The following is a 56,434-nucleotide window of genomic DNA, read 5'->3' on the forward strand; positions in this document are numbered from 1 at the left end:
CTGATGGGCCGGAATGTTCTCCATCGCGGGGAGGCGACGCGTGTAGCGCGTTCGCGTGCTGTGAGCAGAGGCATCTCGATTGGTGCATGGTGAAGGTGCGGGGCGATCTCTTCGAGTGTCGTCAGGAGCAACGCATGGGTGCGGAAGTAGACCGCCGCATCTTGGTTGGTTTCCGTCAGCGTGCCGAGTTCATCGAGGGTCGGCGCGAGTCGTACGGCGCTCTGTTCTCCGAGACGGAGAAGCTGTATGGGGTCGGGGTAGAGCTTGGCGGCGAGTTCTCGGGCGGCGTCACGGTCTGGGATTAGATCGAGATACTGCCAGAACAAGTGCTCGATGAGGTAGTCCGTGTCGATCAGGAGCGTGGTGGTAGTGACCGCACCCTCTGCGCGGTATCCGAATGGCGCACCGGCCGCGACCAGCACCGTGTCGCCGAGGGTAGCGAACGCGGGTCTGGTGCGGCCGGTGTCAAGGATCAGCGTGCCGTCGCGGACGAACACGAGTCTCACGCAGTCAAAAGGAACCCGCGGTTCACTTTGACCGCCTGTGAACGCCCGAACGGTGGTGGATGCCATTGTTCTCTCGCACGTTCAGCATCAGAGAATCGCGGAGCCGGATGCCGCTACTTGTCGGCAGAGAACTGCTGGCAAATAGAGCGGCATCATCTTGGGGTTGGCTCGGCGTCGTAGGTCACCCAGGTCGTTCGTGTGGCGAGGGTGTTGTAGAGCGCCTGTGCTTGGTGGTTGTCCTCGGCGGTCATCCACTGCACTCCGGCTCGGCCCTCGGCGGCGGCCATGTCGGTCAAGCGTCCGATGAGTGCTCGTCCGACGCCGCGCCCGCGAGCTGCGGGGACGGTGAACAGGTCGTCGAGGAAGATGTGAGAGGTGCCGGTGTAGGGCGAGGAGAACCTGCGGTGGTGGGCGAAGCCCAAGATTTCGCCGTCTGCCTCGGCAACGAGTGCTTTGCACTCGTGGGTGGGATCCATGAACCAGCCCCAGGCGCGCGAGACGACTTCCTCGGATTCTTCGAGCTTGTAGAACTCTCGGTAGGCGCGGAAGAGGGTGCGCCACTCGTTCTCGTCGGTAGGGGCCAGGAAGCGGACGGTCGGGGCGATCTTGGTAGTCATTGATGTGTCCTTGCGTCTTGAAATGAAAGCAACGCGCTGGTGCGCTGCGGGGCGAACTTGCGGGTTACGCCGCCCCTCAGTGGGAGCGGCAGGAGCGGTGTCACGCGGTCACGTCGGCCTCCTTTCTCGTCTTGGCGCGGCCAGACGCTTCCCGTGCCGGGGTGAGCATGAGGTAGACCGCGGCTCCTGCGAGCAGTCCCCAGAACGCGGAGCCGACGCTGAGGATGACGACGCCGGACATGGTGACGGCGAGGGTGGTGATCGCGGCGAGGCCGGTGCGGGTGTTGCCGCTCATCGCGCCGGTGAGTGCCGTGAGCGCCGCGCCCAGCAGCGCGACGGCAGCGACGACGGACACGGTCTCTGTGGGGATCGCTTGGAACCCGGCAACGAGCACGCCGCCGAAGGAGCCAACCAGCAGATAGGTCAGGCCACCCGAGAGACCAGCGATATAGCGTTTGGTGCGGTCGGGATGGCACTCCGGGCCGATGGCGACGGCGGCGGTGATCGCACCGAGATTGATGCCGTGCGCACCGAACGGAGCCAGCACCGCCGAGACGGTCGAGATGGTGCCGACCAGGAGCCGGTCATTGGGCTGGTAGCCCTGTGAGTGCAGCAGTGCCAGGCCGGGCGCGTTCTGCGACGCCATCGTGACCATGAACAAGGGCAGGGCGATGCTGATGAGCGCGGCGGGCGTGAACACAGGCATCGTGAACACCGGGCCTCCCAGCGTGAGCGAGGGCGCGACCTCCTGGAACGACCCCGTAGCCCAAGTCGCGACAAGGCCCGCCGCGAGTGCGGCGAGAACCGCGAAGCGGTCGAAGAAACGTTTGCCGAGGAAGAAGGTGACCACGATGCACCCGGCGATCAGCGGGGCACTGGCGAACGCTCCCGCTGCGGTGACGACGAAGGGCAGCAGGATGCCCGCGAGCAGAGCCTGGAGCACGGGGCCGGGAACTTTGGAGAGCAGCCACCCGAACCAGCCGGTGTAGCCGACAACGGCTGCGGCGACCGATGCGACAAGGAACGCCCCGACCGCCTCCGCGAAGGAGAACCCGCCCAGGGAGGCGATCAGCAGCGCGGCTCCCGGCGTCGACCAGGCCACGATGACCGGGATGCGGGTGAACAGGCTCAGCACGATGCTGCACACGCCGTTGCCGATGGACAGCGCCCACACCCAGGAAGCGGTCTGCGCTTCATTGAGGCCAGCAGCTCGGGTCGCTTCGAGGACGATCAGGAACGGTCCCGCGAAGTTGATCAGCGCCGAGAGGAACCCCGCGATGATCGCGGTGACCGACACATCCCGCAGCACGGCCATCACCCGACTCATGCCCGCACCGACCCGCCGACGAGACCCAGTGAACCCGGGGGTAACGGACTTGCAAAATACCGAGTAACGTTATCTACTAGCCTCATGTCCAATGATAACAGAGCGTCTGAGATTGCGGCACGCCTGCGCGAGCGGGTGACGGTCGCACCCGCTGGGGAGAAGCTGCCGGGGGTGCGGGAGCTGTCCAAGGAGTTCCAGGCGAGCGCCGCCACCGTCTCTGCCGCACTGTCGGAACTCAGCGCTCTGGGCCTAGTGCGGGCCGAACCCGGCCGTGGCACGTTCGTCGCCGAGCGGGAACAACTCCCGGAACCGGATTTCGCATGGCAGTCGCAGGCGCTCGGCCCCGCCCGCGTCGACACGGAGCGGGCGTCGCGCCTGGGCGGGTACGGCACCCCCGAGCACATTCCGCTGTCCTGGGGATACCTCGCCCCCGAACTGCTGCCCCACGACGAGCTGCATCGCATCGGTTCCCGAGCCGCGAAGAACAACCGGGCGTGGATGATGACCCCACCGGCAGGTTCCCCCGAGCTTCGCCGAGTGTTCGCGGCTGAGTACCGGACCGATCCCGGTGACGTGCTCGTGGTCTCCGGCGGGCAGCAGGGCCTGGTCTTCACCATGCGCACCCTCGCCGAACCGGGTTCCACCGTGATCACCGAGAGCCCCAGCTACCCCGGCGCGATCCTCGCCGCCCAAAGCGCAGGCCTGACCATCGCGTCCGTTCCCGCCGACAAAGACGGGATCATTGTCGAACGGCTGGCCGATGAGCTGGAACGCACCCGCGCGCGGGTGATCTACCTCCAACCCAGCTACGCGAACCCGACCGGCACCGTGCTCAGTCGTGAACGGCGCGCACAAGTGCTCGACCTCGCCGCCCAGCACGGAGCGTTCATCATCGAAGACGACTGGGCCAGACACCTCGGTATCGACGGGCACACCCCGCCACCGCTGATCACCGAAGACCCGAACGGGCACGTCGTCACCGTCACCACGCTCTCCAAACCCGCCTCGCCTGGACTGCGGATCGGGGCCGTGATCGCGCGCGGCCCCGCCGGTGACCGGCTGCGCGCCTCCCGCACTGGTGACGACCTCTGCGTCGCCCCTATGGTGCAGGAAATCGCGCTGACTCTGCTCACCTCGAACGTGTGGGGGCGACACCTCAAACGCCTGCGCACCGAACTCGCCGAACGTCGCGACGCCCTCACCGCAGCCATCAGGCAGACCCTGCCCGACGTCCGCATCCAGAGCACCCCTGGTGGGGGCATCCACCTCTGGGCGAAACTGCCCCACGGGGCAGACACCCGCCAGATCAGCAGCGACGCCTATGCTGCCGGGGTGCTCGTCGGAGACGGGCGACACTTCTTCGTCAACGAACCCCCGGCCCCCTTCCTGCGTTTCTCCTACGGCGCAGCTACCCCCGCACAAATCACCCAAGGCGTCCGAAAACTCGCCCCCATCATCAGCTAACGCCTGACTCAACGGCCGCTCCCATCGCCTGAGCGCATCCTGAGTCTTCCCGTCGTTCTCTTGACCCCATCTCAGAGAATGCACGCATTCGACTGACGCATTCGACCGCTACATTCGACCGAGGAGCAGCCGATGACACTCCCCACCCGCATCGCTCGCCCGGCGCGTTCGGGCATCGTATTGGCCCGCACCGCGACGGCCCTGGCGTGCTTGTTCCTTGCCGGCTGCGCGGCGGCGGAGCCAGCGCCGACAGTACCAGTGCAGATCGCTGAGCCAGTCGATGAAGAGACCCCGGTCTCAGTGCTCGAAGACTTCGATTTTGGGAACACCGACTGGATATTCGTTCCCCACACGGAGACCTACCCGCCCGTGGTCGTATCGCTGGTCGATGGAACCGCCAACGTCGAGGGAATGCAGTACACCGTCGTTACCGACGAGATTCTCTTCAGTGACGCCGACGGAGACGGCGACCAGGATGCAATCGTTCCGGTTGAAGCATATGCGGGAGGCAACTCGGTCGACCGGCAATGGTACATCTGGGCCGAGCACGACGGTGAGGCTGTACAGGTTGAGATGCCCGTTGCGCGGACGATCCACTGCGGCACGGTCACTGCGAATGTCACCGCAGTCGATGGCGGCTTCGAGATTCACGAGTTCCGCCACGCCACCGGAGAGAATAACCTCGCCTGTACCGATCGCGGCTCCGACGAGCGCGTGCGCACCGTCGGCATTACCGATCTGGGCCCGAACGGAGCGCTCTGGCCCGTGCAGATCGCGCCGTTCTCAGCCTTCGGCGGAATCTGTCCGGCATCGGCCGAGTATGACGCTTACCCACTTGATAGAGACGTGTACGCGGTGCCGAATGGCGACGCACAACCGGTCATGGCCGACGGGCTGCACGAATGGCAGCTCGAGTCATGGTCGATCTATTCCATGACCGTACCCGACTGGCGACTCATCGGAGTCCGTACGGGCTCTGGCCTCGGGTGCGCCTGGGCGAATAGGTAGGCATGAAGGCGCATTCGCCAGCATTCGCGCCGACCTCGTCGCCCGCCGCAAGTGAGGCCGAAAAGCCGCACTCACCCGGAAGCCTGGCTACTGGAAGTCGAGATACGCCGACCAGCGTTCGGCCTGATGCTCCAGCATCCACGCCAGCCGCGTCTGCCGTTGGCTGCGACGGGTCAGGCCAGTGAAGCTCCATCACGGTCTCGCAGGCATCCTTGAGGATCCGGCTCGGTGCGCCTGCAGCCCTGCTCTGCGCCTGCAGCTCTGCTCTGCGCCGGCAGCCCCGCTCTACGCGCGCAGAAGCGCCTGAACGCGCTGCACGCCCTCGAGCAGTGCCGTGTCGGCGAGCGCGTAGCTGAAGCGGAGATAGCCCGACTGTCCGAAGGCCTCTCCGGGGACCGCCGCCACCTCGGCCTCGGAGAGTATGAGATCGGCCAGTTCGAGCGAGGTGGCCGGAGTGATGCCGCGAATCTCGCGCCCGAGGGCCGCTGAGACGTCGACGTACGCGTAGAACGCTCCCTCGGGAGTGGGGCAGTGGAAACCGTCGATCTTGTTGAGCTCCTCGACGATCACGCGACGGCGACGATCGAACGCCCTGCGCATCTCCTCGACGGGCTCCTGGGTGCCGTTCAGCGCCTCGATGACGGCCCGCTGCGCGATATTGTTCACGTTCGAGGTGAGGTGCGACTGCAGGTTGGCCGCGAGCTTGATGGCTGCGGGCGGGCCGACCATCCAGCCGAGACGCCAGCCGGTCATGGCGTAGCTCTTCGCAACGCCGTTGACGAGGATCGTACGATCCCTCAGCGCCGGGACGGCCTCGGCGATCGACACGGCGCGTACGCCGTCGTAGACGAGGTTCTGATAGATCTCGTCCGAGACCACCCAGAGGCCGTTTCGTTCGGCCCACTCGCCGATCGCCCGCGTCTCCTCAGGCGAGTACACGGCACCGGTGGGATTGGACGGGGAGACGAAGAGCAGCACTCTGGTGCGCTCGGTGCGGGCAGCCTCGAGCTGCTCCACGGTGACCTTGTACCCCTGGTCGGCGCCCGCGAAGACATCGACGGGAACCCCGTCTGCGAGTTGGATCGCCTCGGGGTAGGTGGTCCAGTAGGGGGAGGGAACGATGACCTCGTCCCCCGGGTTGAGCAGCACCTGAAACGCCTGGTAGACCGCCTGCTTGCCGCCGTTCGTGACGATAATCTGCGAGGGCGCCGCGTCCCAGCCCGAATCCCGCGCGGTCTTGGCCGCGATCGCTTCGCGGAGCTCCGGAAGCCCGGTCGCGGGGGTGTAGCGGAAGTTCCCCGGGTCGTCGAGCGCGGTGCGCGCGGCTTCCACGATGTGGGGAGGGGTCGCGAAGTTCGGCTCGCCTGCGGCGTAGCTGATGACGGGACGCCCTGCGGCTTGAAGCTGTTTGGCCTTCGCGTCGACCTTGAGGGTGGCCGATTCGGCGATTCGACTGATCTTCCGGGACAGAGGGAAATTGCTGCTCACACCTCGATCCTAGGCGACTCCGGGCGCCGAGGATCGGGTTCAGCGCTCCGAAAACACGAAAATGAACCGTTGGATCACTAATTCACAGGAGAGTCTCAGAAACCGATGCCGATGCTGCTCGCCGAGATGGGATCGTTGAGTCCCTGCACCTCGCGCAATGCTGTGAGCAGACGTGCCACCTTCGTGGCCGCGTCTATCGCGAGCTGGCCGAGCTGCCGCGCGTTCTCGGGAGTGATGCGGTAGGTCGGCCCGCCGATCCACAGCGCGTACTTCGGCACTTCGTCGATGAGTACCGGCGCCGCTACGGATGCGGCGTCTCGCTCGAGAGCGCCGTAGAGCCAGGCGTAACCGTGCACGCGAGCGGGTTCGAGCGATTCGATGAACAGGTCGAGCTGATTCAGGTTGTCCTGCGGGTAATGCGGAAGCAGGAGTGCCCGCACCTCATCGGGATCCCGGTAGGAGAGCAGCGACTTGCCCGTCGAGGTGAGCCAGGGCGGTTGTATCCGCGGCGTCTGCTTGAGCGTCTGCCCGATGATCGACGGCCCCGCGTTCTGCATGAGCACGACGACGTCGCTGCCCTGGAGCATGTCGAAGCCGGTGGTCTCGCCAGAGGCCTCGGAGAGATCGGAGAGAATGTCCCGGATGGCGCGAAGCGTGCCCCCCTCGGTGAGCAGGCCGCCCACGATCGAGAGCGCTCCGATCGAAATGCGCGTGCGCTTGGTGTCCTCGTCGGTGAAGAGGATCCCCTCGTCTTCGAGCGTGCTGATGATGCGGAAGCATGAGGCCTTGGGCACCTCGGCCAAGCGCGCGAGTTCGCTGAGTCCGATGCCGTTGGGGTAGGTCGAGACGACGCGGAGCACTTTCACGGCGCGGTTGAGCAGACCGTCGCCCTTCTTCTGGTCTCGATCGCTTGCACGGGGGCTTGAAGTGGCCATTTTTGAACTATATCCCAAAATGCGGTAAATCAAGACGTCGGTTCACTTTCGCATCGTCGTGTGGCTCCGTGTTACGCACCGAGCTGCTCGCGAGAGCGAGCAGGGCCTCTACGATCCGGGCATCCTCTCGACCGCCGGTGAACCTCAGCGGCACGGATCGAGTCACGATCGTCCTCTCCGATCCGGGCTCGCCGGAACCGCCGGGCTCGCTGTGCTCGCCGGAACCGCCACGCCCGCCGCGCCCGTCCGCTTCACGTCCGAGGTCGTCGACGGGATCGACGAGCCACCCGTCGAGCAGGCCGCCCGCGCCCCTGGATCCGTAGAAATCGCGCACCCCGAGCGCTGAGCACTCGACTCCCGCTGCGGCGAGACAGCGATCTGCCCAGCCGCGCACCGGCCTGCCCCCGATGATGGGGGAGACGCCGACGACGGGCGCCCGTGCCCCGGCCACCGCCTCGCGCACTCCGGGAACCTCGAATATCGGCGTGATCGACACGATGGGGTTGGACGGCGCGACGACGACGAGGTCGGCCTCCTCGATCGCCGCGATCACGCCCGGTGCCGGTTGCGCGGCGGCGGCTCGCGGATACTCGAAGCGCTCCGGAACGGGCTCCGCCCGGAGGCGTACCCACCACTCCTGAAACGAGAGCGGCCCGTTCGGAACCCGCACGATGGTGGGTGAGTCGTCGTCGGTGACCGGAAGCACCCGGGCCGAGATGCCGAAGTCGTCGAGGAAGCGCTGGGTCACCCGGCTGAGAGGCATGCCAGAGGCGAGCAGCTCGGTGCGGATGAGACTGTGGCCGAGATCGAGGTCGCCGAGGTGGAACCACGCCGTATCGGGGAGATGGTGCTCGATCTGCTTCGCGATCCGCGCGGAATCCCCAGCCCTGCCCCACCCTCGCTCGGTGTCGCCGAGGTCGCCGAGGTGATAGGTCACCGAATCGATATCGGGTGAGATGCGAACCCCGAGATGGGTGAAGTCGTCTCCCACGTTCACGATCGCGGTGAGCCGGAGAGAAGGATCAGCGGTGCGGCGCCAGGCGTCTAGTGCGCGAGCGCATCGGGCCCCGCCGACCCCGCCTGAGAGCAGCACGATTCTCATCGGCCCGCCTCCAGGCGAGACGCGGCGCCACCGGCGCCGCGGTACTCGAGCACCCACGAGGCGGGGGCGTCGCCGAAAGGAGCGAAGGGCACGCCCTCCCCGTGCCCGCCCGCCCAGGCGAGGGCATCGGCAGAGGGGGCCGCGTCGGGGTAGCGGAGCGAGAATGAGAGCCCTCCGTCGGATCGCTCCGTCGCGTCGACGGCCACATCGAGGTGCCGCATGATCGATTCCCTGGTCAGGGTCTCCCCGGTGGTTCCGACTTCGCGCACCGTCCCGTTCTCGAGAAACGCGATATGGGTGGCGACGTAGCTCGCGATATCGAGGTTGTGCAGGCTCGCGACGAATGCGGTGCCGTCTGATGCCAGCTCCTTGATCAGCAGCGCGATGTCGCGGATCGCCGAGAGGTCGAGGTGATTCGTCGGCTCGTCGAGAATGAGCAGGCGGGAGCCCTGTGCGAGTGCGCGAGCGATCCGCGCCCGCTGGCGCTGCCCTCCGGAGAGCTGGGGGAGCGGAACGGCGATGAGCTGCTCGAGACCGCAGCGCTCGATGGCGGATCTCACCGAGTCGATGTCGCTGCGGGTGAACGACTGCAGCAGACCGCGGAAGGGTACCCGGCCGAGCCGCACGTACTCGAAGACGGTGAGCGGAGGCGTCGTGCCCGCCTCCTGGGGCACGATGGCGACGAGCTTCGCCCACTCGGCGCGGGAATGCGCGGCGAGCGGCCTGCCGTTCCAGCTCACTCGCCCGCTGTCAGGGGCGAGATATCCGGAGAGCACGCGCAGCAGCGTGCTCTTCCCGGAGCCGTTGCGCCCGAGCAGGCCGAGTACTTCACCGGGTTGCACCTCGAGCGCCGGAGCATCGAGCGCGAATCCGCGATCGCGAGCAAGACGCAGGCGTGTGGTGGTGAGTGTCATGCGCCGACCTCCCGTTTCCGAAGCATGATCACGGCAAAGACTACGGCACCGAGGATGGAGGTGGTGATGCCGACCGGCAGCTCCTGGGGCGCGACCACGGTGCGGGAGAAGGTGTCGGCGAGTACGAGCAGGAGCGCGCCGGCGATCGCCGAGAGCACGAGCAGACTGCGCTGCGAGAGGCGCAGGATGCTGCGCACGATGTGCGGGACGATGAGACCGACGAACCCGATGGCTCCCGAGACCGAGACCATGCCGGCCGCGAGCAGCGAGGCGGCGATAAGCACGCCGGCTCGCACGCGCCGAACGTCGAGACCGAGAGAGTGGATCTCCTCATCGCCGAGGAGCAGTATGTCGAGCAGCCGGGCGACGATCACGAGCGCGCCGCCGAAGATCAGGAGGGATCCCGATGCGACTCCGGCGCTCTCCCAGGTGACGCTGCTCAGCGATCCGAGCAGCCAGTGCAGTACCTGGCGGTAGCTGTCGCTATCGCGGGACTGGAAGATGGTGAGCGACGTGAAGGCGCTGAAGAGGGCCGTCACGGCCACTCCGGCGAGAATCACGCGGGTGGCTTGCGCGTCGCCCCGCATCCTCCCGAGCACGAGCGTCGCGGTGAGCGCGAGCAGGCCGCCCGCGAAGGCTGCGAAGGGGAGCGCCACTGCGAGCCCGCTGAGGATCACGCAGACCGCGCCGAAGGATGCTCCCGAGGAGATGCCGAGCAGATACGGTTCGGCGAGCGGGTTGCGCAGCGCAGTCTGCATCGCGACGCCCGCCATGGCGAGCCCGGCTCCGACGAGTGCTGCGGTGAGCACTCGCGGAATGCGCACCTGGAGCAGAATCGTCTCCTCCGGCCCCCAGTCGGCGATCGGCGTCGACATCGCCGAGGGGAGTGCGCTCATCGGGATCCGCACGGCCCCGAGGAGCGTGCCCAGTGCGAGTGCGCCGAGCAGGAGGATGACGAGGATCGCGCCGAGCAGGAGCGCACTGCGGGTCGAGGCGGCTGCGGAAGCTGCGGAGCCCGCTCGTTCGCCCGTCATCGCGCCGGGTGCGCGCGCTGCTCGGTGGATCGTCATCCGCGTCGCGCGATCTCGATTGCGCCCGAGGCGATCGTCTCCACGGCGTCGACGTTGCGCACGCCGGCCTCCGTCGTCGCGAAGTCGACCGAGATGTAGTTTCCCGCTCGCACCGCCCGCATGCTCTGCGCAGCCGGATGCGCTTCGATGCGCTGGCGCTTCGCGTCGGCGCTGTTCCAGGGGCTGTTGACGAGAACGATGACATCGGGATCGCTCGAGACGAAGGCCTCCCACGACATGCTCAGCCAGCTCTCCGCCTGATCGCCTGCTGCGTTGTCGAGGCCCGCTGCCTCCATGATCATGTTGGGTGCTCCCGTGCCCCCGCCCACGAAGGGGGTGTCCTCACCAGAGCTGTACCAGAGGGCGGTGATCGGCTCGGCGACGCGCTCGAGCCCCTTCAGCTGCTCGCGCTGCTCGGCGATGAGCGATTCCGCGCGCTCGGGAACCTCGAAGATGTCGCCGATCTCGGCGTACATCTCGAAGACATCGTCGAAGGTCATCGCCGCCTGCGTCTCCTCTCCGAAATCGCAGGCAGCGGGTGAGATGTAGCTGCGAATGCCCAGTTGCTCGAGCTGGTCGCGGGTTCCCGGGCCCTCGGCCGAGAGGTTGGACGCCCAGCCTGCGAAGACGAAGTCGGGCTGGACGCTGAGCAGCAGCTCGCGACCGGGAACCTGCTCGGAGAGCTCGGTGACGGACCACCCTGCGGGAGCGAGCGATTCGGGCACCGTTCCGTCGAGGAACGCCGAGCCGACGATGCGATCCTCGAGGCCGAGTGCGAGAAGCAGCTCGAGCGGAGTCGACTTGATCGTCACGACTCGCTCGGGCGTCGGATCGGTCTCGAGGGTCGTGCCGCAGTTCTCCAGCGAACTCGCGGCCTCGGAATCGCTCTGCCCTGCGGGCTCGCCGGGCGCCGCTGCCCCGGAGCAGCCGCCGAGGGCGGCGGCGGAGACCAGCGCGAAGAACAATCCAAAACCGAACCGATGGTTTACTTTTTTCAAACCGTGCCGCCAATCACCAACTAAAACGATTATTCATTGATTATTCAGCAGTGTAGCGAGGCAGTCAACCCCCTGATGCTCGGCGAAATATGCCCGCAAGACGGATGCAGTCAGGAGCTGCCTCGAAAATGGCCCTTCGGTTTATTTTCAAATTGGACTTGATTTTTTTCCGAACCACGGGTTCACTTATGCGTATACCCACTCGCATCGAGAGCAATAGGAGTAGTACATGGAGCTGCAGGTTCGCAAAATCGTTCGCCACGTCGAGGAGCTTCGCGAGGAGAACGGGATCGCGCTCGAGCGGCCTCATCGCGTTGCGTACGTGGCTGCCATCATCAAGAATCCGTTCGGCACGAACGGCTACGTCGAAGACCTGGTCTCGATCGCCGACGAACTCGGAGAGAAGATCGGCGAACTCGTCGGCCCGGCGTGCGTCGAGCTGCTCGACGATGAGGTGGAGGTGTTCGGCAAGGCCGCGCTCGTCGGCATCGCGGGCGAGACCGAGCACGGCTCGGCGCTGATCCACAATCTGCGCTTCGGCAATGTCTTCAGGCAGGCGGCCCAGGGCACCGAGCTGCTGCCCGCAGCCGAGAAGACCGGGCTCATCGCGACCCCCATCGACGTGCCGCTCAAGCACAAGACCGACGCGAAGACCCGATCGCATCATCAGAGCTTCACCCTGAGGATCGAGGACGCGCCGAGGCCCGACGAGATCGTGATCGCGTGCGTCGCCGGAAACCAGGGCCGCCCGCTCCAGCGTCTGGCGACCTTCGGCGCCGAGGCGCCGGTGGAGATCGGACAGCAGTGATGCCCGCGAAGCAGCGGCGACAGAACGAGAGGACAGAGGCGTGAACGCAGCAGCGTGGAGCAAGGACGAGGTCGTCGAGGCGGATCGCGAGTACGTGATCCACTCCTGGTCGAAGCAGGGCGGGCTGAACCCCCGGGCGATCGCCGGTGCTCAGGGATCGTGGTTCTGGGACTACGACGGCAACAGGTTCCTCGACTTCCAATCGCAGTTGGTGAACAGCAATCTCGGTCATCAGCACCCGAAACTCGTCGCGGCGATCCAGGAGCAGGCGGGAAAGCTCTGCTACATCGGCCCGAACTTCGCGGAGGAGTCGCGTGCGCGCCTCGCCCAGAAGCTCGCCGAGATCACCCCGGGCGACCTCAAGATGAGCTTCTTCACCACCGGAGGCGCGGCGGCGAACGAGAACGCGCTGCGTCTCGCCCGTCACGTCACCGGCCGCAGCAAGGTCGTCGCGCGCTACCGCTCCTACCACGGAGCGACGGCCGGTGCGATCTCCGTGACCGGCGACCCCCGCCGCTGGCACGCCGAGCCGGGAATCTCGGGCGTCGTGCGCATGCTCGACCCCTATTCCTACCGCTACCCGGATCGGGGCGAGGGTTCGGCCGTCTACGAGGGCGGGCCGCATCTCGAGGAGATTCTGCAGTACGAGGATCCCTACAGCGTCGCGGCGGTGATCCTCGAGCCCGTCACCGGCACCAACGGACTCATCTATCCCGGGGAGAACTATCTCCGATCCATTCGCGAGGTGTGCGACAAGTACGGGATCATTCTCATCTTCGACGAGGTGATGGCAGGCTTCGGTCGTACGGGAGAACTCTTCGCCTGCAACCACTGGGGAGTCGTGCCCGACATCCTGATCACGGCGAAGGGCCTGAACTCCGGGTACGTGCCGCTCGGCGCGATGACCGTGTCGGCGAAGATCTCGGAGTGGCTGCAGAACAACAAGTTCTGGGGCGGCCTCACCTATGCGGGCCATCCCCTCGCATGCGCCTCGGCCCTCGCCTCGCTGCAGATCATGGAGGACGAGGATATCGTGGCGAACTCGAAGCGCCAGGGCGAACGTCTCGGCGCGGGGCTCGCCGAGCTCGCGACCCGGCACGAGTCGATCGGAGACATTCGCGGGCGCGGTCTGTTCTACGGCCTCGAGCTGGTGCGCAATCGTGAGACGCGCGAGCCGCTCGTGCCCTTCAACGCGGTCGGCGAGGCCGCGGCGCCGATGCAGCGGGTCGTGAAGGCGGGAATGCAGAAGGGGCTCTACCTCTCCGCGAACTTCAACGTCATGCGCCTCACCCCTCCGCTCGTCATCAAGGACGACGAGATCGATTTCGCTCTCGAGGTGCTCGACGAGGTGCTCACGCTCGCGGATGAGGACGTGACGTCATGACCGGCGGGGCGCCGGATCGCCGCACGATTCTCATCTCGGGCGGCACCGTCGTGAATGCCGAGGGCTTCGTGCGCGCCGATGTGCTCATCGCCGGTGAGCGCATCGTCGGGATCGGCGTCGACCAGGGCTGGCAGGCGGATGAGGTGATCGATGCGACGGGGAAGTACATCATGCCCGGCGGGATCGACGCCCACACCCATCTCGAGTACCCGATCGATGGCTTCACCACGCGCACCTCCGATGATTTCGCCACCGGTTCGGTCGCGGCGGCCTTCGGCGGGACGACGATGTTCATCGACTTCGTGAAGAAGCACCCCGAGCAGTCGCTGTTCGAGACCTTCGCGGATCGCCGGGCGACCGCCGAGCAGAAGAGCATCATCGATTTCGGTCTGCACGCGATCGTGCCCCCGCTCGCGCAGCAGCCGGATGTGCACGACGATCTGCGCCGCCTGCGCGCGGAACAGGGTGCGAGCAGCTGGAAGTTCTTCATGGCCTACCCCGGCACGCAGATGGTGGAGGACGACGAACTTCTCGCGGGCATGGACCTCGCGCGCGAACTCGGCGCCCTGCCCATGGTGCACGCCGAGAACGGGCACATGATCAACCGGGCCGTGCAGCGCCTGCTCGACGACGGCAACACCGCCGAGGTGTTCCACGCCGAGGCTCACGGCCACGCCTCCGAGGCCGAGGCCGTGCACCGGGCGATCGTGCTCGCCGAAGAGGTGGGCACGCCGCTCTACATCGTGCACGTGTCGAGCCGGCTCGCGGCCGCGGAGATCGCGAGCGCGCGATCCGAGGGCCTGGAGGTCTGGGGCGAGACCTGCCCGCAGTACCTGCTCACCGCCCGCGAAGATTACGAGCATCTCGGGGAGGAGGCCGCCGGCTACATCTGCTCGCCGCCGATTCGGGAGCGAGAGAACCAGGACGACCTGTGGCGCTACCTCTGCGCCGACGGCCTGTCGACGCTCGCGACCGACCACGCGGCATTCTGCATGCACCAGACCGAGGATCTGCCTCCGCAGAAACTGCGCTCTCCCGGGTACTTCCCGAAGACCCCGAACGGCGTCCCGGGCCTCGAGGATCGCCTCATGGTGGTCTGGGAAGCGGGAGTCGCGAGCGGCCGCATGGATATGTGCCGCTTCGTCGAGGTGACCTCTGCACGACCCGCGAAGCTCTTCGGGCTCTACCCGCAGAAGGGCACCGTCTCCGTCGGGGCCGATGCCGATCTCATCGTCTGGGATCCCGCAGCGGATCACGTGATCACCTCGGAGGGATCGCACTCCCGCACCGACTACAACCTGTACGAAGGCATGCGCGTCACCGGCCTGCCCGTCACGGTGCTCAGTCGGGGCCGGATCCTCATCCGCGATCGCGAGCTCCAGCCCGAGGCGCGTCAGACGCGCGGACGGTATCTCGAGCGAGGTCCGGCGCAACTCTACTGACCCCTACGTTTCTCAGTGCTCGCACTGAACCCGGGACGCGAGTCGGCGTCCACCAGAGAAAGGCACAGCATGAAAATCCCACTTGGCATCCACGTCGGCGACCGGATGACGCTCCCCGAGACCTGGGAGGTCGCGGAGTACACCGACGAGAAGGGCTTCGACTCGTTCTGGGTCGCCGAGGGCCGCATGGCGCGCGACGGCATCGTTCCCGCAGCGATCGCGGCGGCGCGCACCAAGCAGATCCGCATCGGCACCGGCGTCGTGAACAACAAGAGCCGCAACGTGGCGCTCATGGGCGTGACCTTCAAGACGCTCGACGAGGTGGCACCCGGACGTGCGATCCTCGGCATCGGCGCCTGGTGGGAGCCGCTCGCGACGAAGCTCGGGTCTCCGATCCGCAAGCCCGTCGCTTCTATGCGCGAGTACATCACCATCCTCAAGCAGCTCTTCAACAATGAGACCGTGACCTTCGACGGTGAGTTCTACAGCGTCGACGGCATTCGCTTCGACAGCATGTACCGCGAGAACACCGAGGTACCGGTGCCGGTCTACGTCGGCGCCGTCGGTCCGCGCATGCTCGAGCTCTCGGGCGAGATCGCCGACGGCGTGCACATGGACTTCCTCCTGCCGCCCTCCTACCTCGTGGGAGCCAAGGAGGCCATCGACGCGGGCATCGCGAAGCGCACGGACGGCAAGACCGAAATCGACCTCACTCAGATCATCGCCTGCAGCGTGGACGACAAGAATCCGCAAGAGGCCATCGACGCGTGCAAGGCCTTCCTCACGCTCTACCTCATGCAGCAGCCGCACATCGCGGCGCACTCCGGCGTCGAGCCCGAGCTCGTCGAGCGCATTCAGGAGATCGCCGGCTGGCCCGCGACAAAGGAGGACATCAAGCGGGCGATGCAGCTGGTGCCCAACGAGCTCGTGCAGAACGTCACCGCCTGCGGCTCGACCGACACGGTGGTGCAGAAGCTGCTCGAGTACCGCGAGGCCGGGGTGCGCGTTCCGGTGATCTCGACGCACGGCGATCACCACCAGACCCTCGTGAACATCACCGAAGCGCTCTCCTAGGAGGTACTCATGACGATCGCGATCGTAGGGGGCACCGGCCCTCAGGGAAGCGGAATCGGGTTGCGTCTCGCGCTGGCGGGCGAAGAGGTCATCCTCGGCTCGCGCGACGCGGACAAGGCCCGGGCTGAGGCGGATCGCCTCACGGCGGAGCACTCGCCCGAGGGGCGCCTGTCGGGCACGGGCAACGCCGAGGCGGCGGAACGGGCAGAGACGGTGATCCTCGCCGTTCCCTACCGGGGCCACGACGAACTCGTGACCGCACTCGCCCCCGTGCTCGCGGGCAAGCTCGTCATCAGCTGCGTCAACCCGCTGTCATTCGACAAGCTCGGACCCGTCGGCGCCGAGATCCCCGACAAGAGCGCGGCGGAGGAGGCGGCGCGGATCCTCACGGCGAGCACCGTGGCCGGAGCGTTCCACCACCTCTCCGCCGTGACCCTGCACTGGGTCGACCACGATCTCAGCCACGAAGACGTCCTCGTGTGCGGCGACGATACCGCCGCGAAAGCCGAGGTCATGAGGCTGGCCGGGAAGGTCACCGGTGGCCGCGCGATCGACGTCGGAGCGCTGCGTCTCGCGAGGCATCTCGAACCGTTCACCGCAGTGCTCATCTCGGTGAACAAGAGATACAAGACCAACGCCAGCGTCTCACTGACCGGAATACGGAAGGAATGAACATGAAACTTGCGGCACTCCAGTTGCGAGCCACCGGGGATCGCGACGAGACGATCCGGCGAGCGGCAGAGCTCATCGACGAAGCGGCGGCTCAGGGAGCACGGGTGGTGCTCATGCCCGAGTTCTTCGCCATTCCCTTCGTTCAGCCCGAGCCCGACCCCGGTTACGTGAAGTGGGCCGAGCCGATGGACGGCCCGTCGAACGAGCTGTGCTCGCGCAAGTCAGCCGAGCACGGCATCACGATCGTCTCCTCCTTCTTCGAGGGCACGAGCGTGCCCGGCATCTACCACAACACCTCGGTCACCTTCGTGCGCGGCGAGGCCCGCCAGGTCTATCGCAAGTCGCACCTGCCCTTCTCCAACGGCTTCCCCGAGAAGTTCTACTTCCGGCCCGGCCAGGAGCCGCCGTCGGTCGTCGATGCGGGCGACGTGAAACTCGGTACCATCATCTGCTACGAACGGCACTTCCCCGAGCTCTCGAGAACGGTCGCCCTCGACGGCGGCGAGGTGCTCTGCGTGCCGGTCGCATCGGCTTCGGCGCCGATGAAAGAGGTGTTCCAGCTCGAACTGCGAGCCCACGCCGCCTTCAACCAGTTCTTCGTGATCTGCTCGAATCGCGTGGGCCTCGAGGGAACCAAGGACTACTTCGGCCTGAGCGCCGTATACGGCCCCGACGGCACCGTGCTCGCGCAGGTGCCCGATGGCGAGGAGGGCGTCGCGGTCGCCGAGGCCGATGTCGAGGGCATGCGCGCCTCGCGCATGCGTCGCCCCTTCTTCCGCGATCGCCGCCCCGAGCTGTACGGCGCGATAATCGAAGAGCGAACCGAGGGAGCGAAATGATGAAGACGCAAGCGGCGGCGATGCTCGAAGCCGGAAACGACTGGGAGATCGTGGAGCTCGATCTGCAGGAACCGCGGGCCGGAGAGGTGCTCGTCGAGTTCACGCACGCGGGGCTCTGCTTCTCCGACGAGCACCTGCGTCACGGCGGTCTCGGCGACATTCCCGTTATCGGCGGCCATGAGGGAGCCGGTATCGTTCGCGGTCTCGGCGACGGCGTGACGAGCGTGCAGCTCGGGGATCACGTCGCGGCCTCGTTCATCCCGACCTGCGGCAAGTGCTACTGGTGCTCGAGCGGACGCGCGAACCTCTGCGCCGAGGCGGCGAACAGCCCGGGCCAGGCCGATCCCGACAGTTTCCGGTTCTCGCTCGACGGGGAGGCGATCCCCGCCAACTGCGGGCTCGGAACCTTCGCCCGCTACGCGGTCGTATCCGAGAACTCGCTCATCCGCGTCGATCCGGAGATCCCTCTCGCGGCGGTCGCCGTGGCGAGCTGCGGCGTGCTCACCGGCTGGGGCGCCGCCGTGCACGCCGCGAAGGTGCAGCCCGGCTCCGTCGTGCTCGTCCTCGGGGCCGGCGGCGTCGGTGTGAATGCGATCCAGGGCGCGAAGCTCGCCGGGGCCCGCGAGATCGTCATCGTCGACACCAACCCGACGAAGCTCGAGTTCGCCGAGCAGTTCGGGGCGACCCGCCTGTTCACCTCGATGGACGACGCGAAGGCCTTCCTCCTCGAAGCGAACCCCGAGGTCGCCGGAGCCGACTACGTCATCGTGGCGACCGGCAACACGACTGCCGGGATCGTCGGTGCGGCCTACGACGTGCTCGGCACGCGGGGCACCCTCGTGCTCGCCGGGATGTCGCAGGATGTGAACGACAAGAACGTCCAGCTTCCGGGAACGCAGATGATCTTCCGCGAGCAGACCGTGAAGGGCACCATCTACGGCTCCTGCAATCCTCGCAGGGATGTGCCGATGATCATGGATCTGTACCAGCGCGGGCTCATCAAGCTGGATGAGCTCGTATCGCAGACCTACACGCTCGAGGACATCGAGCAGGGTTTCTCCGACCTGAAATCCGGAGTGAATCTGCGCGGAGTGGTCGAGCATGCGCCGATCGAGGCGCAGCGAGCAGAGAGTTGAGACTGAAAAATGCATAAGCAGACACTCTTCATCGGTGGCAAATGGCAGGACGCCGCCGATCGGGATCGGTTCTCCGTGCACGACTCGAACACCGAGCAGGTGTTCGGCTCCTTCCCCCTCGCCACCGAGAGCGACATCGATGCGGCGGTCGCCGCCGCACGCGGCTCGCTCGATGACGGCGGGAGCTGGGGCGGGTACTCCGCATATCAGCGCGCAGCGGTGATGCGCAGATTCGCCGACGCCATCGAGCGCCGCCGGGAGGAGGTCGGCAAGCTCATCAGTCGCGAGGTCGGCACCCCGATCGCGCGCTCGACCTACAGCAACGCCGACACGGCCGCATCGCTCCTGCGCTTCTACGCGAGCGTCATCGAGGACACCTCGATCGAGGATCTCCGGCCCGCCGCGACCGGATACTCGATCGTTCGTCGCGAGGCCATCGGCGTGGTGGGCATGATCGCTCCGTGGAACTACCCCCTGAGCACGCTCTTCTTCAAGCTCGCCCCCGCGCTCGCCGCCGGCTGCACCGCCGTCATCAAGCCCGCGAGCTTCACCGCGCTGGATTCGTACATCATCGCCGAAGCGGTGATCGAGGCCGACATGCCGCCCGGCGTCATCAACATCGTCCCCTGCTCGCGCGAGACGGGCGACTACCTCGTCGCGCACCCCGGGATCCAGAAGATCGCGTTCACGGGGTCGACCCCGGTCGGGCGGAAGATCGGCCGCACCTGCGGCGAGACCCTCAAGCCCGTGACGCTCGAACTCGGAGGCAAGTCGGCGGCGCTGCTTCTCGAGGATGTTCCGCTCGATACCTTCATCGCCGATCTCGCCGATCTCAGCTTCTCGAACAACGGCCAGACCTGCACGAACAATTCGCGTCTCATCGTGCCGGAATCCCGGTACGACGAGATCGTCGACGCGATCGCGACGGAGGTCGCGTCGTGGAGAGTGGGGGATTCGCTCGACCCGGCGGTCGAGATGGGGCCCGTGGTGAGCGCGGCCCATCAGCAGTCGCTCGAGAACTACTACGAGATCGCGAAGCGCGAGGGCGGCCGCGTGGTCGTCGGAGGAGCTCCGCTGGATCGAACCGGCTTCTTCGTGGCGCCATCGGTCTTCGCCGACGTGACGCCCGAGATGACGCTGTTCCGCGAGGAGCTCTTCGGCCCCGCCATCTCCATCACCCGGTACAGTGGAGACCCGGACGAGGGGGTTCGGCTCGTGAACGATTCGGAGTACGGTCTGTCGGGCGCCGTGTACACGGCGGATGAGACGGTCGGCCTCGAACTCGCTCGGAGGCTCGAGACGGGGACAGTATGCTTCAACATGTACAACTTCGACATCGGGGCTCCCTTCGGGGGCAGGAAAGACTCGGGCATCGGCTTCGAGCTCGGTGCCGAGGCGATCATGGCGTACCTGCACTTCAAGACGATCTTCACCCCGACCGTCCCGGCCGGTTTCTGATGCGCGGCCGAGCCGGACGGCGCGAGGCTCTCGGCGAGGCGTGATGATGCCGCAGCCGCTGCTCATCCACCCGGTCGAGGGTCTTCCCGAGTTCGAGCCGGGCATGTCGATCGCGGCAGAGATCGTGAGAGCTCTCGACGGGTGCGAGCAGCTCTCCGGTCTCTGCGACGGCGATGTGCTCGTCGTGACGAGCAAGATCGTCTCCAAGGTCGAGGATCGATTCCTGCCGGCCTCGGAGAAAGCCGCCGCGCTGGCGGCCGAGACGGTGAGGGTGGTGGCGAAGCTGCCCGGCTCGGGCGCTTCAGCGATCGTCGAGAACCGCCTCGGCCTCGTCATGGCGGCTGCCGGTATCGACGAGAGCAACGTCGCGGGCGAGCGTCTGCTGTTGCTGCCCGAGGATCCGGATCGCTCGGCCGCGCGCATCGCGGAGGAGCTCGAGCGGCTCACGGGCAGCATCGTCGGCGTCATCGTCAGCGATACCGCCGGCCGGGCGTGGCGCATCGGGCAGACCGATATGGCGATCGGCGCGGCGCGGGTGCAGGTGATCGACGATGTGCGGGGCGGAGTCGATGCGAACAGCAAACCGCTCATCGTGACGCAGCGCTGCGTCGGTGATGAGCTTGCCGCAGCTGCGGATCTCGTCAAGGGGAAGGCCTCGAATCTCCCGGTGGCGGTCATTCGCGGGCTCTCCCAGCACGTCGGTGCGCGGTTCGTCGACGGAGCGCGTTCGATCGTGCGCGCTCCGGAGGAGGATCTCTTCCGCATGGGCGCGAACGAGGCGATCGCGGAGGGAGAGCGTCGCGCGCGGGCAGCGCGCGACGTGTGATGCGCGATGGGCGGCGGGGGGAGCTGGCGGGCGGTGGTGCCCGTGCGCGCGTTCGCGCAGGGGAAGACCCGCCTGCGCCGCTCCGGCCACGATCCGGCGGTGACCGAGCTCGCCCGGCTGCTCGCCCTGCGGACGATAGCCGTGCTCGAGTCGGTGCCGCAGATCTCCTCGGTGCTCGTCGTCACCGATGAGACGGGTGAATCCTTCGCGGCGTCGACGAAGACGTCGGTGCTCCGCGAGCCGCGGCCTGCGGGGCTCAACACCGCAGTCGAACGGGGTCTTCTCGAGCTGGGATACGGTGCGGGAAGGGCGGTTGCGGATCCGGTGAGGATCCTCGTGCTCCACGCCGATCTTCCGCTCGTCGAGCCGGGAGAGGTCGCGGAGACCCTGCTCGCAGTCGAGGGGCTCGGAGCGGATGCCTTCGTCGCCGACGAATCCGGCACGGGCACCACCGCGCTCGCGTTCTTCGGCGGTGCATTCCGCGCCCCGGGATTCGGCCCGGGCTCCGCGCTGCTCCATCGACTCCGGGGATTCGCCTCGCTGGCTCTTCCGCCCGAGCACGGGATGCGGCGCGATCTCGATACCTGGGAGCAGGTTTCGACGTACCTGCGCTCGCCGCAGCAGCCGGCGGTCAGCGAGCTGCTCGCGAGCGCCGAGTGGAGCGCGCGTGCTCGCGGAACACGCGTCGAGGCGTCACCGGCGCGCCTCGCGCTCAGCAGCCGATCCTAAGTGAACCGATAGTCCTCTTCTCGCGGGCGGCGCTGTGTTTCAGTCTTGTTACTAATGAATAAAGATGTTCCGTTGCGTCGACAAAGGCGCTATTGTAAACAGAACCAACGGTTCAACTACGGGAGTTGTAATGACGCAATCAGTTACGCAGACGATGTCTGTGTCACTTAAGCAGGGAAAAACCCGCAGCTCCGCTGCAGGGCTGCGGAGAGCATTGAGACCGATCTACCGTTTCGTTTTGATCACCCTCGGTGTGCTCGTCGGCTTCTCGCTGCTCTGGGAGGGCTACAAGGCCCTCGGGCAGTGGACCGGAGACCGGATTCCGTTCACCGGCATTCCGCTTCCGATCTCTTCGAGTGATGCGGCGATGCCGCACATCTCCACGATCGTCGGAGCACTCTTCGCGCCCACCTCCGGAGCGAGCAGCACCACACTGCTGAGCTATCTTCTCAACGAGCTCTCCGTCACGCTCCGCGAGTCCGCCATCGGCGTCCTCATCGCCACGGTCGTCGGCTGCCTGCTCGCCGTGGTGCTGCGAGAGGTGAAGATCATCGAACGGGGCGTGCTGCCGTGGCTGGTGATCTCCCAGACGATCCCCCTGGTCGCCCTCGCCCCGATCATCGTCGTCTGGATGGGATCCGCAGGTCTCCCGAGCTGGGTGGCGGTCTCCGTCATCGCGGCCTATCTCTCCTTCTTCCCGATCGTCATCAACATGATCACCGGCCTGAACAGCCCCGATCCGGTGCAGGTGGAGCTCATGCGATCGGTCTCGGCGTCGCGGATCCAGGTGCTCTGGTGGCTCCGGTTCCCAGCGTCGCTGCCGTATCTGTTCATCGGCCTGAGGCTCGCAGCGATCTCCTCGGTCGTCGGCGCGATCGTCGGCGAGCTCTCTGCCGGAACGGGCCTCGGCATCGGCCGGGCGATCCTCACGGCCGCCTACTACTTCACCAACGCACCCGAGAATCTCTTCGCCGCGGTTCTCGTCGCATCGCTCGGAGGCATTCTCTTCGTGCAGATCGTCGCATTGATCGAGTTCATTGTATTGAGGAAGAGGAACACGAATGGCTAGCGCAATCTCCATCCAGAACGTCAGCAAGACGTTCCACGTGTCGGGAAAAACGATCCCCGCGCTCTCGAACGTCAGTCTCGACATCGAGCAGGGCGCCTTCGTCTCGCTGCTCGGACCCTCGGGGTGCGGCAAGAGCACCCTGCTGCGCGTGATCGGCGACCTCCTCGACAGCGACGAGGGGTCGGTGCAGGTTCTCGGCAAGGAAGCCAGGAAGAGCCGGCAGGATCGCGATTACGGCATGGTATTCCAGCAGCCGGGTCTCATGGACTGGCGCACGATTCAGAAGAACGTCGAACTGCCGATGCAGGTGGCGGGAGTGGGGAAGGCCGAGCGCGCGGCGCGGGCGAAGGATCTGCTCCAGCTCGTGCGTCTCGAGGGCTTCGAAGGGCATCGGCCGAGGCAGCTCTCGGGAGGAATGCAGCAGCGGGCCGCCATTGCGCGCGCGCTCTCGTTCGAGCCGAAGATCCTGCTCATGGACGAGCCCCTCGGCGCCCTCGACGAGATGAACCGCGAGCACATGCAGCGAGAGCTGCTCCGCATCTGGCGGGAGACCGGCACCACCATCGTCTTCGTCACCCACAGCGTGTCGGAAGCGGCGTTCCTCTCCACCGAGGTGGTCGTGATGTCGCCCCGGCCCGGCCGCATCGCGACGCGCATTCCGATCGACCTCCCCTTCCCGCGCACCGACGAGACGCGCTCGACCGAGAAATTCTACGAGGTCGAGACCCAGGTGCGCGAGGCGCTCCACGCAGTGCTCGAACCGACGGTTACGGGTGTGTGATGAGCAGCGCAACTCAAGTCATCGGCCTGAGGCCGACCTCGCGCGGCCGCGCGCGTACGGGAAAGCTCGTCTCCACGATCGCGCCGCCCTTCGTCGTCGGAATCATCGTGCTGCTCGGATGGGAGCTGATCGTTCGGCTGGCCGAGATCCCGCAGTTCATCCTTCCCGCGCCGAGCGTGATCTTCGCGCGGTTCGTGAGCGATTTCGGCATCATCGTCTCCGCATCCCGGGTGACCGCCATCGCGGTGGTCGGCGGCATTCTGCTCGGCTCGGTGCTCGCGGTGATCACCGCGTTCATCGTGAGCATCTTCGAGCGCTCCTCCAAGGTCGTGCTCGTGATCGTGTCGGTGATCAGCTGCGCCCCGATCGTGGCTCTCGCCCCGATCTTCAACGCCTGGTTCGGTGCGACCAACCTCTTCTCGAAGATCGCGATCGCCGCGATCATGGTCTTCTTCCCCGTCATGGTGAACACGACGAGCGGCCTGCTCTCGGTGACCCCGCTGCACGCGGAGCTCATGCAGTCGCTCGGCGCGAGCCGCTGGCAGACCCTGCTCTTCGTGCGGATCCCCGGCGCCCTTCCCTCGCTCGTGGACGGCCTGAAGGTCGGTGCGTCGCTCGCGGTCATCGGCATCATCGTGGCCGAGTACTTCGGCGGCACCGCGAACGCCCTCGGCGTGATGATCGCGAACTCCGCCGCCATCTCCCAGTTCGCGCTGACGTGGGCGGCGGTCTTCGCCGCGAGTGCGCTCGGCATCCTCGTCTACCTCGGAGTGCTGCTCCTCGAGCGCCTCATCATCCCCTGGAAATCCTCCCAATGATTCGACACACACACTCAATGCAGATTCCTCTGCGAAAGGACCCTCTCATGAAATTCACGAATGGGCTCAGAACGCTCACCACCATGGGCGCGGTTACCGCGCTCGCCATCGGACTCGCCGGCTGCAGCGGCATGTCGGATACGGGCTCGGGCGGCCAGGCCAATCCCGCCAACGAGAACTGCGAGAGCGTCGACAAGGTCACGGTCGTGCTGCAGTGGCTGACCCAGGCCCAGTTCGCCGGGTACTTCGCCGCCGATGACAAGGGCTACTACGCGGATCAGTGCCTCGAAGTCACCATCCAGGAGGGCGGCACGAACGTCGTCCCGAACCAGGTGGTCGCCTCGGGCAACGCCGAGTTCGGCGTGAGCCTGCTGCCGCGCAGCCTGGCGTCGCGCGAGGAGGGCGCGGACATCAAGCTCATCAGCCAGATCTACCAGAACAACAGCTACCTGCAGGTCGCCTGGGCGGATTCCGGGTTCACCGAACTCGCCGACCTCAAGGGCACGACCCTCGGCGCCTGGGGCGGCGGAAACGACCTCACCCTCCGCGCCGCCCTCGCAGGATCGGGCATCAACATGGACACCGACGTCAATGTGGTGCAGCAGCCGTTCGACATGTCCCTGCTGCTGAACCGCGAGGCGGATTCGGTGCAGGCCCTGACCATCAACGAGTACGCGCAGCTGCTCGAGACGGTGAACCCCGAGACCGGTGAGCTCTACACCGAAGACGACTTCACCATGTTCAACCTGCAGGAGCTCGGCTACAACACCCTCGCCGACGGGGTGTACGCCCAGGGCGCCTGGCTCGAGGACGAGGCGAATCAGGACATCGCGGCCCGGTTCCTGGCCGCGAGCTACGAAGGCTGGGCCTTCTGCCGCGACAACGCGCAGGAGTGCGTCGACATCGTGCTCCAGCGGGGCAGCGCCCTGAGCGCGACGCACCAGCTCTGGATGATGAACGAGGTGAACAAGCTGATCTGGATCGACAACGGTACGCCGATCGGCACCGTGAACCCCGATGACTTCGAGCGCACCGTGCAGATCGCGATCGACGGCGGCACGTTGAAGGCCCCGGCGAGCGAGAGCGACGTGGTCGACAGCTCGGCCCACGACGCCGCGCTCAAGCTGCTCGACGCCACCGGCGTCGATGTCATCGGAGCAGGGTTCGAGCCGATCGAGGTCACCCTCACCGAGGGCGGCAAGTAGCAGGAAGCGATGCGGGTCCTGCAGCCGGTTGGCTGCCGGACCCGGAAGGAGGACGACCCATGAGCGAGCGTCGAGCGTCGACCGGGATCACTGTCGCGTGCGCGCAGATGGATCCCGAGCTCGGAGACATCGAGGGCAACATCGATCGCACCGAGCGGGGCATTCGCGAGGCGGCTGCCCGCGGCGCCGAGCTGGTCGTGCTCCCGGAGTGCGCAAGCGGAGGCTGGGCCTTCGCCGACAGAGGCGAGTCCGAGCGGGCGGCGCAACCGCTCGTCGGCGGCCCGACGATCACGGCGTGGCAGAAGCTGTCGGCCGAACTCGGCATCTGGGTCTGCGGTGGGTTCGGAGAATCCACCGCAGACGGCGCCCTCTACAACAGCTCGGTGCTCATCGCCCCGGACGGGGTGAAGAGCCTGTACCGGAAGGTGCACCTCTGGAACACCGAGAATCTCGCCTTCGACCCCGGCGACCTCGGCTATCCGGTCGTGGAGACGCCCTTCGGCCGCGTCGGCATGCTCATCTGCTATGACGCCTGGATTCCCGAGAGCTTCCGGAGCCTCGCGGTGCGGGGCGCCGATCTCGCACTCGCGCCGAGCGACTGGGTTCCGAACCCCCACCAGCCCGCCGATATGCCGCCGCTCGCCCACATCATGGTCACCGCAGGTGCGCACAGCAATCAGATGTACGTCGCGGCTTCGAGCCGGTTCGGAGTGGAGCGCGGGCAGGAGTTCATCGGCCGGAGCGCGATCGCCGATCATACGGGGTGGCTGCTCGCAACGGCCGGCGATGCGGAAGAGGTGATCACCGCGAGCATCGATCCCGTCGGCTCGCGGGAGCAGCGGCGCAACGATCCGTTCAACCGTCCGCTCGGCGATCGCCGAATCTCCCAGTACGCCCTCGGCGAGGTCGAGACCGGTCTCGCCTGATCGGCCCTCCCGCCCCGAGCTCTTGCCGCGACGGGGCGGGAGCGGCCAGACTTGAGCGCATGACGAGTGCGAACACACGGGTACCCGGCGACCTCTCCGCCTCCGCGCCGGCTCGCGCGCTCGCGCCCGACCTCGCGCGGGGGTTCATGCTCCTGCTCATCGCGATCGCCAACGTCTCGACCTATCTCTGGGCGCGCCCGGTGCCGATCTACACGCTTCATCCCCGCGACGGCAGCCCGATCGATACGGCCCTGTCGGCCCTCGCGATCCTCTTCGTCGACGCGCGCGTCTACCCGATGTTCGCGTTCCTGTTCGGCTATGGAATGGTGCAGTTTGCTCGCTCGCGGCAGGCGAAGGGCGTGCCGCAGCGGAGCATCGACCGCGTGCTGCTCAGACGGCATCTCTGGCTCGTCGCGTTCGGCTTCGTGCACGCGGCGCTGCTCTTCTCGGGCGATATCCTCGGCGCCTACGGGCTCACCGGCCTCGCGCTCACCGCCCTGCTGTTCTGGCGCAGCGACCGGGTCGTCGGAATCGTCGCATCGGCGATGCTCGGCCTCGCGGCGCTCGGCACCGTGCTGCTCTCAGGGGCGCTCGCGCTCGCCGCGCTGTTCGTGCCGGCAGAGTTCCTGGCGAGCGCAGCGACCGACGAGGGGTTCGCCGACGGCGTGCTCGGAGCCGGCATCGAGGATTACGGACGTTCGATGCTCGACCGCATCGGCTCGTGGCTCATCCAGACGCCCGCAACGGTGCTCATGCTGCTCGTGCCGGCGTGCGTGCTGCTCGGCTGGATCGCGGGAAGGCATCGCTGGCTCGAGGTCGCCACGAGCCGTCTCGAACTCGGCGCCGCGGCCCTCTGGGGAACCCTCGTCTCCGTCGCCGCAGCGCTTCCTCTCGCGCTCCTCTCGCTCGGCGCGCTGCCGGAGTCGATGCTGCTCGGCCTCGGCTTCTCGCTCATCTCCTCCCTCGGCGGCGTGGCCGGCGGAATCGCGTATGCCGCACTCTTCGGCCTGCTCGCGAGGCGGCTCGGAGAGCGGCCGGGCGCGGCCGCGCGCGCGGTTGCTGCGGTCGGCAAGCGCTCGCTGAGCAGCTACCTGCTGCAATCGATCCTGCTCGCCCCGCTGCTGTCTGCCTGGGGCTTCGGACTGGGGGCGAGGATCGGCACCGCAGCCGCCTTCGCGCTCGCGCTCGGCGCGTGGCTGCTCTCGCTCGTGTTCGCGGTGCTGCTCGAACGGCGTGGAGCTCGCGGGCCGGCCGAGGTGCTCCTGCGGAAGCTGAGCTACGGGCGGGAGGCCTCGAGCGTACGGCCGTAGATTGTCGGCGGTACGCCGAAGGCCGCCCTGAAGGCCCGTGTCAAGGCGGAGGCGTGCGCATAGCCGACGGCGGCTGCGGTCTCGTCGACGCTCGCGCCGGCTTCGATCATTCTGCGGGCCACCACCATGCGCATGCTCGCCCGCCAGCGCGGGAAGGTGAGGCCCGTCGCGCGCACGAAGGCCTCGCGCAGCTCGGAGACCGGCACGCCGTGCACCGAGGCCCACTCGTCGATGCCCCTCGCGTCGCCGGGGTGGCGGGTGACCCATTCCCTGACGCTCATCGCCGCTCGCTGCGCCGGGGAGAGGGAGCGGCGCTGCTTGGGGGAGGACCACCCCCAGGCCGTCTCGGGCTGCGGCCCGGTGATCCTCGACCATGCGTAGCGCTCGCACACCGTGCGGAGCCGGTCGCGCGCATCCGATTCGCGCAGTCGTCGCAGTTCGGTCCGGGGCGGCTGCGCACCGCCCACCCAGAGATACGGCAGCATCACGGCACCCTCCGAGAGATCGATGCGCAGGGTGCTCCCACCGGGCAGCCAGGCGGTGTCGCCGCCCGCGAGCCGGCTGGCGTCGCCCTCGATCTCGAGCCGAGCCTCGCCGCAGGCGATCCAGACGAGGCCCGAGATGCCGTTCCTGCGCGCACCGCTCGACCAGGAATCCGCCCGCAGCTCGTCGAGGGGCAGCCGCAGCGGCGCTCGCGCCGGCTCGTCGGAGGCGAGCGAGACGATCTGCGTCGGGCTCACTCCGATGTGGTCGCGGCAGGCCGTGCTGAAGCCGCTGTGGCTGTCGAAGCCCACCCGCGCGAACACCCCCTGCGAGCTGCGCTCCTCGATCATGATTCGCACGCCCGCCGAGATCCTGGCCTCCCGTCTCAAGCGCGCGAAGGTGCGCCCGGTCTCCGCGCGGAACGAGCGCTGCAGCGTCCGCTCGCTGACGCGCTCTCGCCGGGCCCACGAGTCGAGGCCGTGACGCAGCCACGGCCGCTCGAGAAGACTCTCGGCGATTCTCCTGGCGGATCCCCGCTCCGGCATCGGCGGTGCGGCGCGCAGGCAGAGCGATACCGGGGGCTCGTAGCGATCCACGAGCACGTCTGCGATGTCGCCCGAGGTCGTCTTGGATTCCTCGAAATGCCCGAGACTCCGCTCGAAAGCGCGGAGGATGCGGCGTTCGGATCGCTGCGGCACCTCGATCTCGCGCGTCTCGGCGAGCAGTTTCGAGCCCTGGGGCGCGTGCTGCAGCACCGGGATGACCACCCCGTGCCCGAACTCCCGCACGAGGTAGGTGGCGCCCTCGGGCACCCAGAGCGCTCGTTCCGGTGCGAGTTCCACCACCCGATCGTCGATGAGGATCTCTGCCGTGCCGCCGTACGAGAACAGGCAGACCGCCGTTCGCGCTTCGGCGACGGCACCGTCGTCAACCCCCGGGCGGTGAGTTCACGCAACAGCCCGGCGACCGAGGTCTCGCCCTTGGCGTAGGTCTCGAACGCCCACCGGATCAACGGTGCGCGCTCGGGATCGACCTCGACCGTTCGAACCTCGCGGCCGTGCTCGTCGGTGCGACGGACGTTGAGGTAGCCGATGGGGGCGCGCATCGGTGTGCCGCCCTGGGCGACCTTCTGCGTCAGCCCCTTGGTGACCTCGGTAGCGAGGTTCCTGCTGTAGAACTCGGCAATGCTCGACATGATGCCGTGGACGAGCATCCCCGAGGGGGTTTGGTCGATGGACTCGGTAGCCGACACGAGCGTAACCCCAGCAGCGAGGAGGGCTTCGTGAATTTTCACATCGTCGGCTCGGTTGCGGGCGAGCCGGTCGAGCTTGTGCACGAGGCAGAACTGCACCCGCGACGCCGCGATGAACGCCAACATCTCTTTCAGTCCGTCACGATCCGCCGAGCGTGCCGATTCCCCTGCGTCTACGAACTCGCGCACGATTCGCGCGCCCAGCTCGTCGGCCTTGCGCTGGTTGGCTTCACGCTGCGCCGGGATCGAAAAGCCCTCGTCGGTGCCGCCACGCTCGGCCTGCTCCCGCGTCGAGACACGCAGGTAGGACACGGCCAGCAACACCGGCATGTCGTCTACTCGCTCGTCGGTGACGCCAGAGGATGCGCGTGTGAGGGTGGGAGCGGTGGTGGTGCTCATGCGATGCTCCGTTCGTTCGATGCTTCGGATTCCATTGTGTCTCGCCCGTCTGCGCTGTGGTCGTGAGATTCAGCGGTCAGCTCCTCTGGGGGTGGGAGGTCGTAGGGGTCGGGTTCCCCGGCGCGGTGAGCGTCGTAACGGGCTTGGGTGATGTTCAGCACCCACTCCACCAGCTTGCGCATATCCGGCTCCGCTCGCCGCACCACCCGTAGCCGCAACTGCCCCGGATCGCCCCTCGCGCCCGTGTCGAGCGCACCCCTGCCCCGCGCCGCGTGGTGCGGTCGCTCGGCATCGGTGGGTCGGGACGGGTCGCTCATCTCTATCTCGCGTCGTGGCAGATACGCCAGTAGATTGCAACCGTACCACGGACATGGCGTAACGGCCAGTGTTTGAGATGAATCGGTGGTTCCACTACGATCAGGGGTATGAGTCAAGACGTGGAGGATGTGCCGCTGCTGGTTCCCGAAGACCTGCCAGCGGGCTGGGTGCTGCCCGATCCCCCCGTGATCGACACGGCTGCCGACTCGGTCGCCATTGATGCGGCACTCAAGTACGACAAGCTGATCTACCCCACGCCGGGGCCGGATGGGGAGCTGAGCGGGTATAACGATGGGCGTGATGGGCGCTGGTTCCCCATCGAGCACGTCCAGTCCTACACCCGTGTGCTGCTGCGGTTGCAACGCCAGTACCTCATGCACCAGGAGCCGATGGGTGAGGTGCGTATCACGGGGATCGTCTACCTGCCCGGGCAGGCCGGTGACCCGGTGGCAAGCCCGATGCTGCGCAATCTGCCGACGTCGCGGATTGAGGCGGCGATCAACCGCCGTCAGTTCGCCGTCACCGGTGCCACACGCTTCGAGGGCGGCACCCTCACCATGCCCTCGGGCCGCGTCATGCGATCCGAGGACGTGATGAAGCCGCTCGGTAACCCGAAGCGCACCGCCGACTTCTACGAAGTCGTCGCCTTGCAGCACACGCGCCTCGTGGACGACGGCGAACCCAACCCCACCGCGCGCATGGCCGAAATCAGCCGGGTGCCGCTCTCGACCGCGCAGGGCTGGGTCGCTCGCGCCCGCCGCAAGGGATTGCTCCCGCCCGGACGCCGAGGACGCGCCGGATAGCCGGACGAGGACGCAGGGCATGACTGATGTTTCCTTGAGGGGCGCGACGGCGGCAGACCGTGGGCTGCTCGCGCGGGCGACGCTCGACAACCTGAACTGGAACGGCCCGCGCTTCACCATGAGCGAGGTCGAAGACACCGCAGAGTTTCGCCACTACTACGACGGGTGGCCGACCGGCGAAGACTTCGGCCTTGTCGCAGAGGACGCCGCAGGGGTAGCGGTCGCGGCGGTCTGGCTCCGCTACTTCACCGCAGACGACCCCGGCTATGGGTTCATCGCCGCGACCATCCCGGAGCTGAGCATCTGGGTCAGTGCCGAGCACCGAGGCCAAGGCATCGGTGGACTGCTCCTGCATCGAGTTACCGAGGTCGCCCGATCCCGTGGCGTCACCGCTATCAGCCTCTCGGTCGAGGACGGCAACCCCGCCGCAAGGCTATACGCCCGGCACAGCTTCCGACCCTCCCCGGACGGCGCACCTGGCTGCCTACTTCTGGAGCTCTGACGCAAGCCTTCCGCCGCCCATCGGCGGGCTTCGCAGTCAGTCAATGACGGCGGCAACCGCTTCGATCTCAACCAACTGGTCGTCGTAGCCGAGCACGGTCACGCCCATCAACGTGCTCGGCACGTCGTGCTCCCCGAACGCGTCGCACACGACCTCCCACGCCGTGACAAGATCGCTCTGCGACGAGGATGCAACCAGTACCCGGGTGCTGATGACATCTTGGATCGTTGCACCGGAAGCAGTGAGCGCGCACTTCATCGTCTCGATGCACGCGGCAGCTTGACCCGCGTAGTCACCGACAGCGACGGTGGCACCGCTCTCGTCCAACGGGCATGATCCGGCGAGGAAGATCAGTCGAGAGTCTTTCGGCGCTGTCGCCGCATACGCGTACTCGGCAACGTCTGAGAGGTCGGCGGCGCGGATCAACTGAACAGAACTCGGCATGCCTCCATTCTCTCAGGACGGCCGACGCCGTCGCATCTGCGCCAACCTGACCCGGCACCGCCCCCCGCCGCACACCTCACCGCGCACGCCCAGCACGCGACGCCGCTGCGCCCCTCCCGACAACTGCCTACCTACTCCCGGCATCACCGGACTTCTCGCCTCTTTCACAGTGAATGAACGTATCCTACGTGCCGTAGTTGCCAGTACACTAGTTGTGTGAGATGAGCGATCGGAGGCGGTGGCGATGCATGGCGGCGTGATCCCGTTCCGGGGAACCGGGGCCGACGCGCTGCGCTATGTCGAGGCCGACCGCTCCCGCGCGGACGACTACTACCTCGGCGCGGAAACCACGGTTGCGCAGTTCGCGGCGCTTGACGGGTCGGGCGCGGTGAGCGCTGAGCTGAGTCTTGACCCTGCCGCGTATGCGGGATGGGTGGACTGGGTGAACCCGCTCACGGGTGAGTCGATGGGGAAACCGCGGCGGGCGGGGTCGGATCGAAAGTCGTCACCTCGGTTCACGGAAATGGTCATCAATACCCCCAAGAGCTTGTCGATCGCCGCCGCCTTGCACCCGGAAGTCTCCGACGCCTTGGACACCGCCCAGCAGGACGCCATGGCGGAAATTCGGCGTTGGCTCGCCCAGCACTCCGTGACCCGCGTGGGGTCGCTGGGTGCGCAGGAGGTCGTACCCGTCGAGCAGATGCACGTCGTCGGTATTACGCACAGGACGTCGCGGGCGGGTGATCCGCACCGCCACATTCACATGCAGATCGGCACCCGCGTCTTCGCTGCTGGGAAGTGGCGGGGCCTGTTCACCGCGGCACTGTTCAAGCAGCAGGGCACGATCCGCGCCCTCGGCACGGCCGTGATCGCCGCCAGCCCCGACCTCGCGGATACCTTGGAGCGGCACGGCCTGACCCTCGACCCCGCCACGGGCGAAGTGGTCGAGTTGCAGCGGTTCAACGCGCTCATGTCGAAGCGTGGGGCGCAGGTGGGCCGCAACCTCGAACTCCTCGAAGCCGAATGGGACCAGGCGCATCCCGGCGAGACGATGGGGCCGGTCGTCGCCACCCGTCTGCGCGCGGAAGCGTGGGCGCACGAGCGACCCGCGAAGAAGCCGACCACTCTGGCGGAGGAAGCCGGATGGGTGACGGAGCTGCGGGAGGGCGGGTACGACCCGGACACTCTGCGAGGGCCGGTGCCGCGCACATCGGTGTCGCTGGATGACCTGAGTGTGCAGGAGGTTGCTTCCCGCGCGCTGGATCGTTGCGCCGCTGCTGCATCGGCGTGGTCGGCGCACACGGTGACTGAGCACGCGATGCGGATCATGACCGAGCACGGGGTGCGCGCCACGCCCGAGGAGGTGCGCGAGTTCGTGCAGGTTGCAACCGTGCTGGCGCTGGAGGACTGTTTCTCGATCCTCCCGCCCGACGCTCCACGGCCTGAGCATGTGGCGCATCTGTCGAGCGTGCGCGTCATGCAAGCCGAAACCGAACTGCGCGACCTCATCACCAACCGCATCCCCGAACGGGAGCCAAAGCGCCCTGACGTGCGACGCCTCGCAGACGCGGCTGGACTTGACACCGGACAGACCGAAGCAGCCGCAGCGATCACATCGGCTGATCCGCTGGTGATCGTGGAAGGCGCAGCGGGCAGCGGGAAGACGACCATGCTTGCCACCGCCATTGCCGCTGTGAATGAGCGGGGTGGGGTGGTGCGGGTGGTCGCGCCGACGAAGAAAGCCGCCGACGTCGCTCACCAGGCCCTCGGCGTGCCCGCGGACTCGGTGGCCGCTCTCGCGCATGCACACGGCTACAGGTGGAACGAGGACGGCGTATGGACACGCCTCACAGTCGGCGACACCGACCCCAAGACCGGCCGCGCCTACACCGGCCCACCGGAGGCAGCGCGGTTGCGGCGGGGTGAGAGGATCGTGGTGGATGAGGCCGGGATGCTCGACCAAGACAGCGCCCTCGCACTGTTCACGGTCGCCGCAGAGACGGGCGCGACGCTCGCGCTCGTCGGCGACCGTGCACAGCTCCCTGCCGTTGGCAGGGGCGGGGTGCTCGATATGGCCGCGCAGATTCGGGGCCGCACTGTCGATATGAGCGAGGTGCACCGATTCACCAACCCCACCTACGCCGAACTCTCTATCCGCTTGCGGGGGCGGGATGATCCCGGCGCGATCTTCGACCGGCTACAGAATCTTGGCCTGATCCAGTTGCATGCCAATACCGACGAGTTGCATGAGCACATTGCCACTCAGCGGGGCGGCGGTCAGGCGGTCACCGTCGCCACCAACGACGAAGCCACCCGCTTGAACGCGCGCATCCGTGACGAGCGGGTGCGGGCCGGAACCGTGGACGACAGTGTGACCACGACAGGCAGCGACGGCCTGCCGATTAGTCGGGGTGATCTGATTCAGACGCGCAAGAACGACACCGCCCTGGGGGTGGCGAACCGGCAGCAATGGAGCGTCCAGCATGTCGAGGAAGACGGCACCGTCTGGGCGGTCGAGGCCGACAATGAGCGCAAGCGTGACCAGTCTGTACGGCTGCCCGCCGCGTATGTTGCCGAGCATGCACACCTGGCTTACGCTTCCACTGCCTATGGGGTGCAAGGGGTGACAGTTCCCGCGTCGCACACGATCCTCACCGACGCGATGACCGGCCCCGCCGTCTATGTCGGAATGACCAGAGGCAAGGGCGAGAACCAGCTACACATCATCGCCGAGAACTTGCCCGATGCGCGGGAGCAATTCATCAACGCCCTCGACCGCGACCGCGCCGACCGAGGACTCACCCACACCGCCCAGCAAGCAGCAGAAGCCGTGCGGGGGTTGGTCGATGACGGCCCCGTGAAGCTCGTACGCACCGAGATAGCAGCCCTCGAACGCCGTGCAGAACAAGCCGAAGCAAGCGCCGCACGGTGGCAACAAGCCAGTGATGCCCTGGACGAACTACACGCCCGGCAGTGGGCGGAACGCGAGCAAGCAGCTGAGGCGAACGAGGCAGCGAAACAACAACTCGAGCTCGCACGCACTGAGGTTGCCGAACCGCTCATCGCGCAGGCACGCGCCGCACTGACCGACTGGCAGGCTACCGATGCCGCCGAGCAGACCGCAAGCGCGAAAATGCGCACCGCCGGGTGGTTCAAGAAGCGCCGCACCACCACCGAGTGCGACACCGCCCAGAGTGCGACGCGCGACGCGAAACGACGACTCGCGAAAGCGTGGGGTGAGCCGCCCCGCTGGAACGAGAGTCAGAGTGCGTGGGTCGAGCGCGTCACGAAGCCCCGAATCGACGCTGACCCTCGTGTGGTCGAGGCTGAGCAGCAGCGTGCCGCCGCCGCGCATGACCTTCACACGATGATGGAGCCCAACCCGTGGTCGAGCATCAGCATCTATGTCCGCATCTTCGGCGAAGAAGCCGTGAGGAAGAACCCCGGTGCCTACGTCAACGCCCGCCCCACCCGGCAAGCTGAAGACGCGACCCGCACCGCCCAGCAGGCCCGCGCCGAAGCCAAGACTCTGCGCGCCATGACCCCGGCCGAGGCGGTCGAACGAATTAAGCTGACCCGCGCCGCCGAGGAAACCAGGCGCGAGAATGCCCGCGTGCTCGCAGAACGTGAACGCGCTCTTAAGGTCTCCCGCCCAACCCCCGGCCAGAACGGGCCAAGCCTGAGCTGGTGAGCCGTTCGGTAACTCGCCTGCGCCCGTCCAGAAGAACACGGTGAGCTCTTGAAGTCGTTCTTGCTCCTGTGCGTGGCTTGGGCGGAACGAGGGGTGTGCTCGTGGCGTTGCAAGCCTCGTGAACTGTCTTTACTGGAAAGCTGAGGAATCGATGAAGGAGTAGGCAAGCGCTTGGGCGCGTGCGCGACGCAGGCGAATCGGAGGAATCGTTATGCCGACACCCAAGAGGCATTAGCGCCTCTGAGAAGTTGGATACTGTCGACGTCGAGGTGTTCACTGAACACGACAATCTCTGAGCCGATGTGTTGGCGCTGCGCGGTGTGGGCGATGTCGAACCGAGCCATGCGCAGCCCGGAATAGAGTTCTTCGGTCACGCGCTCGCTGACGTCGTAGGTCAGCATCCAGGGAGTTCGGGAGTTGCGTAGTTGCTCTGCCAGGAGTTGGTGATCGTCGTAAGACAGTGAATCGAGGTACAGATCCTCTCCCTGCACGATGTATGGCGGATCGACGTAAGCGAACACGTCCTGACCTAGTGGTTCGAGCGTCTCCATGAACTCGCGGCCATCCAGTTGGGAAACCTCGACCCGCCTGCGGTATTGCCCCAAGCGACGCACCCTTTCCGCAAGGTCCACGCGGTTGAATCGTGCGTCAATCTTCCACTTACCTGTCTGGTTCAGCCCCCCAATAGGGCGTGCAGTAAGAATACCGGAGCGATTGCACCGGTTCAGGAAGAACGTCGCGAACCCGAGTTCGAGGTCCTTTCGTCCAGAAGGGCTTTGGAATATCTGTCGCGCACGCTCCCAATGCTCAAGGTCAACTACGGCTGTTTCTACCTCCTGAGCGAACCGCTCGGTATCGTAGAAGACACAACGCCAGAACGCGGCTATTCCCGGTGAGAGGTCGTTGATGCGCACCGCGCGCACCTGCTCATCGACAAGTAGACGAAGGGCCGCACCTGCGCCACCCGCGAAAGGTTCGGCGTAGATCGTGGGGCGCGGGGACTGTGCGCGCATTAGCGATGCAAGGTAGGGGGCGACGCGGGCTTTACCACCCGGATACCGAAGTGGGCTGAGGAATGGATGACTCACTTCGAGATACTGCCAATGAGTTGGTTCAAACGCTCCAGCACAGGACGGAAGGTCAGGCTTAGAACGCGTACCTCTGTAGGGGCGGCGTTGCCGTGGATGTTGTGAACGAAGGCGTTCAGGGACTGGACGGCCAATGCGTCTCCGTCCTGGGTTCTCATCCAGGCCATCTCCAGTGACTTGTCTCGTTTTGCGGGATTATGACATTCCGGGTCAAGTCTCAGTAGTGCGTGGCGAACCTTTTTCTTGAGGGAGTCGCCCTCTGTTGCGCCCGTCACAACCCCGCGATCAATTGCCTCCGTAACCGTGAGTTCCAGGAGGACACGCACCAGTATCCCGCTGACCGGTGCAGCATCAACGATGTTGATCTTCTGGGACATGGCGAGCAGTTCTCGAATGCGCGGGCTCAGGTGAGGCATCTTCAGCGATTTGAAGATCACGTTCTCCGGTGGCGGAGTCTTTCCACTGCCACCGCCATTCCCCGAAGTTCCGCCACCGCCGTCCGACTCACCGCCGCCTGACGTTCCGTTTCCGCCTGTTCCTGCGCCGTTTCCCGTACCGGATCCATTATCCGTACCCGCTCCAGCCCCGGATGCCCCACCCGTGCCACCAGCGGTGTCATCGCCATCATCCCCGCCTGAGTTACCTGGCCCTGGGTGCTCCCCAGGAAGTCTTGGAGTGGACAGTCGGTTTGCCCGGTTGGGAAGCACCTCAGATCGATCAGCAACGTACTTCAAGCGTTGGGCTTTCGACTTGATATCGGTAACGCTTACCCCGCCAACTCGCGAGGCAAGGTCACTGAAGATACGGCTTACGCCAGCGCGAAGGTCGTCAGTCTCGAAGTCAAAGAGCACCTCGTCCTCTCCGAACTGGAACCCAAAATCGCGACGCACATCCGGGTCTGTGACCAAACGCCCCAGGGTCGTCAAGCGAGTTCTGCGAACGGCCGCTACATCGGCAAGAAGCTCTAACTCACCCGAGAAATCGGCCTCCACAGCCTCACAGAACAGTGTGGCTCGGTCTGCTTGGCTTCCTCTTCTGCGCCGATAGTTGTTGGTCTGCCAGGCCTTCCACCCGATGACGCCCACACCGTCGTTCTCGCCCGTGTGGCGCAGTTCGATCCAGTGTCGGGCAGCCTCGCGGTTTTCTGCCTGAAAGACGTCAATTGAGTCCGGCCCAACGCCGATCTTCTGGAGCGTCTTGAACCTCTTGACGAGGGGTGTGCTCAACTCCGCTGCTGCCGTTGCTGCGAGATCGGGGTTACGAAGCAGTTTCAGAGCGGCGAGCCGCCGGTTTCCCTCAATAACGACCAACTCATCATCTTCCTCGACGACTACTGGGAGTTCTGTCGGGTTGAGCGAGCCCTCCGTCGCGATGTCTTGCGCAAGGCTGACGAGTTTGTCAGCGGCGTCCAGTAGGAGGGCAGTGACCGCTTCATCCTGTCCGTTAACCTGCTCTCGGAACCGAGGGTTTCGTTCGTCTAGGAGCAGCCCTGACACAGGCTCATTGATGACCACTCGCGCCCCTTAGTTGATGCTTACATAACCCTCAAAGGCTATCATCGGCGCCTCTCGTGATCGGGCAGCTGGTAAGGACCGTGACTGTCGGCGGGATTGAGCGAGGGAACCTTAGACGTCCCAAACCTCTGCCCCAGTCCGAGCGACGCCGCAGCCCTCCGAGCCGTTCAGCAGCCCTACGTCGAGTCAGCTCCCGTGCCGCTATGGCGTCGACGCTGCGTAGACGCGACTGGAGACTTTTCCTGTCCTTGCGCTTGATTCTCAGGTGCCGTGATCAACAGGAATGGCGGAGCGGGGCGTCTTTATCGGGTCTTGGCCCAGACCGTGCCCCGGTGAACGCCGTACTGTTTCGCCAGCGTGAGCACGCTGACGCCGTTCGCGCGGGCTGTTCGCATAGCGTCCACTTCGCTGCCCGTGAGTCGTGTTCGAGGTCGTTTCTTTGGTTCCGCCGACACGCCAATCAGAGCGTCGTCGGCCTCGCCTACTGCGTCGCTGGCCCGCTGAGGCCCTTGATTCCATGCGGAAACGAGCTTCTGAACCCGTGGTCGTCTGTTCCAGCAGCGCCCAATTGCGTCCACAACAGAACGGCCCCGCGGAAGCGGGGCCGTTCTTCGTTTCCCGGGCCCCACGGTGCCGGCCGTACGGTGCTGGCACGCGGTGCGGGCCGCGGTTCGGTCCGCAGGTCGCGGGCCCCGCTTCGGGGGTATGGAAAACCGGAATACTGTTCTCTGGTCTGCGGGGTGCCCGGCGCGACGCCCGCGCCCTACCGTAGGAGTATGAGCAGTTCTCCGAGCGCCGCGCCCCCACGGGCCGCACGCCCCCCGTTCCGTATTCTCCTGACGATCCTGCACCTCGCGGCGCTCGGACTCTTCGGCTGGGCAGTGGTGAGTGTCCTCCTGATGCTGTTTGCGGTGGGGATCGGCACTGCGATCCTGCTCGGCATCGGACTGCTGTTCCTCGGTGCCCTCGTGTACGCGCTGTTTGGCACCGCGTGGTTTGAGACCGAGCGCGTGCGCGGGCTGTACGACCTCCCCGTCCCCACGCTCACGCTGCAGCGGCCGAGCGCGCCCGGGTTCGGCGCCTACCTGCGTGCGATGGCGTGGCAGTCGATTGACGGGCGCATGTGGCGGGGTGTCGCGAGTTTCGTGGTCGCCACGACCCTCGGCACCACGCTGCTCGTCTGCGTGCAGAGCCTCGTGTGGTCCGCCATCGCGGTTGTCGTCGCGCTTGGCGGGGGAGACCCGGCTCAAGACCCCACCTTCGGCACGCTCTTCGGCCTGCTCCCGGGACTCGGCGGCCCACTCCTCGGCGCGCTCAACGCGATCGTGGCCGCCGCTGCCGCGATCGGCCTCGCGCTGCTCCACCGCGTGATCACCGTGGCGATCGCCCGGGCCGGTGCCCGCACCCAGCAGCTCGCGCGCCAGGTGCAGACCACTGCCCGTCAGCGGGAGGGCGCCGTGCGCGCCGCCGACGTGGAGCGCACCAGGATTGAGCGCGACTTGCACGACGGGGTGCAGCCCCGCCTGGTCTCCGTGGGAATGACCCTGGGGCTGGCGCAGCAGCAGATCGACGACGACCCCGAGGGGGCGAAAGCGCTGATCTCAGAGGCGCACACCTCCACGAAGGCAGCCATCACCGAGCTGCGCCAGCTGGCTCGGGGCATCCACGCCTCGGTGCTCGACGATCGCGGGCTCGACGCGGCGCTCTCCGCGCTCGCCGGCCGCTCCCACATCCCCGTGGTGCTTGACGTGCGCCTTGACGGCAGGTGTAGCCGGGAAGCCGAGACCGCCGTGTACTTCGCGATCGCAGAATCGCTCACGAACGCCGCAAAGCACTCCCGCGCGAGTGAGTGCCGGGTTGTGGTGCGGTTGCGCGAGGGCGGACTGCTCTGGGCGCGCGTGGAGGACAACGGCGTGGGCGGAGCCCGCGTGTTGCCCGGGGGCGGACTTGACGGGATCACCAACCGGATCGAGGCCGCTGGCGGCTCGGTGCGAATCGACAGCCCGCAGGGCGGGCCCACCACACTGGAGGTGAGCGTCCCGTGCGCATCCTGATCTGTGAAGACTCCGTACTGCTGCGCGAGGGGCTCGTGCGCCTCCTCGAACACACCGGCCACGAGGTGAGCGCCGCGTTTCCCAGCACCGAGGGCGTGGTCGAGGCCGTCGCCGCCGACCCTCCTGAACTGTGCATCCTCGACGTGCGGCTCCCTCCCACGTTCACCGACGAGGGAATCCGCCTCGCCCGCACCCTGCGAGCCCGGCACCCGCAGCTCCCGGTCCTCGTGCTGTCGCAGTACGTCGAGGAGCGCTACGCAAGCGAGCTGATTGCCGCGCAGGGCGGGGCATTCGGCTACCTCCTCAAAGATCGAGTCGCGGACGTGACCGAGTTCACCGACGCGGTGGAGCGGATCGCTGCCGGCGCGACGGTGCTGGACCCGGAGGTCGTGGCGCAGCTGCTTAATCGTCGCGGCCGCGACGATCGGATGGCTGCCCTCACCGAGCGCGAGCGCACAGTGCTCGCGGCGCTCGCGGAGGGCCGCTCAAACCAGGCGATCGCCGCACTCATGTTCCTCTCCGGGGCGAGCGTCGAGAAGCACATCACCGCGATCTTCCAGAAGCTCGGCCTCGAACAAGACGAGCACGGGAACCGGCGTGTGCTCGCCGCGATCGCACACCTTGAAAGCACCGGCGCAGTCCCGCCGCAGACCCCACCCACCCCCCAGACGGGAGCCACCCGATGACCGAGCACCAGATCCCCACGCCGCCGCAGGCCGCGTCGACCCGACCCGGCCGCGCCGCGCGGCCAATCATGATCGCGACCGCATGTGTGGGCGGCCTCGCGCTCCTCGGGATCGGCACGTCAGCTGCCTACTCGGCGGCGGGAACGCGGGTTGCGAGTGTCTCTGACGCGAGCGCTACGAGCATCTCCGTCGACGGAATCACCGATCTCGATCTGGACCTCAGCATCGCCGAGTTCACGCTCGAGTACGGCCCGGTCGATGAGGCGGAACTGCGGGTCGCTGGGACGCACACCGATCGCTGGGTGCTGAAACGGGACCGGGACACCCTCGTCGTGGCGAGCCCCTCGCGGCTCGGCGGTGGAAGCTGCTTCCTCGGGTTCTGCCCGCCGGATCGCACGGCGCGGATGACCGGCACGCTGACCCTGCCCGAGGAGCTGCGACAGCGGCCGCTCAACACCGAGGTTGAGGTGTCGGTGGGGTCGTTCACCGCCGACGGGAGCTTCGGGGACGTCTCGGTCGATGTGGGTGCCGGGGAAGCGACGATCGCCGGGGCCGCGAGCACGCTCGAGGTGACCGTGGGAGTGGGCACGTTTACGGGGGAACTCTCGGATGTGAGCGCCGCGGCGTTCGAGGTGTCGCTGGGGGAGATCCGCACCACCCTCTCCGGCGACGCGCCAGACACGATCACCGCTGAGGTGGGGACCGGATCGATCGACCTGCGGCTGCCAGACGAGGACTACCGCGTTGACGCGTCCGTGGAGCTGGGGGACGTCACGAACCGGCTGCGCACTTCGTCGGACGCGAAACACCTCATCACCGCAGATGTGAGCCTCGGCGAACTCACGCTCAGGCCGCTGCGCTAGAACCGCCCGCTCCGCCCGTAGACTGACGCTATGACAGAGTGGCGGGCGGACGTGCTGGGCGATGGTTTCAGCTGCACCGATCTTGAGCTCGGCTCCGACGAGGAGGGGCCGCTCACCGCCACGCTCGTGCGGTCACTCCCGCAGCGGCCACCGCTGTTTGAACGGCTCCTCGGCCGCCGCCGCCCGCTCGACGGCGTCGACGTGCTCTATGTCCACGGCTGGTCCGACTACTTCTTTCAGCGGCACCTCGCCGAATTCTGGACCTCGCGCGGGGCGCGGTTCTTCGCACTCGATCTCCGCAAGTACGGCCGCAGCCTCCGCCCGGGGCAGACCCCCGGGTACATCGAGCACCTCGATGACTACGACCTTGAGCTGGGACTCGCGCACGATGTAATCCGCGCGGAAGCGGGGGCGGATCCCACCCGCAAGCTCGTGCTCCTCGGCCACTCGACCGGTGGGCTGGTGCTGAGCCTGTGGGCCGCGCGCCATCCCGGCCGCGCCGACGCGCTCATTCTGAACAGCCCGTGGCTCGAGTTCCAGCTCTCCGCCGCCGGGCGCCAGGTGATCGCCCCGCTCGTCGCACTGAGCGCCAGGTTCATGCCCAAGGACGTCGCACCACAGCTCGACTACGGCTTCTACACGCGCGCACAGCGCGAGGTGGGCCCCCAGGACGAACTCGCCGTGATCGACCCGCAGTGGCGCCCTGAGCGCAGCCACGGGGTCTCGACTGCCTGGCTGCGGGCCATTCTGGCCGGGCACGAGCGGGTGAATCACGGGCTCGGGCTCACCATCCCGGTCGCGGTGCTGCTCTCCGAGCGCTCTGCGGTGCCGCTGCGCTGGAGTGATGACCTGGTGCGCGCCGACACCGTGCTCGACGTCGAGGCGGTGGCGCGCGCCGCGCTGCGGCTCGGCTCCTCAGTGACGATTGAGCGGATTCCCGGTGGCCTGCACGATCTCTTCCTCTCGGCGCCCGGCCCGCGCGCTGAGGCCTACGCGAGGCTGCACCGCTGGCTCATCGGCTGGCGCGCGGAAACAGCGATGGAACCCCCGCTCAGCGCGGCACCTGAGGGCGCGGGGCGGGACAGGCTAGGCTCATAGCCATGGATCTTCGAGTGGCCGCCTACGCGGTGGTTGAGCGGCGCGGCAAGATCCTGCTCACGCACTGGCGGCGCGGCCACCTGCACGGCTGGACCCTCCCCGGAGGCGGCCTTGAAGCGGGCGAGGACCCGCGCGTTGCGGTGGTGCGAGAGGTGTTCGAGGAGACGGGTCTCGAAGCGCGGGTGGGAAAGCTGCTCGGCGTCGACTCCCGCGTGATGGTGCGTGAAGAGGTTCCCGAGGGCGACGACCCGGAACTGCACACGATCCGAATCGTGTACCGCGCGTCGGTCAAGGACGGCCCGCTCCAGAACGAGGTCGACGGCTCATCCGATGAGGCCCGCTGGGTGCCGATCCGGGACATCGGCTCGCTCCGCACGCTGTCGCTCGTTCAAACCGGTCTGCGCATGGCGGGAATGAGCCGACGCCAGCCGAACCGCTCGGGAAAGCCCGGGAAGGCCGGCGCGAAGCCCGCGGGCAAGGGCGGGAAGCCCGCCGCGAAGTCAGGGAAGTCCGCGAAACCCCGGAAATGACGCGAGCGCCGGGCCCACAGGCCGCGGCGCCCGCGTCTCAGCGTCGGTGACGATCCCCGACTATTCGCCCGAGGAGTGCTCGGGGGCGACCCAGAGCTCGTCGTCGGTGCGGAAGGCCTGCCACAGCGCGTAGCCGACACCCACGGCGGCGACCGCGCCGAGGCTCAGCGCGATGATGCCGCCGGCCTTACGCTTCTTCTTGACCGGGGCGATGTAGCCCGCGCGCTCGCCAAAACTGCGGACCTGCGCGGCTGCCTGCGGGCTCTCGATCTCGTCGAGCGCGCGAATCGTGCGGGCCAGGGCGCTCGCGACGAGCGGGGTGGTGACGCGACGCACGCTGTTCGCGGCGCGGCGAGCAGACGCGACACCGCGATCGACGGTGGGGCGCACTGCCTCGAGCGTCTCGTCGACGCGAGGCGCGAGGTGCTCGTCGCTCAGCAGCTTCGCCTGCCGGCCTGCCTGTCCCAGCACGTCACCGGCGTGGCTGAGCACGATGCGCTGCTGATCGAGCAGCTCCTGTGCATCACCCCGCAGGCTCCGCAGTTCGCGGCGGCGCTTCCGTGAGAGCTTCATAACTGTCCTCCTAGCTCGGCGAGGCGATGCGAAATATGCTCGCTCTCCCCACGCTACACTGAAGCACCCAGTCCGCGGGGGTCGGAAACCGGGCGTGGCCGGTGAATCTCTTCTCCCACACAGCTCCGAATCGCTCACGGCGGGTGTTCGGTTCTGGCGGCTGATGCCCGCCTACACTAGGGCGTATGACCATTCACACCTCTGTAGCGACCATCCACACGAACCACGGCGACATCGTGATCAACCTCTTTGGGGATCACGCGCCGAAGACGGTGAAGAACTTCGTCGACCTTTCCGAGAAGGGGTTCTACGACGGCGTCATCTTCCACCGCATCATCCCCAACTTCATGATCCAGGGCGGCGACCCCACCGGCACGGGCACCGGCGGCCCGGGCTACAACTTCGACGACGAGATCCACCCGGAGCTCGGCTTCACGCAGCCGTACCAGCTTGCTATGGCAAACGCGGGCAAGCGCCCCGACATGACCGGGCGCCTCGCCGGCACGAACGGCTCGCAGTTCTTCATCACCACGATTGCGCCCGACTGGCTCAACGGCAAGCACACCATCTTCGGTGAGGTCGCTGACGACGCCTCGAAGGCCGTCGTTGACGCGATCTCCGCGGTGCAGACCGGTGCGATGGACCGTCCCGTCGAGGACGTGGTCATCACCGGCGTCGACATCGTCGAGGCGTAAGGGACATGGTGGCGAGTGGATCGGGGCCCGCATTCGGCGAGCGCGTCGAGTATGGACCGAACGACGTCTGCTATCGCCACCCGAACGTGCACAGCTTCACGCTGTGCCAGCGGTGCGGCCGCACCATCTGCCCACAGTGTCAGGTGGTGTCGGCCGTTGGCGTGCTCTGCCCCGACTGCGTGAAGCAGACGCAGCCGGGCACCGCACAGCGCGCGGCGCGGGCGTCCCGGGTCACGGGGCGCCGCATCGCGGCGTCGGATACCCCGGTGACATACGCAATCATGATCGCGTGCGCCGTGGTGTTCGTGCTGCAGCTGATCAGCCACTACTTCGGCGCCGACGAGGTGACGCGCACCCTCTGGTACGCGCCGCTGTACTCCCTGCCGCCCGAGGTGCTGCCGAGCGATCTCGGATTCGAGCCGTGGCGCATGTTCACCGCGATGTTCACGCACTCAACCGGGTTTATCTTCCACATCCTGTTTAACATGTACGCGCTCTGGCTGTTCGGGCGCAACCTGGAGCAGACGATCGGGCGTGGGGCGTATCTCGCCCTGTACCTGCTCGCCGGTGTGGGCGGGTCGCTCGGCGTGATGTACTGGGCGTACGTGTCACCGGAGACGATCAACATCCCCACGGTCGGCGCCTCGGGTGCGATCTTCGGGGTCCTGGCAGCGACTCTCGTCGCGTTCCGTGCAGCGCGGGTCAACGTCACCTCGCTCGCGGTGCTCCTCGCCATCAACTTCGGGATCGGGCTGATCCCGGGTGCGAGCATCTCCTGGCAGGCCCACCTCGGCGGCATCATCGTCGGCAGTGCGGTGATGGGGATCCTGCTTGCAACGCGGGGGCCGCGTCGCAAGACGCTCCGGATCTGGTCGCTCGTGGGAGTCGGCGTGGTGCTTGCCGGCCTCGCCTGCGGGTACTTCGTGGTGCTGCCCGCGATCTTCTAGCGGGGGCTGCGCTGGGGGCGCACCGGGCCAGGGTCTCCCTGCGCCGGGTGCGCCCCTTGCGTTCTGTGGGGCACTCACTGCGGTGCGCGCGGTGTGTATCGTGTCGTGTGCGGCACGCAGCCCGCACAAAAAACTCGCTGTGTGCGACGAGTGCCGCACACAGCGAGTTATCCACAGGGTTCTCCCCAGCCTGGGGAGGAATTACAGCGGTGTGATTTGAGCGCGAAGGCTCAGCGCGGTGGGGTTACTTCCACCACGGGGTCATGAGGAACCCGACCAGCACGAGGCCGAAGCCGACAAAGATGTTCGCCTGACCGAAGGCCGGTACCGGCAGCTGCATGTTGCCGCTCGTGATGTAGTAGAGCACGATCCAGACGAGCCCGAGCAGCATGAAGCCGAACATCACCGGCTTGAACCACACCGGGTTCGGAGCATCCTTTCGAGCCGCCGCGAGCTCCGCACGATCGCGGTCGAGCTCACCCGAGTTGCGCTTGCTTACATTCTTCCCTGCTGCTGCCATGGGATTGATTCTAGTCTGTCCCGCGGCTGGTCACAGGTGCACAATCTAGAATGACAGTATGACGGAGACGGAACGCGCGCGTACCCGCCGCCGCAGGGCGCGCCTGAGCCCACTGACGGTGATCGGCGAGCTGTTGCTGGTGGCCGGTCTCGGGGTGCTCGGGTACATCGTGTGGCAGCCCTGGCACACCGGGGTCACGGTCACCGCCCAGCAGCAAGAACTCTCGGCGGCCGACTCAGCGGAGTGGGAGGCGAACGCGAAGCCCCTGCAGACCGAGGGGGTCCCCGTCCCGGAGAAGCCCGAGGCCGCCGAGGTCTTCGCGGTGCTGCACGCCCCGGCCTTCGGCACCACGTACGCGAACCGGATCGGCGAGACGACCGACTGGTGGACCGTGCTCAACCTCGACGAAAAGGGGATCGGGCACTACGAGACCACGCAGCTGCCCGGCGAGGTGGGCAACTTCGCGCTCGCTGGACACCGCTCGGGCCCGCTCATCAACTCCTTCCGCGAGGTGATGAACCTGCGCGTGGGTGATCCGCTCTTCATTGAGACCGCGGACGGCTGGTACACCTACCGCTTCCGCTCGATCGAGTACGTGCTTCCAAACGAGACTGACGTGCTCAACCCGTTCCCGCGGCTCGAGGGCGAGCCCGGCGTGGACCAGATTCTCACGCTCACGACCTGCCACCCGAAGTGGGCGGGCAGCGACGAGCGTGCGATCGCCTACTCGGTCTTTGAGGGCTTCCAGGCCCGCGCAGATGGCCCGCCGGCCGAACTCCTTGAACTGAACCCCGCACTGAAGGGAACCGCGAGCTGATGTTTTCGATCCTGTGGCGTTTCTTCCCCGGCCCCGCCTGGTTCCGGGTCATTGTCCTGCTCGCGGCGGTGGTGGCGCTCGTGTGGGCGCTCATTACGTACGTGTACCCCTGGGTGGCGATTCAGCTGCCCTCTCCGGAAGTGACGGTTGGCTCATGACTCGAATCCTCGTGATCGATAACTACGACAGCTTTGTGTACACGCTCAACGGCTATCTGCAGCAGCTCGGGGCAACCACGCTCGTGGTGCGCAACGACGAGGTGTCCCCGGGCGAGCTCGAGCAGCTCGTCGGCGACTTCGACGGGGTACTCATTTCCCCTGGTCCCGGCACGCCGACGGATGCGGGGGTATCGATCGCCATGGTGGGCATCGCGCTCCGCACCGGGATCCCGCTGCTCGGGGTGTGCCTGGGACACCAGGCGATCGCCGAGGCGCTCGGCGCAACGGTCACCCACGCGGACGAGCTCATGCACGGCAAGGTGTCGCGCGTGCGCCACAGCGACGACTCGTTCTTCGCCAACGTGCCCAGTGAGTTCGACGCGACGCGCTACCACTCGCTCGCGGTCGTGCGCGACACGGTGCCCGAGACACTCACGATCACCGCGGAGACCGCCGGTGGCGTGGTCATGGCACTGCGGCACCGGGAGCTTCCCATCTACGGCGTGCAGTATCACCCCGAGTCGGTGCTCACCGAGGGTGGGTACCAGCAGCTCGGCAACTGGCTCGCCGCGGCCGGGCTGAGCAACGCGGCGGAGATCGCGCGCACCCTCAGCCCGCTCCTGCGCTAGCGCGTCCCACCGCAGAACGCGTGAGGCCGGGTCCCGTTGGGGACCCGGCCTCACGCGTTGGTTCGCGGTGGTGTGTCGCTAGCCGGTGCAGTACTTCAGCTCGAGTGGCGCGCCCTGCGCCTGCTGGCCCATGGCCGACTGCTCGAAGATTGGATACCCGTTCTGCGCCGGGCAGCTGTCCACCGGGATCTGCTGCACGCTCAGCCCGAGGCCGTCGATCAGCGACATCGCGACATCGAGGGGCTGATCCTGCAGCGCGGGGACGCTCACCATCCCGCTTGAGATCTCGACGTCAACACTCTGACCCGATTCGAGCTCGGTCCCAGCCTCGGGGCTGACCGAGAGCACGCGATTCTCGGCCTCGATGGGGCTGTCCACCGAGGTGACCACGCCGACGGAGAGACCGAGATCCTCAATCGCCTGGGTGTACTCCGTGAGATTCATGCGTGAGAACTCGGGCACCTTGGCAGATTCCGGGCCGGTCGACACGTAGATCGTGACGGTATCGCCCGGGCTGAGCACGGTGCCGCGCTCGGGGTCGCTCGAGACGACGTTGCCGGCCGCGATGTCCTCGCTGGTCTGCTCAACCGGCACCGCGACGAGGTCTGCCTCCTGCAGCAGCTTGATCGCTGCGGCACGGTCGACGTCGATCAGGGCGGGAACCTCGCGCGACGAGTCGGGGAGGAACTGCTTCGGGGCGAGCGTGACGAGCCAGAAGACGACGGCGATGATGACCGCCCCGATCGTCAGGATCGCGGCCCAGGTCCACATGACCGGCGGGCGGCTCTGCGTGCGGGCGCCGCCGCCACCCTCGGCGAGCTGACGCAGCGCGAGATCAGACTCAGAGACCTCCTCGCCGCCAGAGAACAGCACGGTGTCCTGCTGCTGCAGGTCGAGCCCCGGCATGGTGCCGCTCGCCGCGAGGCGCAGGGCCTCGCGGAACTCAGACGCCGACTGGAAGCGCTTGGCCCGGTCTTTGGCGAGGCCGTAGAGCACCACGCGGTCGAGCTCGGGGGTGACCTCGGGGGCGCGCTCGCTCGGCGGCTTCGGGCGCTCGCTCACGTGCTGATACGCGACCGCCACGGCACTGTCGCCGCGGAACGGCACGTCGCCGGTGAGGAGCTCGAAGAGCAGCACCGCGGTCGAGTACAGATCCGTGCGGGCATCGATCGCCTCACCCTTCGCCTGCTCCGGCGAGAAGTAGGCGGCGGTGCCGAGGATTGCTGTGGTCTGCTGCAGCGTCGACGATGTCTCAGACACCGCGCGGGCGATGCCGAAGTCCATGACCTTGACCTGCCCGCTCTGGGTGATCATGATGTTCGCTGGCTTGATGTCCCGGTGCACGATGCCCGCGCGGTGCGAATACTCGAGCGCGGTGAGAACCGAGTCGACAACGCGGCACGCCTCGGCCTGCGAGAGCTTGTGCTCGGCGGCGAGCTGCCGCAGGTTCTTGCCCTCGACGTACTCCATCACGATGAACGGGAGTCGCTTGGGGCCCTCGGGGGTCTGAATCAGGTCATCGCCCGCGTCGAACACCCGAACCACGGTGGGGTGCGCCATGCGAGAAGCCGACTGCGCCTCCTGGCGGAACCGTGACCTGAACTGGTCGTCACCGGCGAGCTCGGCCTTCATCACCTTGATGGCAACCTGGCGGCCAAGCTTGGTGTCGGTGCCGCGATAGACGGTCGCCATGCCGCCCTGCCCAACGAACTCCCCGATAGCGTAGCGGCCAGCGAGAATGCGCTGCTCGCCGTCCGATGCTGCTTCGGGCATGGTCACCTCTTCCGTGCTCATGGGAATGCCTCCAAGTTTATCTGGATCGGGGCGTCTCTCGCCGAACGGCGCGACGAGACCTAGTCGTTGTCGCCCTGGTCAGGGTTCTCCGGCTTTGCCGGGGCCTTCACCACGATGCTCACGGGCTCGGAATCCGGTGAGGTGCGCGTCACGGACGAGCCGTTGCCGCAGGTCACCGAGTAGCTCACCGTGATCGCACCGTCGGCTGCGCCCTCGGCGAGCGAGTTCGCGGTCACGGGGACGCTCGGCGACTGCACCGAGCCAGCGCCGGATCCGTCACCCGAGATGGTCACGTTGTACGCCTGGAACGTGAGGCCCGTCGGGCAGCTTGCGACGCCCCAGCTCACGTTCGAGACCGCCCCCGCGTCAACGGTGGCCGGGCTCGCCGTCGGTGCAGCCGGCTGGCCAACCTCGCCGAACGCGACATTGTAGGTGAGGGTGATCGACTGGTCGAACGGCACCCGATCACCGGTGGGGTTGACCCCGGTGACCAGGTTGACCTGATCGTCGGGCGCCTGATTGCCGGGCGTGGGCTTCACGTTCGTGAACCCGCGTCCCTGCAGGATCCCGACCGCCTCGTCGATGTTCAACCCGACGAGCGAGCCCTCGTCCACCACGCCGGTGGTGACCGGCGGCGGCGTGGAGGTGGTGGTGGTCTTCGTCTTCGTGGGCTTGGGCGCCGACGTGGTCGTGGGCTTCTCGTTCGCGGAGCTGTTGCTCCAGAGCGCGAAGGCGGTGCCGGCGCCGATGATCACGAGCAGCGCGATCAGGGTGATGAGCGGCCAGCGCCACGGGCTCTTCTTCTTCTTGCCAGCGGCCTCGTCCTCGGCGAGCTGCTCCTCCTCGGTGAGCGCCGCCGTGGCGTCCGCCTGTCCGGGGAGAGCGCTCGTGCGCGGCAGTGCGGTGGTGGCGGCGTCCATCACCGACGTCTGCTCGTCCAGCACCGTGGTCGCGGGCGCGGTCTGGCCGAGCACCTGTGGCACGTAGCTCGCGGCGAGCTGGGTGTCGCCTCGGTGCAGCGCGGTTGCAGCCTGGGCGAGCTTCGCGGCGGTCTGGGGACGTCCGGCGGCGTCCTTCGCGAGGCACGCGTACACGAGGTTGCGCACGGGCTCGGGGATGTCGCTCGGAAGATCCGGCGGGGTGTCGTTGATCTGCGCCATCGCAATGGCGACCTGCGACTCGCCCGTGAACGGGCGCCGTCCGGCCAGGCACTCGTAGGCGACCACGCCGAGCGAGTAGATGTCGGTGGTGGCGGTGGCGGTGTGCCCGCTCGCCTGCTCAGGCGCGAGGTACTGCACCGTGCCCATCACCTGACCGGTCGCGGTGAGCGGCACCTGATCGGCGATGCGCGCGATCCCGAAGTCGGTGATCTTCACGCGCCCCTCGGGCGTGATCAGCAGGTTGCCCGGCTTGATGTCGCGGTGCACCAGGCCCGCGTCGTGCGCGGCCTGCAGCGACGTGGCGGTCTGCGCCACGATGCCAAGTACGCGGTTCGGTGGCAGCCGGCCCTCGCGCTCGATGATCGCCGAGAGCGGCTCGCCCGGTACGAGCTCCATGACGATGTACGCGGAGCCCTGCTCCTCGCCGTAGTCGAAGACGTTCGCGATGCCCTCGTGGTTGACGAGCGCGGCGTGGCGCGCCTCAGCGCGGAATCGCTCGAGGAACCCGGGATCCCCCATGTACTCATCTTTGAGGATCTTGATGGCGACGGTGCGACCGATAATGCTGTCGGTCGCGTTCCACACCTCACCCATGCCCCCGACGGCGATCCGAGAGCTCAGCTCGTAGCGTCCGCCGAATGTGATCCCTGCAGCTGGTCTCATTCGCTCAACACCGCTTCCATAACTCGTTTTCCGACGGCTGTCGGGAGGTCAAACGAACTTCCCGTATAACCGTATGCTTCCCCGCCACCGTCTTCGATTACAACGGCAACAGCAATTTCTGGGTCGTCCACCGGAGCAAACCCTGTGTACCACAGCGTAAAGGGCAGGTCATTCCCGCTCGCGTCGGTGCCGTTCTCGGCGGTGCCCGTCTTCCCGGCCACGCGCACCCCGTCGATCCCCGACTTCTGGGCGAGGCCCTCGGACGACGAGACGCCCTTCTCCATCATTCCGGCGACCGCGTCGGCCGTCTTCTTGGAGATCGGCTTGCTGAATTCCTCGGGCGACACCTGGGTCTCGACCCGCAGGTCGGGCGTGATCACCTGGTCCACGACCGTCGGCTTCATGACCGTGCCGCCGTTCGCGATCCCGGCGGACACCATCGCCATCTGCAGCGGCGTGACGCGCACGTCGAGCTGTCCGATCGACGCGAGCGCCGTCTGGGCCTTGTCCTCGGGCACCGGCGAGACGCTCTGCGTGACCGCGAGCGGCACCGTCAGGTCCTGCTCGAACCCGAATGCGCGCGCCATCGCGGGCACCGCGTCCCGGTCCATGCTCATTGCCAGCTCGGCGATCGGGATGTTGCACGAGAGCATGATCGCCTGCTCTAGCGTGGCCTTGGCCCCCGAACCGCAGGCGGTGCGCGACGCGTTCTGCATCACGCTCGTCGACTGCGGGAGGGTCAGCTGCGCCGGGTTCTCATACTCGGTAGTGGGGGTCGCATCGCCGTTCTCGATCGCGGCGGCCGCCACGAGAAGCTTGTAGACCGATCCCGGGTGGTAGAGGTCGCCGGCGATTGCGCGGTTCTGCAGCGGTCGCGACGGGTCCTCTTCGAGCTGGCGGTAGTTCGCGATGATGTCCGCGTTGCTGTTCGAGGAGAGCAGGTTCGGGTCGAAGCTCGGCGTGGACACCAGCGCGAGGATCCGGCCGGTCTTGGGCTCGATAGCGACGACCGCGCCCTCGAAGCCGCCGTCTGCCATCGCGGCGGCAGCGGCCTCCTGCACACGCGGGTCGATCGTGGTCTGCACGGAGCTGCCCTGGGGGTCGACCCCGTTGAGTGTGTTCTGGATGCGCGTGAAGAACTGAGCGTTTCCGATGCCGGAGAGCTCCTGGTTCATCGCCGCTTCGAGCCCCGTCATCCCTTGCGAGTGCGAGAAGTAGCCGGTCACCGGGGCATACAGCGCGCCCGGCTCGTACTGGCGCACGTACCGATAGCTGTCGTCGGTGGGCGTCGAGTAGGCGACCGGGTCGCCGTCGACGAGGATCGAGCCGCGCTCCACCTTGTAACTGTTCTTCACGGTCCGCATGTTGAGCTCGTTCGCGCGGAGTTCGTCCGCGTTCACAAACTGGATCATCGTGACGGAGAAGAACAGCGCGATAAACATTGCGAAGACGGTGCGGGTGATGAACTTGAGCTGCTTATTCATGCGCGGATCACCAACTTCGGTCGATTTCGGACAGAGTTCGACAGCAGAATGAGGAGCGCGATGATGATCCAGTTCGACACGAGCGAGGAGCCGCCCGCGGCGAGGAACGGCGCGGTGAGGCCGGTGAGCGGGATCACGCGCGTTACGCCGCCCACCACGATGAACACCTGCAGCGCGATCGAGAACGCGAGGCCCGAGGCGAGCAGCTTGCCGAAGTCGTCCTGACCGGCGAAGCCGATGCGCAGGCCGCGGCCCACGAGCAGCAGGTACGCGGCGAGGATCACGAAGAGGCCGATCAGCCCCAGCTCCTCGCCCAGGCTCGGGATGATGTAGTCGCTCTGCGCGAGCGGCGTGTCCGCCGGGTAGCCCTGGCCCAGCCCGGTCCCGGTCATGCCGCCGTTCGCCATCCCGAAGAGCCCCTGCACCATTTGCTGGCCCGCGTTGAACGGGTCAGCGAACGGGTCGAGCCAGTTCGCGAAGCGCCGGTTCACGTAGTCGAGGGTTTGGCTGGCGACGAGGCCGCCGACGAGGAAGAGCCCCACACCGAGGATGATCCACCCGATCCTGCCCGTCGCGAGGTAGAGCATCGACAGGAACAGGCCGAAGTAGAGCAGCGAGGTGCCCAGGTCGCGCTGGAACACGAGCACGCTCATGGCGGCGAGCCAGAACACGAGCAGCGGGCCCAGGTCGCGGCCGCGCGGGAAGCGAATTCCGAGCACCTTCTTGCCCACCATCGCGAGCGAGTCGCGGTTGCGCACGAGATACCCGGCGAAGAAGATCGCGAGCAGGATCTTCGCGATCTCGCCCGGCTGGAACGAGAACGAGCCGATGTGGATCCAGACCCGCGCACCGTTGAGGGTCTTGCCGATCCCGGGCAGCATCGGCAGCAGCAGGAGCACCACCGCGGCGAGGCCGGTGAGGTACGTGTACCGGAAGAGCACAATGTGATTGCGGATCAGGGCGAGGACAACGATCGCTGCGGCGACGGCGACGCTCGACCAGACGAGCTGGCGCACCGAATCGGCGCCCCACCCGGACAGGCCGTTCGCGAGATCGATGCGGTAGATCATCGCGACGCCGATCACGTTCAGGAACGCGGCGATCGGCATGATCAGCGGGTCGGCGTCTGGCGCGATCCGGCGGATCGTGAAGTGGAGCACGAGCAGTGACACCACGAACAGCGCGCCCGTGGGCAGCAGCGTCGCAGTGACCTCGCCGCGAACCGTCAGGTCCACGATCACCACGGCGGCGACGCCGATCGCGATTGCAAGCAGCAGCAGTGCGAGTTCGAGGCCGAGCAGTAGGCGGGGGGCGCGCAGCGCCGTGATCCGCTGCAGCACCGTCTCGCTCGTGCGGGTCTTCTCGAAGGTGCGCGGCTCCTTCGCCGCGTTCGCGTCAGTCATCCTGCACCCCCAACCGCAGCACGATGTCGCGCGCCTCCTCGATAGAGCCGGCGGCGAGCGTGCGCTCAACCTGCCGCTGCTCGAGGCCGTCGAGCTGCGAAATCGGGATCTCGGTGTCCTCGGCGACCGAGTGCAGCGGGAACGAACCGATGTTCTGCTGCACCCCGCGGTAGATGATGACCGTGGAGCCGTCGGTGCCAACGAAGTAGCGGGTCTGCGTCCACTGGTAGCCGAACAGGAGCGCGCCACCGATTGCGACGAGCACGGCGATGCCGCCGAACGCCCACAGGAGGCGCCGGCGCCGGTTGCGTCGCTTCGTCTCGGCGATCAGCTCCGCCAGGTACTCATCAACGCGCGGCTCGAAGTGGCTCTCGGCCACGAGCGGCGGCCGGCGCACCGGGCGGCGGCTCAGGATCCGGTTGCGTGCCGTCGAAACGGCGCCGTCGCGCGGAGCTGGCGCGGTTGCCGCCGAGCCAGCGAAGCGTCGGTTCGGGGCCGGGAGCTCGAGGGTGTCGTTCGGGTTGCGCTCTGGCGCGGCGACCGTCTCGACGAGCACGGCGGTGACGTTGTCCGGGGCGCCGTGCGAGAGGCTCTTGTCGATCAGGCCGTCGATCGCCCCCTGCAGCGAGGTGCGGCGACGCAGAATCTTCTCGATGTCCGGATCCTCGACGTAGCCGCACAGGCCGTCGGAGCAGAGCAGCCACAGGTCGCCGGGGCGCGTGTCAAGCACCTGCGTATCCACCTGCGGCGACGAATCGACGTCGCCGAGCACGCGCATGAGCACGGAGCGGCGCGGGTGCGTCTTCGCCTCTTCCTCGGTGATCTTGCCGCTGTCGACGAGGCGCTGCACGAAAGTGTGATCCTTCGTGATCTGCTGCAGCTCGCCGTCGCGGAGGAGGTACAGGCGGGAGTCGCCGATGTGCGCAAGAGCCAGCTGATCGCCCACCGTGATGAACCCGGTGAACGTGGTCCCCATGCCCGCAAGCTCCGGGCGGTCGAGCACCGTGGCGCGCAGCTTCGCGTTTGTCTCGAGGACGGCGGTGCGCAGCGTGTTCGTGGTCGCGGCCGGGCTGCCGAGCGGAGCCACGTCGAACTCGGCCATCTCCTTCGCCGCGATTGCCGAGGCGACATCGCCGCCGGCGTGCCCGCCCATGCCGTCAGCGACAAGAAACAGGTAGTCCCCGGCAAAGCCGGAATCCTGGTTGTTCGAGCGCACCATCCCAACGTGGGAACCGATGGCGCTCTCGTAAGAGACGGTCACGCTTATGGCCTCAGCTCGAAGGTGGTCGTGCCAATCGTGACCGGCGTGTACGGGGGAAGAGTGATTGGCTTCGTGACGCGCTCACCGTTGACGCGGGTGCCGTTCGTTGAATCGAGGTCGGTGAGCACCCAGTGGTCGCCTGAGCGCGCGAGCCGCGCGTGGTAGGTGGACGTGTACTCGTCCACGATCACGAGGGTCGAATCACCGCTGCGCCCGATCGTGACGAAGTCTTCGTCGAGCGCGATCGTGGTGCCCGCCGCGACGCCGGAGGTGATCGCGAGCGTCCCGGCCGCGCCGCCGTGACCCGTGACGCCGGCCGTGGGAAGTGCGCCGCCGCTCGGGGTGATGACCGGCGCGTGCGGCGCGGGCGCCGTCACCTGCGCCGGCGCCGGAGCGGGCGCAGGTGACTGTGCCGACACGACGAGTGGCGCGGCCCCGGCAGATCCGCCGCCGGTCTCGCCGCGGAGCCGCCGCACGGGGGCACCGAACAGATCACTCCGCAGCGCGTAGACGATCGCGAAGATGAACAGCCACAGCAGTAGTAGGAACCCGATCCGAAGGATCAGGAGGGTGAGTTCGCTCATAGGCCTCTCCAGAAGTCCTGATCAATGCCGGGCGTGTCGCCGCCCGACTGATCGCCCGCTGGCGGGGGAGTTGCGGTCGACCGGCGCGCACGCGGCGCCGGGAAGTTTCCGGGGT

General features: G+C 67.0%; 53 protein-coding genes and 1 pseudogene (2 of these 54 only partly in view). 31 read left to right on the top strand and 23 right to left on the bottom strand.

Annotated elements, in window-relative coordinates:
* The 3 genes from EV139_RS05535 to EV139_RS05545 all read right to left on the bottom strand — a co-directional run.
* On the bottom strand, positions 1-497 hold the 5' portion of the coding sequence (locus EV139_RS05535) for a helix-turn-helix transcriptional regulator (RefSeq protein ID WP_157993000.1). The gene continues 394 nt to the left of window position 1, outside the view; the window shows 497 of its 891 coding nt (coding positions 1-497); its start codon is at positions 495-497; its stop codon lies beyond the left edge, outside the window.
* Between the two features lie 161 nt (positions 498-658).
* Positions 659-1,123, bottom strand: coding sequence for a GNAT family N-acetyltransferase (locus EV139_RS05540; RefSeq protein ID WP_130453310.1), 465 nt, complete (start codon positions 1,121-1,123; stop codon positions 659-661).
* 100 nt (positions 1,124-1,223) lie between these two features.
* On the bottom strand, positions 1,224-2,450 hold the full coding sequence (locus EV139_RS05545; protein WP_198677461.1) for a benzoate/H(+) symporter BenE family transporter: 1,227 nt from the start codon (positions 2,448-2,450) through the stop codon (positions 1,224-1,226).
* Between the two features lie 84 nt (positions 2,451-2,534).
* On the opposite strand from EV139_RS05545, the gene EV139_RS05550 reads away from it, so the two are divergent.
* Positions 2,535-3,914, top strand: a complete 1,380-nt coding sequence (locus EV139_RS05550) for an aminotransferase-like domain-containing protein (protein WP_130453311.1) — start codon at positions 2,535-2,537, stop codon at positions 3,912-3,914.
* A gap of 132 nt (positions 3,915-4,046) precedes the next feature.
* Positions 4,047-4,922 (top strand): hypothetical protein, encoded by an 876-nt coding sequence (locus EV139_RS05555; RefSeq protein ID WP_130453312.1) that lies wholly within the window; start codon positions 4,047-4,049, stop codon positions 4,920-4,922.
* A 285-nt stretch (positions 4,923-5,207) separates the two neighbouring features.
* Here EV139_RS05555 and EV139_RS05560 read toward each other — a convergent pair whose 3' ends face one another.
* The 6 genes from EV139_RS05560 to EV139_RS05585 form a co-directional block, all read right to left on the bottom strand.
* Positions 5,208-6,410 (bottom strand): pyridoxal phosphate-dependent aminotransferase, encoded by a 1,203-nt coding sequence (locus EV139_RS05560; RefSeq protein ID WP_130453313.1) that lies wholly within the window; start codon positions 6,408-6,410, stop codon positions 5,208-5,210.
* Between the two features lie 95 nt (positions 6,411-6,505).
* The gene (locus EV139_RS05565; protein ID WP_130453314.1) at positions 6,506-7,345 is read right to left on the bottom strand and encodes an IclR family transcriptional regulator; all 840 of its coding nucleotides are present in this window, start codon (positions 7,343-7,345) and stop codon (positions 6,506-6,508) included.
* Between the two features lie 7 nt (positions 7,346-7,352).
* The gene (gene cofD, locus EV139_RS05570) at positions 7,353-8,447 is read right to left on the bottom strand and encodes a 2-phospho-L-lactate transferase (RefSeq protein ID WP_130453315.1); all 1,095 of its coding nucleotides are present in this window, start codon (positions 8,445-8,447) and stop codon (positions 7,353-7,355) included.
* Complete coding sequence (locus EV139_RS05575; RefSeq protein ID WP_130453316.1) at positions 8,444-9,361, bottom strand: ABC transporter ATP-binding protein; 918 nt, start codon at positions 9,359-9,361, stop codon at positions 8,444-8,446. The genes cofD and EV139_RS05575 overlap by 4 nt, the downstream gene beginning before the upstream one ends.
* Positions 9,358-10,431, bottom strand: a complete 1,074-nt coding sequence (locus EV139_RS05580; protein ID WP_198677462.1) for a FecCD family ABC transporter permease — start codon at positions 10,429-10,431, stop codon at positions 9,358-9,360. The genes EV139_RS05575 and EV139_RS05580 overlap by 4 nt, the downstream gene beginning before the upstream one ends.
* Positions 10,428-11,396, bottom strand: a complete 969-nt coding sequence (locus EV139_RS05585) for an ABC transporter substrate-binding protein (RefSeq protein WP_130453317.1) — start codon at positions 11,394-11,396, stop codon at positions 10,428-10,430. Before EV139_RS05585 ends, EV139_RS05580 begins: the two co-directional genes overlap by 4 nt.
* A gap of 262 nt (positions 11,397-11,658) precedes the next feature.
* Here EV139_RS05585 and EV139_RS05590 point away from each other — a divergent pair, with 262 nt between their 5' ends.
* The 16 genes from EV139_RS05590 (at position 11,659) to EV139_RS05665 (ending at position 27,906) form a co-directional block, all read left to right on the top strand.
* Positions 11,659-12,237 (top strand): amino acid synthesis family protein, encoded by a 579-nt coding sequence (locus tag EV139_RS05590; protein WP_198677463.1) that lies wholly within the window; start codon positions 11,659-11,661, stop codon positions 12,235-12,237.
* A 40-nt stretch (positions 12,238-12,277) separates the two neighbouring features.
* Positions 12,278-13,621 carry an aminotransferase class III-fold pyridoxal phosphate-dependent enzyme gene (locus EV139_RS05595; protein WP_130453318.1) on the top strand — a complete coding sequence of 448 codons (1,344 nt, stop codon included), beginning with the start codon at positions 12,278-12,280 and terminating at the stop codon, positions 13,619-13,621.
* Entirely contained in the window at positions 13,618-15,063 is a 1,446-nt protein-coding gene (gene hydA, locus EV139_RS05600; protein WP_130453319.1) for a dihydropyrimidinase, read from the top strand. The genes EV139_RS05595 and hydA overlap by 4 nt, the downstream gene beginning before the upstream one ends.
* Positions 15,064-15,132: 69 nt before the next feature.
* On the top strand, positions 15,133-16,137 hold the full coding sequence (locus EV139_RS05605; protein ID WP_130453320.1) for an LLM class flavin-dependent oxidoreductase: 1,005 nt from the start codon (positions 15,133-15,135) through the stop codon (positions 16,135-16,137).
* Between the two features lie 9 nt (positions 16,138-16,146).
* Positions 16,147-16,809, top strand: coding sequence for an NADPH-dependent F420 reductase (gene npdG, locus EV139_RS05610; protein ID WP_130453321.1), 663 nt, complete (start codon positions 16,147-16,149; stop codon positions 16,807-16,809).
* A 2-nt stretch (positions 16,810-16,811) separates the two neighbouring features.
* A complete protein-coding gene (locus tag EV139_RS05615) occupies positions 16,812-17,648 on the top strand; it encodes a carbon-nitrogen hydrolase family protein (protein ID WP_130453322.1) in 837 nt (278 codons plus the stop codon).
* A complete protein-coding gene (locus EV139_RS05620) occupies positions 17,645-18,784 on the top strand; it encodes a Zn-dependent alcohol dehydrogenase (protein WP_130453323.1) in 1,140 nt (379 codons plus the stop codon). Before EV139_RS05615 ends, EV139_RS05620 begins: the two co-directional genes overlap by 4 nt.
* 9 nt (positions 18,785-18,793) lie before the next feature.
* Positions 18,794-20,242, top strand: coding sequence for an aldehyde dehydrogenase (locus EV139_RS05625; RefSeq protein WP_130453324.1), 1,449 nt, complete (start codon positions 18,794-18,796; stop codon positions 20,240-20,242).
* 46 nt (positions 20,243-20,288) lie between these two features.
* Positions 20,289-21,068, top strand: coding sequence for a coenzyme F420-0:L-glutamate ligase (cofE, locus tag EV139_RS05630; protein WP_237464570.1), 780 nt, complete (start codon positions 20,289-20,291; stop codon positions 21,066-21,068).
* A gap of 6 nt (positions 21,069-21,074) precedes the next feature.
* On the top strand, positions 21,075-21,797 hold the full coding sequence (locus EV139_RS05635) for a glycosyltransferase family protein (protein WP_130453326.1): 723 nt from the start codon (positions 21,075-21,077) through the stop codon (positions 21,795-21,797).
* Between the two features lie 238 nt (positions 21,798-22,035).
* Positions 22,036-22,866, top strand: coding sequence for an ABC transporter permease (locus EV139_RS05640; protein ID WP_157993001.1), 831 nt, complete (start codon positions 22,036-22,038; stop codon positions 22,864-22,866).
* A complete protein-coding gene (locus tag EV139_RS05645) occupies positions 22,859-23,647 on the top strand; it encodes an ABC transporter ATP-binding protein (protein WP_130453328.1) in 789 nt (262 codons plus the stop codon). Before EV139_RS05640 ends, EV139_RS05645 begins: the two co-directional genes overlap by 8 nt.
* Positions 23,647-24,465, top strand: coding sequence for an ABC transporter permease (locus EV139_RS05650; protein WP_130453329.1), 819 nt, complete (start codon positions 23,647-23,649; stop codon positions 24,463-24,465). Before EV139_RS05645 ends, EV139_RS05650 begins: the two co-directional genes overlap by 1 nt.
* 47 nt (positions 24,466-24,512) lie before the next feature.
* Positions 24,513-25,670 carry an ABC transporter substrate-binding protein gene (locus EV139_RS05655; protein ID WP_157993002.1) on the top strand — a complete coding sequence of 386 codons (1,158 nt, stop codon included), beginning with the start codon at positions 24,513-24,515 and terminating at the stop codon, positions 25,668-25,670.
* Between the two features lie 59 nt (positions 25,671-25,729).
* Positions 25,730-26,596: a nitrilase-related carbon-nitrogen hydrolase gene (locus EV139_RS05660; protein WP_130453331.1), complete on the top strand. Its 867-nt coding sequence runs from the start codon at positions 25,730-25,732 to the stop codon at positions 26,594-26,596.
* Between the two features lie 59 nt (positions 26,597-26,655).
* Positions 26,656-27,906 (top strand): DUF418 domain-containing protein, encoded by a 1,251-nt coding sequence (locus EV139_RS05665; protein WP_237464573.1) that lies wholly within the window; start codon positions 26,656-26,658, stop codon positions 27,904-27,906.
* On the opposite strand, the gene EV139_RS05670 is transcribed toward EV139_RS05665, so the two are convergent.
* On the bottom strand, positions 27,873-29,231 hold the full coding sequence (locus EV139_RS05670) for a helix-turn-helix transcriptional regulator (protein WP_241988973.1): 1,359 nt from the start codon (positions 29,229-29,231) through the stop codon (positions 27,873-27,875). The two genes, EV139_RS05665 and EV139_RS05670, sit on opposite strands and share 34 nt — an antisense overlap.
* Before the next feature lie 329 nt (positions 29,232-29,560).
* A pseudogene (locus EV139_RS16120) lies at positions 29,561-30,040 on the bottom strand (recombinase family protein); the annotation flags it as partial.
* A gap of 425 nt (positions 30,041-30,465) precedes the next feature.
* On the opposite strand from EV139_RS16120, the gene EV139_RS05680 reads away from it, so the two are divergent.
* Both EV139_RS05680 and EV139_RS05685 read left to right on the top strand, forming a co-directional pair.
* Positions 30,466-31,161: a hypothetical protein gene (locus tag EV139_RS05680; protein ID WP_130453333.1), complete on the top strand. Its 696-nt coding sequence runs from the start codon at positions 30,466-30,468 to the stop codon at positions 31,159-31,161.
* Positions 31,162-31,180: 19 nt separating this feature from the next.
* Positions 31,181-31,663, top strand: coding sequence for a GNAT family N-acetyltransferase (locus tag EV139_RS05685; RefSeq protein WP_130453334.1), 483 nt, complete (start codon positions 31,181-31,183; stop codon positions 31,661-31,663).
* 36 nt (positions 31,664-31,699) lie between these two features.
* On the opposite strand, the gene EV139_RS05690 is transcribed toward EV139_RS05685, so the two are convergent.
* Positions 31,700-32,107, bottom strand: coding sequence for a RidA family protein (locus tag EV139_RS05690; protein ID WP_130453335.1), 408 nt, complete (start codon positions 32,105-32,107; stop codon positions 31,700-31,702).
* Between the two features lie 244 nt (positions 32,108-32,351).
* Here EV139_RS05690 and mobF point away from each other — a divergent pair, with 244 nt between their 5' ends.
* Positions 32,352-35,798 (top strand): MobF family relaxase, encoded by a 3,447-nt coding sequence (gene mobF, locus EV139_RS05695; protein ID WP_130453336.1) that lies wholly within the window; start codon positions 32,352-32,354, stop codon positions 35,796-35,798.
* A gap of 209 nt (positions 35,799-36,007) precedes the next feature.
* Here mobF and EV139_RS05700 read toward each other — a convergent pair whose 3' ends face one another.
* Complete coding sequence (locus EV139_RS05700) at positions 36,008-36,886, bottom strand: DNA adenine methylase (RefSeq protein ID WP_277872944.1); 879 nt, start codon at positions 36,884-36,886, stop codon at positions 36,008-36,010.
* Complete coding sequence (locus EV139_RS05705; RefSeq protein WP_130453338.1) at positions 36,883-38,400, bottom strand: hypothetical protein; 1,518 nt, start codon at positions 38,398-38,400, stop codon at positions 36,883-36,885. The genes EV139_RS05700 and EV139_RS05705 overlap by 4 nt, the downstream gene beginning before the upstream one ends.
* 776 nt (positions 38,401-39,176) lie before the next feature.
* Between EV139_RS05705 and EV139_RS05710 the strand changes: the two genes are divergently transcribed.
* From EV139_RS05710 to EV139_RS05730, 5 genes are read left to right on the top strand one after another with little or no spacing between them, the layout of a single operon-like run.
* Positions 39,177-40,454 (top strand): sensor histidine kinase, encoded by a 1,278-nt coding sequence (locus EV139_RS05710; protein ID WP_130453339.1) that lies wholly within the window; start codon positions 39,177-39,179, stop codon positions 40,452-40,454.
* Entirely contained in the window at positions 40,442-41,140 is a 699-nt protein-coding gene (locus EV139_RS05715) for a response regulator transcription factor (protein ID WP_130453340.1), read from the top strand. Before EV139_RS05710 ends, EV139_RS05715 begins: the two co-directional genes overlap by 13 nt.
* Positions 41,137-42,003, top strand: a complete 867-nt coding sequence (locus EV139_RS05720; protein ID WP_130453341.1) for a DUF4097 family beta strand repeat-containing protein — start codon at positions 41,137-41,139, stop codon at positions 42,001-42,003. Before EV139_RS05715 ends, EV139_RS05720 begins: the two co-directional genes overlap by 4 nt.
* Before the next feature lie 30 nt (positions 42,004-42,033).
* Positions 42,034-43,101, top strand: coding sequence for an alpha/beta hydrolase (locus EV139_RS05725; protein WP_130453342.1), 1,068 nt, complete (start codon positions 42,034-42,036; stop codon positions 43,099-43,101).
* A 2-nt stretch (positions 43,102-43,103) separates the two neighbouring features.
* Positions 43,104-43,631 (top strand): NUDIX hydrolase, encoded by a 528-nt coding sequence (locus tag EV139_RS05730; RefSeq protein ID WP_130453343.1) that lies wholly within the window; start codon positions 43,104-43,106, stop codon positions 43,629-43,631.
* 60 nt (positions 43,632-43,691) lie between these two features.
* Here the strand turns inward: EV139_RS05730 and EV139_RS05735 are convergent, their stop codons facing one another.
* Entirely contained in the window at positions 43,692-44,204 is a 513-nt protein-coding gene (locus tag EV139_RS05735) for a DNA/RNA helicase (RefSeq protein ID WP_130453344.1), read from the bottom strand.
* 185 nt (positions 44,205-44,389) lie between these two features.
* Between EV139_RS05735 and EV139_RS05740 the strand changes: the two genes are divergently transcribed.
* Together EV139_RS05740 and EV139_RS05745 are read left to right on the top strand one after the other, a co-directional pair.
* Positions 44,390-44,899, top strand: a complete 510-nt coding sequence (locus EV139_RS05740) for a peptidylprolyl isomerase (protein ID WP_130453345.1) — start codon at positions 44,390-44,392, stop codon at positions 44,897-44,899.
* Positions 44,900-44,904: 5 nt separating this feature from the next.
* On the top strand, positions 44,905-45,846 hold the full coding sequence (locus EV139_RS05745) for a rhomboid family intramembrane serine protease (RefSeq protein ID WP_237464575.1): 942 nt from the start codon (positions 44,905-44,907) through the stop codon (positions 45,844-45,846).
* 244 nt (positions 45,847-46,090) lie between these two features.
* On the opposite strand, the gene EV139_RS05750 is transcribed toward EV139_RS05745, so the two are convergent.
* A complete protein-coding gene (locus EV139_RS05750) occupies positions 46,091-46,366 on the bottom strand; it encodes a cell division protein CrgA (protein ID WP_130453346.1) in 276 nt (91 codons plus the stop codon).
* A gap of 58 nt (positions 46,367-46,424) precedes the next feature.
* Between EV139_RS05750 and EV139_RS05755 the strand changes: the two genes are divergently transcribed.
* From EV139_RS05755 to EV139_RS05760, 3 genes are read left to right on the top strand one after another with little or no spacing between them, the layout of a single operon-like run.
* On the top strand, positions 46,425-47,183 hold the full coding sequence (locus EV139_RS05755) for a class E sortase (RefSeq protein ID WP_130453347.1): 759 nt from the start codon (positions 46,425-46,427) through the stop codon (positions 47,181-47,183).
* Positions 47,183-47,341, top strand: a complete 159-nt coding sequence (locus EV139_RS15950; RefSeq protein WP_198677464.1) for a hypothetical protein — start codon at positions 47,183-47,185, stop codon at positions 47,339-47,341. The genes EV139_RS05755 and EV139_RS15950 overlap by 1 nt, the downstream gene beginning before the upstream one ends.
* Complete coding sequence (locus EV139_RS05760) at positions 47,338-47,970, top strand: anthranilate synthase component II (RefSeq protein ID WP_130453348.1); 633 nt, start codon at positions 47,338-47,340, stop codon at positions 47,968-47,970. Before EV139_RS15950 ends, EV139_RS05760 begins: the two co-directional genes overlap by 4 nt.
* A 78-nt stretch (positions 47,971-48,048) precedes the next feature.
* Here the strand turns inward: EV139_RS05760 and pknB are convergent, their stop codons facing one another.
* The 7 genes in view from pknB to EV139_RS05795 are tightly spaced (at most 59 nt apart) and all read right to left on the bottom strand, a layout consistent with a single transcriptional unit that may run on beyond the window.
* The gene (gene pknB / locus EV139_RS05765) at positions 48,049-49,764 is read right to left on the bottom strand and encodes a Stk1 family PASTA domain-containing Ser/Thr kinase (RefSeq protein ID WP_130453349.1); all 1,716 of its coding nucleotides are present in this window, start codon (positions 49,762-49,764) and stop codon (positions 48,049-48,051) included.
* Between the two features lie 59 nt (positions 49,765-49,823).
* The gene (locus tag EV139_RS05770) at positions 49,824-51,587 is read right to left on the bottom strand and encodes a protein kinase domain-containing protein (protein WP_130453350.1); all 1,764 of its coding nucleotides are present in this window, start codon (positions 51,585-51,587) and stop codon (positions 49,824-49,826) included.
* Positions 51,584-53,071 carry a peptidoglycan D,D-transpeptidase FtsI family protein gene (locus EV139_RS05775; protein WP_130453351.1) on the bottom strand — a complete coding sequence of 496 codons (1,488 nt, stop codon included), beginning with the start codon at positions 53,069-53,071 and terminating at the stop codon, positions 51,584-51,586. Before EV139_RS05775 ends, EV139_RS05770 begins: the two co-directional genes overlap by 4 nt.
* On the bottom strand, positions 53,068-54,474 hold the full coding sequence (locus EV139_RS05780) for an FtsW/RodA/SpoVE family cell cycle protein (RefSeq protein WP_130453352.1): 1,407 nt from the start codon (positions 54,472-54,474) through the stop codon (positions 53,068-53,070). The genes EV139_RS05775 and EV139_RS05780 overlap by 4 nt, the downstream gene beginning before the upstream one ends.
* On the bottom strand, positions 54,467-55,735 hold the full coding sequence (locus tag EV139_RS05785) for a PP2C family protein-serine/threonine phosphatase (protein WP_198677465.1): 1,269 nt from the start codon (positions 55,733-55,735) through the stop codon (positions 54,467-54,469). The genes EV139_RS05780 and EV139_RS05785 overlap by 8 nt, the downstream gene beginning before the upstream one ends.
* Positions 55,736-55,737: 2 nt before the next feature.
* Complete coding sequence (locus EV139_RS05790) at positions 55,738-56,319, bottom strand: FHA domain-containing protein FhaB/FipA (RefSeq protein ID WP_130453353.1); 582 nt, start codon at positions 56,317-56,319, stop codon at positions 55,738-55,740.
* Positions 56,316-56,434 carry the end of a DUF3662 and FHA domain-containing protein gene (locus EV139_RS05795; protein ID WP_130453354.1) on the bottom strand. The gene runs 790 nt beyond the window's last position, so 119 of the gene's 909 nt are visible here — the last part of the coding sequence; its start codon lies off the right edge, out of view; it ends in the stop codon at positions 56,316-56,318. Before EV139_RS05795 ends, EV139_RS05790 begins: the two co-directional genes overlap by 4 nt.

The organism is Leucobacter luti (genome assembly GCF_004217175.1).
Taxonomy (GTDB): Bacteria; Actinomycetota; Actinomycetes; order Actinomycetales; family Microbacteriaceae; genus Leucobacter; species Leucobacter luti.

What these genes read in the sequence shown, in the direction of transcription:
- EV139_RS05545 (WP_198677461.1), bottom strand. Translation starts at nt 2,450, where the DNA reads ATGAGTCGGGTGATGGCCGTGCTGCGGGATGTGTCGGTCACCGCGATC.
- EV139_RS15950 (WP_198677464.1), top strand. Translation starts at nt 47,183, where the DNA reads ATGTTTTCGATCCTGTGGCGTTTCTTCCCCGGCCCCGCCTGGTTCCGG.
- EV139_RS05745 (WP_237464575.1), top strand. Translation starts at nt 44,905, where the DNA reads ATGGTGGCGAGTGGATCGGGGCCCGCATTCGGCGAGCGCGTCGAGTAT.
- EV139_RS05735 (WP_130453344.1), bottom strand. Translation starts at nt 44,204, where the DNA reads ATGAAGCTCTCACGGAAGCGCCGCCGCGAACTGCGGAGCCTGCGGGGT.
- EV139_RS05645 (WP_130453328.1), top strand. Translation starts at nt 22,859, where the DNA reads ATGGCTAGCGCAATCTCCATCCAGAACGTCAGCAAGACGTTCCACGTG.
- EV139_RS05710 (WP_130453339.1), top strand. Translation starts at nt 39,177, where the DNA reads ATGAGCAGTTCTCCGAGCGCCGCGCCCCCACGGGCCGCACGCCCCCCG.
- EV139_RS05690 (WP_130453335.1), bottom strand. Translation starts at nt 32,107, where the DNA reads ATGCCGAGTTCTGTTCAGTTGATCCGCGCCGCCGACCTCTCAGACGTT.
- EV139_RS05605 (WP_130453320.1), top strand. Translation starts at nt 15,133, where the DNA reads ATGAAAATCCCACTTGGCATCCACGTCGGCGACCGGATGACGCTCCCC.
- EV139_RS05680 (WP_130453333.1), top strand. Translation starts at nt 30,466, where the DNA reads ATGAGTCAAGACGTGGAGGATGTGCCGCTGCTGGTTCCCGAAGACCTG.
- EV139_RS05615 (WP_130453322.1), top strand. Translation starts at nt 16,812, where the DNA reads ATGAAACTTGCGGCACTCCAGTTGCGAGCCACCGGGGATCGCGACGAG.
- EV139_RS05590 (WP_198677463.1), top strand. Translation starts at nt 11,659, where the DNA reads ATGGAGCTGCAGGTTCGCAAAATCGTTCGCCACGTCGAGGAGCTTCGC.
- EV139_RS05770 (WP_130453350.1), bottom strand. Translation starts at nt 51,587, where the DNA reads ATGAGACCAGCTGCAGGGATCACATTCGGCGGACGCTACGAGCTGAGC.
- EV139_RS05565 (WP_130453314.1), bottom strand. Translation starts at nt 7,345, where the DNA reads ATGGCCACTTCAAGCCCCCGTGCAAGCGATCGAGACCAGAAGAAGGGC.
- cofD (WP_130453315.1), bottom strand. Translation starts at nt 8,447, where the DNA reads ATGAGAATCGTGCTGCTCTCAGGCGGGGTCGGCGGGGCCCGATGCGCT.
- EV139_RS05550 (WP_130453311.1), top strand. Translation starts at nt 2,535, where the DNA reads ATGTCCAATGATAACAGAGCGTCTGAGATTGCGGCACGCCTGCGCGAG.
- hydA (WP_130453319.1), top strand. Translation starts at nt 13,618, where the DNA reads ATGACCGGCGGGGCGCCGGATCGCCGCACGATTCTCATCTCGGGCGGC.
- pknB (WP_130453349.1), bottom strand. Translation starts at nt 49,764, where the DNA reads ATGAGCACGGAAGAGGTGACCATGCCCGAAGCAGCATCGGACGGCGAG.
- EV139_RS05740 (WP_130453345.1), top strand. Translation starts at nt 44,390, where the DNA reads ATGACCATTCACACCTCTGTAGCGACCATCCACACGAACCACGGCGAC.
- EV139_RS05625 (WP_130453324.1), top strand. Translation starts at nt 18,794, where the DNA reads ATGCATAAGCAGACACTCTTCATCGGTGGCAAATGGCAGGACGCCGCC.
- npdG (WP_130453321.1), top strand. Translation starts at nt 16,147, where the DNA reads ATGACGATCGCGATCGTAGGGGGCACCGGCCCTCAGGGAAGCGGAATC.
- EV139_RS05750 (WP_130453346.1), bottom strand. Translation starts at nt 46,366, where the DNA reads ATGGCAGCAGCAGGGAAGAATGTAAGCAAGCGCAACTCGGGTGAGCTC.
- EV139_RS05725 (WP_130453342.1), top strand. Translation starts at nt 42,034, where the DNA reads ATGACAGAGTGGCGGGCGGACGTGCTGGGCGATGGTTTCAGCTGCACC.
- EV139_RS05555 (WP_130453312.1), top strand. Translation starts at nt 4,047, where the DNA reads ATGACACTCCCCACCCGCATCGCTCGCCCGGCGCGTTCGGGCATCGTA.
- EV139_RS05655 (WP_157993002.1), top strand. Translation starts at nt 24,513, where the DNA reads ATGAAATTCACGAATGGGCTCAGAACGCTCACCACCATGGGCGCGGTT.
- EV139_RS05775 (WP_130453351.1), bottom strand. Translation starts at nt 53,071, where the DNA reads ATGAATAAGCAGCTCAAGTTCATCACCCGCACCGTCTTCGCAATGTTT.
- EV139_RS05660 (WP_130453331.1), top strand. Translation starts at nt 25,730, where the DNA reads ATGAGCGAGCGTCGAGCGTCGACCGGGATCACTGTCGCGTGCGCGCAG.
- mobF (WP_130453336.1), top strand. Translation starts at nt 32,352, where the DNA reads ATGCATGGCGGCGTGATCCCGTTCCGGGGAACCGGGGCCGACGCGCTG.
- EV139_RS05760 (WP_130453348.1), top strand. Translation starts at nt 47,338, where the DNA reads ATGACTCGAATCCTCGTGATCGATAACTACGACAGCTTTGTGTACACG.
- EV139_RS05650 (WP_130453329.1), top strand. Translation starts at nt 23,647, where the DNA reads ATGAGCAGCGCAACTCAAGTCATCGGCCTGAGGCCGACCTCGCGCGGC.
- EV139_RS05790 (WP_130453353.1), bottom strand. Translation starts at nt 56,319, where the DNA reads ATGAGCGAACTCACCCTCCTGATCCTTCGGATCGGGTTCCTACTACTG.
- EV139_RS05685 (WP_130453334.1), top strand. Translation starts at nt 31,181, where the DNA reads ATGACTGATGTTTCCTTGAGGGGCGCGACGGCGGCAGACCGTGGGCTG.
- EV139_RS05755 (WP_130453347.1), top strand. Translation starts at nt 46,425, where the DNA reads ATGACGGAGACGGAACGCGCGCGTACCCGCCGCCGCAGGGCGCGCCTG.
- EV139_RS05730 (WP_130453343.1), top strand. Translation starts at nt 43,104, where the DNA reads ATGGATCTTCGAGTGGCCGCCTACGCGGTGGTTGAGCGGCGCGGCAAG.
- EV139_RS05635 (WP_130453326.1), top strand. Translation starts at nt 21,075, where the DNA reads ATGGGCGGCGGGGGGAGCTGGCGGGCGGTGGTGCCCGTGCGCGCGTTC.
- EV139_RS05580 (WP_198677462.1), bottom strand. Translation starts at nt 10,431, where the DNA reads ATGACGATCCACCGAGCAGCGCGCGCACCCGGCGCGATGACGGGCGAA.
- EV139_RS05540 (WP_130453310.1), bottom strand. Translation starts at nt 1,123, where the DNA reads ATGACTACCAAGATCGCCCCGACCGTCCGCTTCCTGGCCCCTACCGAC.
- cofE (WP_237464570.1), top strand. Translation starts at nt 20,289, where the DNA reads ATGCCGCAGCCGCTGCTCATCCACCCGGTCGAGGGTCTTCCCGAGTTC.
- EV139_RS05620 (WP_130453323.1), top strand. Translation starts at nt 17,645, where the DNA reads ATGATGAAGACGCAAGCGGCGGCGATGCTCGAAGCCGGAAACGACTGG.
- EV139_RS05665 (WP_237464573.1), top strand. Translation starts at nt 26,656, where the DNA reads ATGACGAGTGCGAACACACGGGTACCCGGCGACCTCTCCGCCTCCGCG.
- EV139_RS05720 (WP_130453341.1), top strand. Translation starts at nt 41,137, where the DNA reads ATGACCGAGCACCAGATCCCCACGCCGCCGCAGGCCGCGTCGACCCGA.
- EV139_RS05780 (WP_130453352.1), bottom strand. Translation starts at nt 54,474, where the DNA reads ATGACTGACGCGAACGCGGCGAAGGAGCCGCGCACCTTCGAGAAGACC.
- EV139_RS05575 (WP_130453316.1), bottom strand. Translation starts at nt 9,361, where the DNA reads ATGACACTCACCACCACACGCCTGCGTCTTGCTCGCGATCGCGGATTC.